The 57,671-nt window shown below is 41.6% G+C and carries 55 protein-coding genes, 1 pseudogene, 3 riboswitches and 1 other annotated feature (1 of these 60 running past the window's edge); of the genes and pseudogenes, 40 read left to right on the top strand and 16 right to left on the bottom strand.

What is annotated here, in order from left to right:
• Positions 1 to 2,264, top strand: the 3' portion of a protein-coding gene (locus GHD25_RS10300; protein WP_164216507.1) for a gamma-glutamyltransferase. It extends 577 nt beyond the left edge of the window; only the last 2,264 of its 2,841 coding nucleotides appear in the window; its start codon lies off the left edge, out of view; its stop codon occupies positions 2,262 to 2,264.
• 178 nt (positions 2,265 to 2,442) lie between these two features.
• Here GHD25_RS10300 and GHD25_RS10295 read toward each other — a convergent pair whose 3' ends face one another.
• Complete coding sequence (locus GHD25_RS10295; protein WP_164216505.1) at positions 2,443 to 3,342, bottom strand: LysR family transcriptional regulator; 900 nt, start codon at positions 3,340 to 3,342, stop codon at positions 2,443 to 2,445.
• Between the two features lie 732 nt (positions 3,343 to 4,074).
• Here GHD25_RS10295 and GHD25_RS10290 point away from each other — a divergent pair.
• The 14 genes from GHD25_RS10290 (at position 4,075) to GHD25_RS10225 (ending at position 20,061) form a co-directional block, all read left to right on the top strand.
• Entirely contained in the window at positions 4,075 to 8,289 is a 4,215-nt protein-coding gene (locus GHD25_RS10290; protein WP_164216669.1) for a S8 family serine peptidase, read from the top strand.
• A gap of 355 nt (positions 8,290 to 8,644) precedes the next feature.
• A riboswitch (FMN riboswitch) is annotated at positions 8,645 to 8,793 on the top strand.
• A 149-nt stretch (positions 8,794 to 8,942) separates the two neighbouring features.
• Positions 8,943 to 9,518, top strand: a complete 576-nt coding sequence (locus GHD25_RS10285) for an ECF transporter S component (protein ID WP_164216503.1) — start codon at positions 8,943 to 8,945, stop codon at positions 9,516 to 9,518.
• 155 nt (positions 9,519 to 9,673) lie between these two features.
• Positions 9,674 to 9,859, top strand: a riboswitch (cobalamin riboswitch).
• A gap of 170 nt (positions 9,860 to 10,029) precedes the next feature.
• Positions 10,030 to 11,007 carry an ABC transporter substrate-binding protein gene (locus GHD25_RS10280; protein WP_164216501.1) on the top strand — a complete coding sequence of 326 codons (978 nt, stop codon included), beginning with the start codon at positions 10,030 to 10,032 and terminating at the stop codon, positions 11,005 to 11,007.
• Positions 10,967 to 12,040 carry a FecCD family ABC transporter permease gene (locus GHD25_RS10275; protein WP_164216499.1) on the top strand — a complete coding sequence of 358 codons (1,074 nt, stop codon included), beginning with the start codon at positions 10,967 to 10,969 and terminating at the stop codon, positions 12,038 to 12,040. The genes GHD25_RS10280 and GHD25_RS10275 overlap by 41 nt, the downstream gene beginning before the upstream one ends.
• 52 nt (positions 12,041 to 12,092) lie before the next feature.
• On the top strand, positions 12,093 to 13,559 hold the full coding sequence (locus GHD25_RS10270) for an adenosylcobinamide amidohydrolase (RefSeq protein ID WP_164216497.1): 1,467 nt from the start codon (positions 12,093 to 12,095) through the stop codon (positions 13,557 to 13,559).
• Positions 13,559 to 14,524, top strand: coding sequence for an adenosylcobinamide-phosphate synthase CbiB (cbiB, locus tag GHD25_RS10265; RefSeq protein WP_164216495.1), 966 nt, complete (start codon positions 13,559 to 13,561; stop codon positions 14,522 to 14,524). The genes GHD25_RS10270 and cbiB overlap by 1 nt, the downstream gene beginning before the upstream one ends.
• A complete protein-coding gene (gene cobD / locus GHD25_RS10260; protein ID WP_164216493.1) occupies positions 14,499 to 15,575 on the top strand; it encodes a threonine-phosphate decarboxylase CobD in 1,077 nt (358 codons plus the stop codon). Before cbiB ends, cobD begins: the two co-directional genes overlap by 26 nt.
• A complete protein-coding gene (locus tag GHD25_RS10255) occupies positions 15,557 to 16,141 on the top strand; it encodes a bifunctional adenosylcobinamide kinase/adenosylcobinamide-phosphate guanylyltransferase (RefSeq protein ID WP_164216491.1) in 585 nt (194 codons plus the stop codon). Before cobD ends, GHD25_RS10255 begins: the two co-directional genes overlap by 19 nt.
• A gap of 11 nt (positions 16,142 to 16,152) precedes the next feature.
• Positions 16,153 to 16,983 carry a cobyric acid synthase gene (locus GHD25_RS10250; RefSeq protein WP_240452300.1) on the top strand — a complete coding sequence of 277 codons (831 nt, stop codon included), beginning with the start codon at positions 16,153 to 16,155 and terminating at the stop codon, positions 16,981 to 16,983.
• Complete coding sequence (gene cobS / locus GHD25_RS10245; RefSeq protein WP_164216487.1) at positions 16,980 to 17,774, top strand: adenosylcobinamide-GDP ribazoletransferase; 795 nt, start codon at positions 16,980 to 16,982, stop codon at positions 17,772 to 17,774. The genes GHD25_RS10250 and cobS overlap by 4 nt, the downstream gene beginning before the upstream one ends.
• Positions 17,732 to 18,376, top strand: coding sequence for a histidine phosphatase family protein (locus GHD25_RS10240; protein WP_164216485.1), 645 nt, complete (start codon positions 17,732 to 17,734; stop codon positions 18,374 to 18,376). Before cobS ends, GHD25_RS10240 begins: the two co-directional genes overlap by 43 nt.
• Complete coding sequence (locus GHD25_RS10235; RefSeq protein ID WP_164216483.1) at positions 18,310 to 18,756, top strand: bifunctional adenosylcobinamide kinase/adenosylcobinamide-phosphate guanylyltransferase; 447 nt, start codon at positions 18,310 to 18,312, stop codon at positions 18,754 to 18,756. The genes GHD25_RS10240 and GHD25_RS10235 overlap by 67 nt, the downstream gene beginning before the upstream one ends.
• A 3-nt stretch (positions 18,757 to 18,759) precedes the next feature.
• On the top strand, positions 18,760 to 19,341 hold the full coding sequence (locus GHD25_RS10230) for a cob(I)yrinic acid a,c-diamide adenosyltransferase (protein WP_164216481.1): 582 nt from the start codon (positions 18,760 to 18,762) through the stop codon (positions 19,339 to 19,341).
• Positions 19,342 to 20,061, top strand: a complete 720-nt coding sequence (locus tag GHD25_RS10225; protein WP_164216479.1) for an ATP-binding protein — start codon at positions 19,342 to 19,344, stop codon at positions 20,059 to 20,061.
• A 326-nt stretch (positions 20,062 to 20,387) separates the two neighbouring features.
• Here the strand turns inward: GHD25_RS10225 and GHD25_RS10220 are convergent, their stop codons facing one another.
• Entirely contained in the window at positions 20,388 to 20,735 is a 348-nt protein-coding gene (locus tag GHD25_RS10220) for a TraR/DksA C4-type zinc finger protein (protein WP_164216477.1), read from the bottom strand.
• A gap of 82 nt (positions 20,736 to 20,817) precedes the next feature.
• On the bottom strand, positions 20,818 to 21,753 hold the full coding sequence (locus GHD25_RS10215; RefSeq protein WP_164216475.1) for a 1,4-dihydroxy-2-naphthoate polyprenyltransferase: 936 nt from the start codon (positions 21,751 to 21,753) through the stop codon (positions 20,818 to 20,820).
• Between the two features lie 304 nt (positions 21,754 to 22,057).
• Between GHD25_RS10215 and GHD25_RS10210 the strand changes: the two genes are divergently transcribed.
• The 5 genes from GHD25_RS10210 (at position 22,058) to GHD25_RS10190 (ending at position 28,440) form a co-directional block, all read left to right on the top strand.
• A complete protein-coding gene (locus tag GHD25_RS10210) occupies positions 22,058 to 23,443 on the top strand; it encodes an isochorismate synthase (protein WP_164216474.1) in 1,386 nt (461 codons plus the stop codon).
• A gap of 1 nt (position 23,444) precedes the next feature.
• Positions 23,445 to 25,187, top strand: coding sequence for a 2-succinyl-5-enolpyruvyl-6-hydroxy-3-cyclohexene-1-carboxylic-acid synthase (gene menD / locus GHD25_RS10205; protein WP_164216472.1), 1,743 nt, complete (start codon positions 23,445 to 23,447; stop codon positions 25,185 to 25,187).
• A 4-nt stretch (positions 25,188 to 25,191) separates the two neighbouring features.
• Entirely contained in the window at positions 25,192 to 26,004 is an 813-nt protein-coding gene (menH, locus tag GHD25_RS10200; RefSeq protein WP_164216470.1) for a 2-succinyl-6-hydroxy-2,4-cyclohexadiene-1-carboxylate synthase, read from the top strand.
• Positions 26,005 to 26,017: 13 nt separating this feature from the next.
• The gene (gene menB, locus GHD25_RS10195; RefSeq protein ID WP_164216468.1) at positions 26,018 to 26,836 is read left to right on the top strand and encodes a 1,4-dihydroxy-2-naphthoyl-CoA synthase; all 819 of its coding nucleotides are present in this window, start codon (positions 26,018 to 26,020) and stop codon (positions 26,834 to 26,836) included.
• A gap of 152 nt (positions 26,837 to 26,988) precedes the next feature.
• Positions 26,989 to 28,440 carry an o-succinylbenzoate--CoA ligase gene (locus tag GHD25_RS10190; protein WP_164216466.1) on the top strand — a complete coding sequence of 484 codons (1,452 nt, stop codon included), beginning with the start codon at positions 26,989 to 26,991 and terminating at the stop codon, positions 28,438 to 28,440.
• A gap of 403 nt (positions 28,441 to 28,843) precedes the next feature.
• Here GHD25_RS10190 and GHD25_RS10185 read toward each other — a convergent pair whose 3' ends face one another.
• Positions 28,844 to 29,272: a MarR family winged helix-turn-helix transcriptional regulator gene (locus GHD25_RS10185; RefSeq protein ID WP_164216464.1), complete on the bottom strand. Its 429-nt coding sequence runs from the start codon at positions 29,270 to 29,272 to the stop codon at positions 28,844 to 28,846.
• A gap of 144 nt (positions 29,273 to 29,416) precedes the next feature.
• Here GHD25_RS10185 and GHD25_RS10180 point away from each other — a divergent pair, with 144 nt between their 5' ends.
• The 6 genes from GHD25_RS10180 (at position 29,417) to GHD25_RS10155 (ending at position 34,079) form a co-directional block, all read left to right on the top strand.
• Positions 29,417 to 29,920, top strand: a complete 504-nt coding sequence (locus GHD25_RS10180) for a CarD family transcriptional regulator (RefSeq protein ID WP_164216463.1) — start codon at positions 29,417 to 29,419, stop codon at positions 29,918 to 29,920.
• A 281-nt stretch (positions 29,921 to 30,201) separates the two neighbouring features.
• A complete protein-coding gene (locus tag GHD25_RS10175) occupies positions 30,202 to 31,398 on the top strand; it encodes an ornithine--oxo-acid transaminase (protein ID WP_164216461.1) in 1,197 nt (398 codons plus the stop codon).
• A 136-nt stretch (positions 31,399 to 31,534) separates the two neighbouring features.
• Positions 31,535 to 32,677, top strand: a complete 1,143-nt coding sequence (locus GHD25_RS19955) for an ArsR/SmtB family transcription factor (RefSeq protein ID WP_240452299.1) — start codon at positions 31,535 to 31,537, stop codon at positions 32,675 to 32,677.
• A gap of 14 nt (positions 32,678 to 32,691) precedes the next feature.
• On the top strand, positions 32,692 to 33,066 hold the full coding sequence (locus tag GHD25_RS10165; RefSeq protein WP_164216459.1) for a VOC family protein: 375 nt from the start codon (positions 32,692 to 32,694) through the stop codon (positions 33,064 to 33,066).
• Positions 33,067 to 33,090: 24 nt separating this feature from the next.
• Entirely contained in the window at positions 33,091 to 33,585 is a 495-nt protein-coding gene (locus GHD25_RS10160; protein ID WP_164216457.1) for a GNAT family N-acetyltransferase, read from the top strand.
• A gap of 173 nt (positions 33,586 to 33,758) precedes the next feature.
• Positions 33,759 to 34,079 carry a hydrolase gene (locus tag GHD25_RS10155; protein WP_164216455.1) on the top strand — a complete coding sequence of 107 codons (321 nt, stop codon included), beginning with the start codon at positions 33,759 to 33,761 and terminating at the stop codon, positions 34,077 to 34,079.
• Between the two features lie 130 nt (positions 34,080 to 34,209).
• On the opposite strand, the gene GHD25_RS10150 is transcribed toward GHD25_RS10155, so the two are convergent.
• Positions 34,210 to 35,103: a cation diffusion facilitator family transporter gene (locus GHD25_RS10150; protein ID WP_164216665.1), complete on the bottom strand. Its 894-nt coding sequence runs from the start codon at positions 35,101 to 35,103 to the stop codon at positions 34,210 to 34,212.
• Between the two features lie 462 nt (positions 35,104 to 35,565).
• Here GHD25_RS10150 and GHD25_RS10145 point away from each other — a divergent pair, with 462 nt between their 5' ends.
• Positions 35,566 to 35,772: a hypothetical protein gene (locus GHD25_RS10145; protein WP_164216453.1), complete on the top strand. Its 207-nt coding sequence runs from the start codon at positions 35,566 to 35,568 to the stop codon at positions 35,770 to 35,772.
• A gap of 151 nt (positions 35,773 to 35,923) precedes the next feature.
• Positions 35,924 to 36,394, top strand: a complete 471-nt coding sequence (gene ytkD / locus GHD25_RS10140; RefSeq protein ID WP_164216663.1) for an RNA deprotection pyrophosphohydrolase — start codon at positions 35,924 to 35,926, stop codon at positions 36,392 to 36,394.
• 31 nt (positions 36,395 to 36,425) lie between these two features.
• Here ytkD and GHD25_RS10135 read toward each other — a convergent pair whose 3' ends face one another.
• From GHD25_RS10135 to GHD25_RS10115, 5 genes are all read right to left on the bottom strand, one after another.
• On the bottom strand, positions 36,426 to 37,232 hold the full coding sequence (locus GHD25_RS10135) for an ABC transporter permease (RefSeq protein ID WP_164216451.1): 807 nt from the start codon (positions 37,230 to 37,232) through the stop codon (positions 36,426 to 36,428).
• Positions 37,216 to 38,031 carry an ABC transporter ATP-binding protein gene (locus GHD25_RS10130; RefSeq protein ID WP_164216450.1) on the bottom strand — a complete coding sequence of 272 codons (816 nt, stop codon included), beginning with the start codon at positions 38,029 to 38,031 and terminating at the stop codon, positions 37,216 to 37,218. The genes GHD25_RS10135 and GHD25_RS10130 overlap by 17 nt, the downstream gene beginning before the upstream one ends.
• A gap of 12 nt (positions 38,032 to 38,043) precedes the next feature.
• The gene (locus GHD25_RS10125; RefSeq protein WP_164216448.1) at positions 38,044 to 39,030 is read right to left on the bottom strand and encodes an ABC transporter substrate-binding protein; all 987 of its coding nucleotides are present in this window, start codon (positions 39,028 to 39,030) and stop codon (positions 38,044 to 38,046) included.
• 627 nt (positions 39,031 to 39,657) lie between these two features.
• Positions 39,658 to 41,232 (bottom strand): phosphoenolpyruvate carboxykinase (ATP), encoded by a 1,575-nt coding sequence (pckA, locus tag GHD25_RS10120; protein ID WP_164216446.1) that lies wholly within the window; start codon positions 41,230 to 41,232, stop codon positions 39,658 to 39,660.
• A gap of 127 nt (positions 41,233 to 41,359) precedes the next feature.
• Positions 41,360 to 41,524, bottom strand: coding sequence for a hypothetical protein (locus GHD25_RS10115; RefSeq protein ID WP_164216444.1), 165 nt, complete (start codon positions 41,522 to 41,524; stop codon positions 41,360 to 41,362).
• 97 nt (positions 41,525 to 41,621) lie between these two features.
• Positions 41,622 to 41,728: riboswitch (SAM riboswitch) on the top strand.
• Positions 41,729 to 41,941: 213 nt separating this feature from the next.
• Here GHD25_RS10115 and metK point away from each other — a divergent pair.
• A complete protein-coding gene (gene metK / locus GHD25_RS10110; protein WP_164216442.1) occupies positions 41,942 to 43,141 on the top strand; it encodes a methionine adenosyltransferase in 1,200 nt (399 codons plus the stop codon).
• A 180-nt stretch (positions 43,142 to 43,321) separates the two neighbouring features.
• Here metK and GHD25_RS10105 read toward each other — a convergent pair whose 3' ends face one another.
• Together GHD25_RS10105 and GHD25_RS10100 are read right to left on the bottom strand one after the other, a co-directional pair.
• Positions 43,322 to 43,858 (bottom strand): DUF1572 family protein, encoded by a 537-nt coding sequence (locus GHD25_RS10105; protein ID WP_164216440.1) that lies wholly within the window; start codon positions 43,856 to 43,858, stop codon positions 43,322 to 43,324.
• Between the two features lie 23 nt (positions 43,859 to 43,881).
• Positions 43,882 to 44,397 (bottom strand): gamma carbonic anhydrase, encoded by a 516-nt coding sequence (locus GHD25_RS10100; protein ID WP_164216438.1) that lies wholly within the window; start codon positions 44,395 to 44,397, stop codon positions 43,882 to 43,884.
• Between the two features lie 83 nt (positions 44,398 to 44,480).
• On the opposite strand from GHD25_RS10100, the gene GHD25_RS10095 reads away from it, so the two are divergent.
• On the top strand, positions 44,481 to 45,551 hold the full coding sequence (locus GHD25_RS10095; RefSeq protein ID WP_240452298.1) for a tetraprenyl-beta-curcumene synthase family protein: 1,071 nt from the start codon (positions 44,481 to 44,483) through the stop codon (positions 45,549 to 45,551).
• A gap of 189 nt (positions 45,552 to 45,740) precedes the next feature.
• On the opposite strand, the gene mnmM is transcribed toward GHD25_RS10095, so the two are convergent.
• Positions 45,741 to 46,307 carry a tRNA 5-(aminomethyl)-2-thiouridylate-methyltransferase MnmM gene (gene mnmM / locus GHD25_RS10090; protein ID WP_164216436.1) on the bottom strand — a complete coding sequence of 189 codons (567 nt, stop codon included), beginning with the start codon at positions 46,305 to 46,307 and terminating at the stop codon, positions 45,741 to 45,743.
• A 100-nt stretch (positions 46,308 to 46,407) separates the two neighbouring features.
• Positions 46,408 to 46,646, top strand: a binding site (T-box leader).
• 90 nt (positions 46,647 to 46,736) lie between these two features.
• Here mnmM and leuS point away from each other — a divergent pair.
• From leuS to GHD25_RS10050, 9 genes and pseudogenes are all read left to right on the top strand, one after another.
• The gene (gene leuS / locus GHD25_RS10085; RefSeq protein WP_164216434.1) at positions 46,737 to 49,148 is read left to right on the top strand and encodes a leucine--tRNA ligase; all 2,412 of its coding nucleotides are present in this window, start codon (positions 46,737 to 46,739) and stop codon (positions 49,146 to 49,148) included.
• 151 nt (positions 49,149 to 49,299) lie between these two features.
• Positions 49,300 to 49,734, top strand: coding sequence for a universal stress protein (locus GHD25_RS10080; RefSeq protein ID WP_164216432.1), 435 nt, complete (start codon positions 49,300 to 49,302; stop codon positions 49,732 to 49,734).
• Positions 49,735 to 50,100: 366 nt separating this feature from the next.
• Positions 50,101 to 50,673 (top strand): hypothetical protein, encoded by a 573-nt coding sequence (locus GHD25_RS10075; RefSeq protein ID WP_164216430.1) that lies wholly within the window; start codon positions 50,101 to 50,103, stop codon positions 50,671 to 50,673.
• A 127-nt stretch (positions 50,674 to 50,800) separates the two neighbouring features.
• A pseudogene (locus GHD25_RS20405) lies at positions 50,801 to 50,986 on the top strand (hypothetical protein); the annotation flags it as partial.
• Positions 50,987 to 51,310: 324 nt separating this feature from the next.
• Positions 51,311 to 51,748 (top strand): GNAT family N-acetyltransferase, encoded by a 438-nt coding sequence (locus tag GHD25_RS10065; RefSeq protein WP_164216428.1) that lies wholly within the window; start codon positions 51,311 to 51,313, stop codon positions 51,746 to 51,748.
• A gap of 14 nt (positions 51,749 to 51,762) precedes the next feature.
• A complete protein-coding gene (locus GHD25_RS10060; RefSeq protein ID WP_164216426.1) occupies positions 51,763 to 52,314 on the top strand; it encodes a GrpB family protein in 552 nt (183 codons plus the stop codon).
• Between the two features lie 94 nt (positions 52,315 to 52,408).
• Positions 52,409 to 53,431 (top strand): DUF2332 domain-containing protein, encoded by a 1,023-nt coding sequence (locus GHD25_RS10055; RefSeq protein WP_164216424.1) that lies wholly within the window; start codon positions 52,409 to 52,411, stop codon positions 53,429 to 53,431.
• Positions 53,432 to 53,497: 66 nt separating this feature from the next.
• Positions 53,498 to 53,623: a hypothetical protein gene (locus GHD25_RS20165; protein ID WP_276207820.1), complete on the top strand. Its 126-nt coding sequence runs from the start codon at positions 53,498 to 53,500 to the stop codon at positions 53,621 to 53,623.
• Positions 53,624 to 53,659: 36 nt separating this feature from the next.
• Entirely contained in the window at positions 53,660 to 53,866 is a 207-nt protein-coding gene (locus GHD25_RS10050; RefSeq protein ID WP_240452297.1) for a transcription initiation factor TFIIIB, read from the top strand.
• 89 nt (positions 53,867 to 53,955) lie between these two features.
• On the opposite strand, the gene GHD25_RS10045 is transcribed toward GHD25_RS10050, so the two are convergent.
• Complete coding sequence (locus GHD25_RS10045) at positions 53,956 to 55,011, bottom strand: C45 family autoproteolytic acyltransferase/hydolase (RefSeq protein ID WP_164216655.1); 1,056 nt, start codon at positions 55,009 to 55,011, stop codon at positions 53,956 to 53,958.
• A 913-nt stretch (positions 55,012 to 55,924) separates the two neighbouring features.
• A complete protein-coding gene (locus GHD25_RS10040; protein ID WP_164216423.1) occupies positions 55,925 to 56,668 on the bottom strand; it encodes a hypothetical protein in 744 nt (247 codons plus the stop codon).
• Between the two features lie 109 nt (positions 56,669 to 56,777).
• Here GHD25_RS10040 and GHD25_RS10035 point away from each other — a divergent pair, with 109 nt between their 5' ends.
• Positions 56,778 to 57,083: a rhodanese-like domain-containing protein gene (locus GHD25_RS10035; RefSeq protein ID WP_164216421.1), complete on the top strand. Its 306-nt coding sequence runs from the start codon at positions 56,778 to 56,780 to the stop codon at positions 57,081 to 57,083.
• A gap of 296 nt (positions 57,084 to 57,379) precedes the next feature.
• Here the strand turns inward: GHD25_RS10035 and GHD25_RS19810 are convergent.
• Positions 57,380 to 57,671: hypothetical protein (locus GHD25_RS19810; RefSeq protein ID WP_205601350.1), on the bottom strand; the 292-nt coding region annotated here is incomplete at its 5' end.

Below are 57,671 nucleotides of genomic sequence, written 5' to 3'. Positions count from 1 at the left end.
ATGCAGATAAATTTCGGCTTTTTGAAAGTTCTATAGATCTTTATCTGGATGAAAATGGAGAGGTACCCGAAGAAGGAACGATAATGAGAAACCCTGATCTTGCTCAAACGTATCGGTTAATTGCAGAGCATGGAAGTGAAATTTTCTATGAAGGAGAAATTGCTGAAGCGATTATAGATACGATCCATAACCCCCCTGTGGTGGATAATCCGCGTCACGAGGTATTAGCAGGGAATATGTCCATGGATGATCTGAAAAATTATGAAGTGCTTCATAAGGAGCCGACCCACACAACATACCGTGACTATGATATTTACAGTGTGCCGCCTACATCAAGCGGTGTAACGATCAGTGAAATATTGAATATTTTAGAGGCTTATGATCTGGGGGATATGTCTAAAGCTCAGGCCTATCATTACTTTTTGGAGGCTTCCCGATATGCATTTGCAGACCGCAGTATGTACATGGGGGACCCTGCACATACAATCATCCCGGTAGATGGCTTAATGTCAAAGGGTTATGCTGCAGAAAGACGATATAACATATCGGATAATTTTGCTACCATTGGCCAGGTTGCTCCCGGGAATCCTTGGCCATATGATGAAGACCCGGATAAGCAGCCGGAGCCGCCGGAAGAAGGAGTTGCCTTTCATCATGATTTTGAAGGAAATGATGGAGACGGGTGGGATTCGACTGTCTTTGCCAATCTTCATTCATGGCCGGGAACACCGCCCGGGGCGACATTTACCATCCAGGATAACATCGGGCAGGTAGTTATGGATGAGCGGCTTCAGGGAAATGGAAGTGCTTATGGGTTGATTACGCCGGATATGGGAGCATTGAATGAGAGCGAATTGTTGGTGAAGTTCAGGTTTAATGAGCTCGGGAATGACCAGCGTTTACGTTTATGGATCCAGGCGGACCGATTCAGTTCCGGAAGCTCCATGGCTCAAAACGGATATGGTATTGAATTGAGAGCTAATAACCAAAATTTGATTTTGCGGGGAAGAGAGGATGGCAGTTCTACTACATTCGGTACTGCAAGTACTGATTTATCCACTGACTGGCATTGGATAAGGCTGAAAGCAGAAGATGATCATCTGGGGGTTCGTCTTTGGAATGATGATATGGAAGAGCCGGATGAGTGGGATATTACGCATGAGCTATCAGATGAGGAAAAAGAAAATAATGCCTTAGGCAGGGCGCTTTTGAGTATTATTAACTTTGATCACGATAGCGGCAACACGGTTCAATTTGATGAGATTACTGTCAATGATTTGGCTGAGGATACACAACTAATGACGATGGAACAAAATGCTGCTGCACCATTGACTTCACTGGAGCAAGATGCAGCTGATTCTCAGGAAATGGAAGAGGAAATTCCTACAGAAACCATTCATTTGTCTGTAGCTGATGGTGATGGGAATGTTGTGAGCTATACGAAGACGATTAACAGTATTGCAGGAAATGGAATGGTTGTTCCAGGATATGGGTTTATTTTAAATAACGGTTTTTCCGGCAGGACTCCAATGCAGGATCCGGACCATCCTAATGCACCAAGACCGAATCTCCGCATGTTGAGTGCGATGACTCCGACGATAGTGGCAAAAGACGGAGAACCGGTAATGACAATTGGATCACCGGGAAGCAACCGGATCATCACAACAAATTTGCAGATCATGATCAGTCTGCTCGATCTAAATATGACTTTACCGGAAGCAATTGACGAACCGCGTTTATCCCAGCGGAATTTAAGTCACGCTAGTACGCAATTTGAAGGGGTTTACCTAGATAAATACGGAACGCTCCTCGACGAGCTTAGAGAGATGGGGCATACTTTTATTGCAGATAATGCAGTACAGGGAATTAGTGCTGCAAATGGCCTTGAGTTTCTGGAAGATGGGAATATCCGGGCCGCTTCAGAGCCGGAGAGAAGAGGCGGGGGAAGCGCCATGGCGATAGATAAGGATGAAATAGAAGATCCAGCTCCTCCGGGAGATTCCAGTGTAGCTTTCATGAAGGAATTGGTTGAAGATTATGCGTCAAACGGGGAAATTACAGATGAAGAAGCGGCCCGGCTGCTTACTACGCATTTGACTGCGATAGAACAGTATGAACAGGCTGGAACGATAGATAAGGCTATCAGGCATATGAACAGCTTTAAATTGCTGGTGAACCATCAGGAAGAAGCAGGTTTGATTACTGAAGATCCTGCCCGCGAGCTAATCATGCATGCGGATCATTTACTTGAGGACTGGGAGTAGATTGATAGGTTAATGCATAGCGTATGAACATGTTCTATGATACTGGCAGCCGGGCTTGAGGATCATGTCCAAAGAGGATCTATGTTAAATCTATTTCAATTCTGCTTCCCATTAACATTAAATAAAGATTGCCAAGTAGTGCTTCCTGTGATGGATTTTACATCACAGGGAGCATTTTTTATACAACATTTTGTAAATACTTCAAGATAACCTTTGTATTAAGCGGCAAATAATCCGAATCTCTCCAGAGCACTGATATGGAGCTTTGCAAATTTTGATTTTTAAGATCAATCGCGGTAATATTCCTTGAGTTTATTAATTGGACCATATCTTTAGGCATAATGGTAACACCGAGGCCGCAGGACACCAAATTTGCAATGGTAAGTATTTCGGGCCCCACACAAAAAGTCTTTGGTACAAAACCGGCTGTTAAACAGGCTCTTTGTAAAAGGTAATACAATGAGGGTGAGTTATTTGAGTCATAATGAATAAAATTCTCGTCGCGTAAATCGTATAAATCGACCAATGGACTTTGGGTAATTTGATGATCTTTTGCCACGACTAATTGTATGGGCTTTCTGGAAAATTCCAGCATATTCAGTCCCTGACTTTTTATATTTTCCGTATCAATAGGTGTTCTGATAAAAGCAAGATGACATTTTTTCTGTTTCAGCAATTCAATGGCCTGAACGGAAGTAGTTTCATATAAAGAAAAATCTATTTCAGGCATATCCTTATGCAGCCTATTTAAGATGTTTGGCAAATAGTTGCTTGCTGCAGAAGGGACAGTTGCTATTCTTATCGTAGTTTCGGGTATGGCCTGTTTATTTGTCAGTTCATTCACGGTATTTTCAATGTCCTGAAATAGAGGGGACAGTTTTTTGTATAAATATTTTCCCTCTGCTGTTAATTCTACTTTCCTTGTGGTGCGGTCAAATAGTTTGAAATTCAATTCTTTTTCAAGGGAAGTAATTTGCTGGCTTAGCCCGGGCTGTGAGATATGAAGTGTTTCGGAAGCTTTACTGTAGTTTAAATGATGTGCAACTTCCAAAAAATAACGAAATGATAATAGGTTCATGGCTGATGCTCCTTTTAGTTGTGATGGTAAGCAGTTTTTAGTCCGATATGTAAATTTCAATAAAGTTATTTGTTTATTTATAATACATGAAAAATAAATAAATTTCATTTTTTTGCTTTGCGTTATTTATCGCGGAACAAAGATTTTATGCTAATAAAGCCTATGAATATAAAGCTCTGCGGGAAGTCACTTGTATCTGTGTCCCTGTTTCAGGGATGCATAAATAATTCTTTTGTACTGGTTATCCGGATTTTTGATATAAAAGTATCATGTGACTTGCAGGTGCAAATTTTTTTCAAGGGGAAATGATCCTGATTTTTCGAGGAATACTTGTATTTTTTATTATAAAACTAGTTATTTTTAATCATTTTAATATTTATTTTTTATTTTTGGAAAAATCTACCCTTTTTGTTTTCCAGCAAAAAAACTATTCTGCCGCTTTTTGGTAATAATACCATATTTGATCTCTGTATATTTTTACCTAATGAAAAATTAGTACTTATTAATCAATCTGAAATTATTGATATTTTGTCGACTTTTTGTGACATCCTTCGACTCAAGTTTCTACTATAGTAGGTTTTACAGCCATTAGTGCTTTGATAGATAAGTTTTTAAACAGGCTGTAGAAGGGGGGATAGCATTCCGGTACAGGGTTTAAATTCGAGGGGAGGATAAAAATTGAAGAAAAAACAAAGACAGGTTCGGGCATTTAGCATTATTGCCACAGTCATCATGATTTTTTCATTAATTACACCAGGGCTCACTTATGCGGAGTCAAACGGGAAGGTAAGCCATTCCCTTAACGATTCCAAGGTAAATGTTCAGAACAAAGTAACGAACAGCTTACAAAATCAATTTGATAACGAAGACAAAGTAACATTTTTAATCAAATTTACGGAAACAGCAGATGTAATGGGGGTCGCCCAGGAAGCAAAAGGAAACACACAAAATGCAAATCTTTCTGCACTGGGCCAGGAACACGTGCAGCGTTCTGCCGTGATTTCTGAATTGAAGTCGACAGCAATGAAATCACAGCAAAAAGTAAAACAGTTCCTTGAAGAAGAAGTGGAAAATGGAAATGCGGAGGATATCCGCTCTTATCATATTGTTAACGGGATGGCAGTTACTGCGACAAAAGAAGTAGCAGAAAAGCTGGCTTCGTTCCCTGATGTAGAGAAACTTTTGCCAAACGAGCAGCGTGAACTGATTAAAGCAGTTGAAACAGATGCGGATGTCCCTGCAAATCAAACAGCGGAAATTGAATGGAACGTAGACCGTGTTGGTGCGCCGGCTGTGTGGGATATGGGCATTGATGGACAAGGAACAGTGGTAGCGAGTATTGACACCGGTGCTGACTGGGAGCACCCGGCATTGCAGGATAAATATCGGGGATATGATCCTGCGACCGGTGAAGTTGATCATACCTACAGTTTCTATGACCCAGTCAATGGAGAAGAGGTTCCATATGATGATCAGGGCCATGGTACTCACGTAACCGGAACCATGGTTGGAAGCGAAGCAGACGGATCGAATCAGGTAGGTGTGGCTCCTGGTGCGCAGTGGATTTCTGTTCAGGCATTTACTGCCGAGGGTGCTTATGATACAGACTTGCTTGCTGCAGCCGAATGGATTTTAGCACCAGGCGGAGACGCTTCAAAAGCTCCGGACGTTGTAAACAACTCCTGGGGCGGCGGACCGGGACTTGATGAGTGGTATCGTGATGCAGTTACTGCATGGAGAGCAGCAGATATTTTCCCTGCCTTTGCAGCAGGAAATACGACGCTGACCAATCCGGGCGGTCCAGGTTCTGTGGCAGTACCTGCGAATTACCCGGAATCATTTGCAACCGGCTCCACCAACAGCAGTGACAGCAAATCATCCTTCTCTTTGGAAGGGCCATCACCGTATGATGAGATCAAGCCGGATATTGCAGCACCGGGTGAAGGCATCCGTTCTACCATGCCTGGCGGCGGATATGGCGGCATGAGCGGTACGTCCATGGCATCTCCAGCGGTGGCAGGCGTAGTTGCATTATTGAAATCTGCTAATGCTGCACTTGATGTAGATACAACGGAAGAAATTTTAATGGAAATGGCTGATTCTGAAGCAGGCACAGATGACTCTTTCCCTGAGTCTCCAAATCACGGATACGGGCATGGAATTGTGGACGCTTATGCAGCAGTTTCCTCTGTTATATCCGGTCTTGGAACGATTGAAGGTCAGGTAACCATGGATGGAGAGGATAATGAGGCTCCGACTTATAACCATGAAGCTCCTGCTGAGACCTATGAGGGAATGGACTTGGATCTGACTATGGAGGCAAGTGACAATGTAAGTGTTACTTCCGTTGAGCTGCACTATAATAATGAAGTAGTAGAAGTACCTAGAGTTTCCGGTGATTTCCGTTCCGGCGAGTACGCTGTAACGGTGCCGGGAGAGGATATTGATGGTGAAGAATTCACGTATCATTTCGTTATTAATGACTTTGGCGAAAATGAAGTTACTTCAGATGAATATGTGGTAGATGTTCAGCCTGGTATCACAGTTGGCTATGAACAGGACTTTGAGTCAACACCGGCAGGCTGGGCTTCTTTTGGCGATAATGACAGCTGGGAATGGGGCGAGCCGGCTTCAGGACCTGGAGAAGCTGCATCCGGAGATAAAGTGTACGCCACTAATCTATCAGGAGATTATGAAAATAGCTCCGATGCCATTTTAATGATGCCGCCGGTTGATTTGCCGGAGGGAGAGTCCTATTTACAGTTCAATAACTGGTATAACATTGAAAATAACTGGGATTATGGTTATGTTGTCATCTCCGAAGACCAGGAAAATTGGAATGTATTAATGACGTATACCGGTGAAGCGGCGGAATGGGCACCTGCAGAGGTGGATTTAAGTGAATATGCCGGTAAACGTGTATATATAGGTTTTCAAATAGATACTGATTTCAGTGTTACACGGCCTGGCTGGTATATTGATGATGTAGCTTTATCTGACGAGTCATTGGGCCTGGATTCCGAAAACACCGGTTTAATCAAGGCAAAAGGCGAAATGACGAAGGAAAAAATGAATGCGAAGATTGAAGCTCAAAGTACTTCTATTTCCGAAAGTGCGAATGGAGCAGCGGCAAAAGAAGGTGTGCAGAATGCCAGTGGACTTCCATTGGATGCGCAGATTAGTGTTATGGAAAGCGATCGTTCTACAAACACAAATCCACAGGATGGATCATACAGATTAATGCATGCTGCGGGGACATTTACTGTGGTGGCTGAAGCATACGGTTTCTATGCTGAGGAGCAAACTGTCACAGTAGAAGCGGACAGTTCCACAGAAGCAAACTTCACCTTGGAAGAATTGCCTGAAGGTACCGTAAATGGAACAATAACAAGCGAAAATTCCGGCAATCCGGTCGAAGGCGCAACAGTAATGCTTGTAGAAGATGCAAATGTTGAACCGGCAGAAACGGATGCAAACGGAAATTACGAAATTACAGGTTATGAGGGTGACTATACCTTAAGAGTAATTGCGCCTGATTTTTATTCGAAAGACGTAGAAATAACAATTGATGGGGATATGACCCTTGATATTGAACTGGAACCATTCTTTACTGTACCTGGCGGTGAAATCTACTATGATGATGGTACAGCCGAAAACGCACGTGCATTTTATGATGCAGGAAACAAATGGGCTGTTAAAATGAGTCTGCCTGAAGACAGAGAGTCTGCACTTGTAACAGATGGTGTTTTCCAATTCCATGACTCAGATTTCCCTGTACCGGGCGGTACACCATTTGCAGTTGAAGTCTGGTCAGCCGGGGATGATGGTATGCCTGGTGAAAGATTGGCCGGTCCGATTGATGCTGAAGCAGTCAGGGATCTGAATGAATGGACAGTTGTTGACCTTCGTGAGGAAAGCATTCAAGTAAATGGCGACTTTTTTATGGTCTATGTACAAACGCAGGATAACACGGGCTCACCAGGACTTGCTACAGATGAAAATGGACCAAATGCAGAAAGAAGTTATCAGGAAGTTGGCGGAGTATGGTCACCATCCCCTGCTGCCGAGGGTAACTATATGATCCGTGCCCGTGTAGCTTATGAAGTAGATACGCCAGTAATCACTTCACCGGAAGATGGAGCAGTTACAAATGAAGCCAATGTTACTGTAGAGGGTACTGCTTCTCCGGAAACAACGGTAGAAGTACTGCAAGATGGTGAAGAAGCTGGCTCTGCTGAAGTTGGGGAAGATGGAACTTTTGCTGTAAGTACGGAATTGACTGAAGGTGAAAATGAATTTACAGCAGTAACATATGTTAACGGGGAAATGGCGGATGAGTCTGAACCAATCACTGTAACATTGGATACAGAAGCACCGGATTTAACGGTAACAAGTCCGGAAGATGGGGAAAACACCACCCGTGAAACAGCAACCGTAGAAGGTACAGTCAGTGACGACCACCTTGAAACAGTTACTGTAAACGGCCAGGAAACAGCTGTGTCTGACGGTGAGTTCTCACAACGGATTCTTCTTAATGAAGGAGAAAACGTAATCGAAGTTATGGCAGCAGATGAAGCTGGTAATGTATCAACCGAAACCATTACCATTTTCGCGGACTATACCGCACCGGAAATTTTCAGCTTGACACCGGATGAGGACCAGGAACTTGAAACCGGGCAATCCATCATGATTGAGTTTGAAAGTGAGCCGGGACTGCGCGCTAGTTTTGTGGTGCATATGCCTCTTACTGACTTTGGTATGAGTACGATGAATGCAACCGAACTGCCGATGATGGAAATAACAGAAGGACATTATGTCGGCTACTGGACAGTACCGCGTAATGCTTATGCTGATGGGGCGGTAATCGAAGTCATCGCAAGAGACAGCTTTGGCAATGAAACCCGAGAGCAAGCTGATGGGAGACTTTACGTCAACCTGGAAGATTAAACTTCAGGTAAGCAGCAGGAATGTTCTGCAAAAAGATTTTCATGTTAAGGAGAAAGGTATAGAGACTTCGTGTCTTTATACCTTTTTCTTTATTTGCTTTAAACTTGCCGCCAACTGTAATCCTTTTTCCTTTTTATTTCTCCGCTGATAGGAAAGCAATTAACGTGAATTGAAACCGTGGAGCTTGCAACGAAAGAAGGATGCAAAGACAATGAAAATTTTTGCATCCTTTTTTAATAACCATATTGCAACAGAAGAACCGCCCCGGTGTTGCAAGTTTTGATATATATAAGTACTTTCCCTTGAAACCAGAATAATTTTATGTATAATGGAATTAGATAATTAAATATTCGATTCCAATCTTCGGGGCAGGGTGAAATTCCCGACCGACGGTAAGGAGCTTTATAGCTCTAAGTCCGTGACCCGTGAAAGCATGCTGCTTGAGCGGTGGATCCGGTGTAAGTCCGGAACCGACAGTTACAGTCTGGATGGGAGAAGATGTTGAGCCAATCGGTGTATTTTTGTGTACCCGGTTTTCCATTGACGTACTATTCCCTAAAGCCCCAGCGGCTTTAGGGTTTTTATGTTTGATGGAGCGAAAGGCTTTTCCTTCATCACGAGATCGGGATCGAAAAAGATGGAGGAGAAAGATTATGAAAAACAGGAAACTATTAAAACTTATTATTCTGGCATTGCTAGGGGCGATATCTCTTGTACTATTTTTCTTTAATTTTCCGCTCCCATTTCTGCCGCCTTATTTAAAAATCGACTTTAGTGATATACCGGCACTGATGGCATCCCTTATTTTTTCGCCAATGGCCGGTGTGATTGTCGTTGGAATTAAGAATCTGCTTTATATGGCAATTGGCGGAGGAGAGCCGGTTGGTGTGGCATCCAACTTTTTGGCGGGGATTATGTTCGTCGTACCTGTTGCAATCCTTTACCACAAATTTAAAAAAGGCGTCAAAAGCGTAATATCCGGTCTTATTGCTGGAACAATCATTATGGCAGTCGGTATGAGTATATTAAACTATCTAATTATTTTACCAGTCTATGCCTGGTTCATGGGTATGGAAGAAATGCATATAACAAGCGTGAAGTTTTATGCAGTGCTGTACGGTATCCTTCCATTTAATATTATAAAAGGAATTGTTGTCGGATTAATGTTTGTACCGCTATTTGTAAAAATGCGCAGCTGGATTGAACAGAAGCGTCTTGATATTGCATAGAAAGCAAAAGCTGGTCCCGTGCGGCGGCCGGCTTTTTTATTTGCATAAAAGTAAGGGCCTTCAAGTCATGCCTTCTAGAATAAATACTTAAAAACCTTACTTTATTCTTTGCTATTTAAAAGTGGTGGTGTATACTTTTATTAGCGTATAAATTGAATAATGACGATAAATAAGGTGTCTTTTAAAACAAGACTTAAAAGGGAAGTTTGGTGAAAATCCAACATGGTCCCGCCACTGTGAATGGTAAAAAGCATTGTATAAATCCACTGTGCATATACTGCATGGGAAGGAACAATGCATTAGCCATGAGTCAGGAGACCTGCCTTATTTAATGCGCCAATTAAACCTACGCGGATAGGGAGGTGTATGAAAAGATAAATGAGGATTCTTCATGAATTCCCATTTTGCTTATTCAGCATCTCTGTTTCAGAGATGTTTTTTTAATGGCTGGACATCTGTTTTTGCCTGTAAGCAAAACAAGTAAAAGAATGGAACAATTGGAGGAATAAAATTGAAAAACTTACATGTATTATTGTTCTCCCTTCTGCTGGTGACAGGCATTTTGGCCGGCTGCGGGGAGACAGAGGATGATGCAACAGACCAGACTGAAACGGAAACAGAACAGACCGAACAGCCGTCAAGTGATGAATCAGCTTTTCCGGTTACAATGGAAGGCAGTGATGGAGAAGAAGTAACCATTGAGGAAAAACCGGAAGCTATCGTTTCCCTTATTCCAAGCAATACCGAAATTGCTTTTGCCCTCGGTCTTGGTAACAATATAGTTGGTGTTTCCGACCATGACAATTACCCGGAAGAAGTGCAGGAAAAGGAAAAAATCGGCGGGTTGGAATTAAATATAGAGATGATTTTATCACTGGAACCAGATTTAGTGCTGGCACATCCCACGAATTCACCGGAAGGTATTGATCAATTAAAGGAATCCGGTTTAACAGTATTAATGGTCAATGATGCAACTAATTTTGATGAAGTGTATGAATCCATTGAAATGATGGCGGAAGCTACTGGAACAAAAGAAGAGGGCGAGAATATCATTACGTCTATGCAGGATAAATTATCAGAACTGGAAGAAAAAGCTGCTGGAATACCAGAAGATGAAGTAAAAAGTGTCTACATTGAAATTTCACCGGAACCTGAAATATTTACACCGGGAAATAATACGTTTGAAAATGAAATACTAACAAAAATCAATGCGGAAAACATTGCAGCTGATCAGGAAGGCTGGATAGAGTTAAGTGAGGAAGCCATTGTGGAACAAAATCCGGAGGTCATCATATTGAGCTATGATTTTGTTGAGGATCCGGTTGGACAACTCATGGGCAGGGATGCATGGCAGGATATAGAGGCTGTAAAAAATGAACAGGTGATCCAGGTGGATACCGATATTATCAGCCGTCCGGGACCACGACTGGCAGAAGGAGCGGAGACGCTTGCAAAAGCCATCTATCCGGATGTTTTCGAAGAGCAATAAAGTTTTTCCATATATATTTCTTGCAGTTCTAGCAATATTTACAGTTTTATTGGGGACATCCATAGGGACAGTTTATGTCCCCTTTTCAACGATTATCCATATTATCACGGCAAACATCATCCCGAGCGTACCGGCAGATGCGATAGACAGCATGTATGAAAATATTGTATGGAATATCCGGCTCCCCCGGGTGCTACTTTCAGGACTTGTCGGGGCATCCCTGGCTATTTCAGGTGCTGCTTTCCAGGGTCTACTGCGCAACCCGCTGGCGGATCCCTACACGCTGGGCGTATCTTCCGGTGCTTCCGTCGGTGCAGTAATCACTATCTTTTTTGGACTCACATTGCCGCTCCTTGGACCGTTTACATTACCAGTATTCAGTATTTTGGCGTCATTTATTACGATATTTATCGTGCTCTATTTTGCCCAGCGGATTGATCGGGCAATGCGGGTAGAGACCATTATCCTGACGGGTGTTATTTTCAGTTCTTTTTTAGGTGCCCTGATTTCTTTAATGATTGCCCTCACAGGTGATGAATTGAGGCAAATTATTGGCTGGCTTTTGGGCAGTGTTTCCATGAGGGGCTGGGATCATATAAAAATAATTATCCCGTTTTTCCTTGTTGGCTCCATTTTATTAACACTGCATGCAAAAGAGCTGAACGCCATGTCGTTTGGGGAGGAGCAGGCAAAGCATTTGGGAGTAAATGTGGAACGGAAAAAGATGAGTATTTTAATTGCGGGCTCCATTCTAACAGGTGCAGCTGTTGCGGTTTCCGGGACCATTGGGTTTGTCGGGCTGGTAATTCCGCATTTCGTCCGGATTCTTTGGGGTCCGAACCACGTGCATTTACTGCCCTTGTCAGCAATTGCGGGGGGAAGTTTTCTTATACTTGCTGACCTGGTCTCCAGAATGATTATTGCACCTTCCGAATTGCCGATTGGTGTCATTACCGCACTTATTGGTGCCCCTGTCTTTGCAGTAATTTTGATCCAAAGACGCAAGAAGCTGGGCGGCGAAAAAGGTTCATAAAATTCATCACAGATTTTAAAGGATCATAGAAAATCAGAAAGAAGAGGGTACTATGATTGAAGTGAAGAATGTCTCCGGCGGTTACCATAACGCAGAAATTTTAAAGGATATCTCCTTTCAAGTTGAAAAAGGGGAGCTGTTTGGTGTCATTGGACCAAATGGCAGCGGAAAAACAACACTTTTAAAAACGGTCAGCCGCATCCTGGATGTAAAACAAGGTGAAATCACTATAAAAGAAAGACCAATATCTGACTACACAGCGAAAGAATTTGCACAATTGGTTGCTGTGCTCCCCCAGAATACAGCGCAGACATTCAGCTATACCGTGAAAGAAACGGTGTCGTTGGGGAGGTATGCACACCAGCGCGGATTGTTTCAAACGATGTCAGAGAAAGATGAGGCAATGATTCAGGGAGTCATGAAACAAACAGGTGTGGAAGGATATCAGGATGTGCCGATTGATTCGCTTTCCGGCGGAGAACGGCAGCGGGTTTTTCTTGCCCAGGCTTTAGCCCAGGACCCGGAGGTTTTACTGCTTGATGAACCGACAAATCATCTGGATATTGCCTACCAGAAGGAATTGCTGGATGTCCTTAAGATATGGACAAAAGAAAAAGATTTAACGGTGATTTCCATTTTTCATGATTTGAATTTAGCCGGACTTTATTGTGACCGTTTGCTCCTTCTGCAAGATGGTAAAAAGGAGATTTGCGATCAGGCAAATGAAGTATTAAAAAGAGAAAGGATTCAAACTGTTTATGGAGCGGAGATTGAAGCACACCCGCATCCAAAGGTAGCTAAAACGCAGATGATGCTCGTTCCCAGATTTTTTGGCAGACAGAGAAATAATATTATAACGAAGGATTTACTGAAAATAACAGAGGAAAAAATTACGCTGCAAACAGAGGCCCCATTAAGAACGATGTCTTCCGGCGTAACGGGTGCCGGTGTTGGCTGGCATAATACTTTTGTCAATCGCCATGTGGATCGGAATTATCATTGTACAGACCATAAAAACGAAATGAAAAATTATTTAATTGATCATGGATTCCATCCGAATGATACGGTTGGCATGATGACAGCAGTCAGGTTATCGGACGTGGCCCATCAATTTCGGGAAGGAGAAGGATTTTCTGCTTTAATTGTGGTTACGGCGGCGACAGGCAATGCAGTAGACGCTTCTATGGGACAAGAACGTACCATCCCATATAAGCCCGGTACGATTAATATTTGGGTGCTGATTAATGGACAATTAAGCGAAGAAGCGTTTATACAATCCATGATGACAGCTACAGAAGCAAAGACGGCAGCAGTTAAAGAATTAGGTATATTGGATATCGAAACAAATACACAAGCAACAGGAACATCAACGGATAGTATATTAATTGGGGCATCGCAACAGGGGAAAATGCTCACCTATGGCGGAACAGCCACCCCATTAGGACAGCTTGTCGGCAAAGGTGTTTATCAATGTATGAAAAAAGCTTTGGAAAACTACTTTAACTGGAGAAACAATTAATGGTCTTTTATCACCTTATCTCCATCATTTTAGCTGTCGTCATTGACCGTATGATTGGTGATCCTCCCAATTTCCCTCATCCTGTTAAAGGTTTTGGAAAAATGATCGCTTATTTTGATAAGAAATGGAATCGGGGACATCAAAAGAAATTAAAAGGTTTCTTTATGCTGATGATCTTAATCGTTATTATTTTGACACTGTCGATTGGGATAGTCCTGATCGCCTATTATATACATCCACTGCTTGGTATTTTTACAGAAGCAATTCTTATATCAACAACAATTGCTCAGAGAGGGCTCAGAGAAGCAGCACTAGAGGTAGAGAAACCTCTGGAACAAGGTGATATCGTTAAAGCGAGGCAAAAGCTGTCGAATATCGTAGGGCGGGATACGGAAAATTTGTCCCAGGAAGAAATTGTTCGGGGGACTGTGGAAACAGTGGCAGAGAATACAAGTGACGGCATTACCGCACCGCTATTTTGGGCCGCTATTGGAGGAGCCCCGCTGGCGTTAACGTACCGTCTGATAAACACTTGTGACTCAATGGTTGGCTACAAAAATGATGTCTATCAAGACTTTGGATGGGCCTCAGCACGAATGGATGATGTCGTTAATTGGCTTCCGTCCCGGTTGACAGGTGTTATAATGATGCTTTGCAGCCGTGCAAAAGAAGTCTCCTGCAAAAAAGCATGGACCATTTTATTCCGTGATGCGAAAAAGCACCCAAGTCCCAACAGCGGCTGGGGAGAAGCTGCTGTAGCTGCACTGCTTGGAGTTCGTCTGGGCGGGGTCAATTATTATAAAGGAAAAAAATCGTACAGGGTGGAAATGGGAGAACCTGTACACAGGCTGCAGCTCAGGCATATTACTGACAGCATTAACATCATGCAGCGTACAGTTATACTTTTTTTACTAGCCTTAATTTTAGGGAGGGTCATCATTGAAACTGCCATCGCATGGATCTAACCCATCATATTTATATCAGGCGTTTGAAATTCCATTACCTGATAAAATCATTGACTTCAGTGTAAATTTAAATCCTTTTGGACCACCTTTGAAAATAAAAGAAAGTTGGTCAGCATGGCTTCCGTTAATTGAAGATTACCCTGATCCGCATGGAACAGAATTAATCCAACTTATATCGGAAACAGAAGGGATAGACACTGAAAATATTCTGCTGGGAAATGGGGCTGCCGAGCTGATTTCCTTAGTTTTAAATTATTTGGCGGAAAAGCATATTGGGATTATACAGCCTGCTTTTTCCGAATATGAAAAAGCAGCGAGAGCCAATCGCTGTCATGTTACATATATTCATCTTCCAAAAGATAATTGGTCACTGGATGCGGAGACTTTATCAGGCAAGCTGGATTCTTTAGATGCTTTGTTTTTTTGCAATCCAAACAATCCAACTGGCATCAGCTATTCAAGCGCTATTTTATTGGACATGCTGAAAGTGTGTGAAAAGCATCATTGTTATTTGATTATTGATGAAGCCTTTCTCGATTTTTTAGAAGATGGCCAGAGTCTCTCACACTTTATTACGGAAAGTAATTATTTAATCATTTTGCGGTCACTGACAAAAATGTACGCTATAGCAGGTCTCAGACTTGGATTTCTGATGACGAATCAAAAATTGCTGGAAAAATTGCAGCGCATGCAGCCGCACTGGAACGTAAATGCCTTAGCACTTGAAGCCGGTAAAGCGGCTTTGAAAGACAAGGATTATGTTTATCAGACAAAACTATATGTTCGTAAAGAAAGAGAAAGAATGATATATGAGCTGAAACATCTGGGATATCAACTTTCCGAAAGCAAGGTTAATTTCTATCTGCTTCGGGACCCCTCGCTGCACAATCAATCTCCGCTTATTCACTATTTAATGCAAAAAGGAATTGTTCCAAGGCATACGGAGAACTATCCCGGGCTCAACGGACGATGGCTCCGTTTTGCTGTTCGGCAGCAGGATGATAATAATATACTCTTGGAGGCACTGACGGCATGGAAACAGGAAAGCTGATTTTTATTACAGGTGGTGCAAGAAGCGGAAAAAGCTCATTTGCAGAGGAGTATGCCGCTTCCGAAGCGGAAATAAAAGCAGGCAGCCTGCATTATATTGCAACATCCAGACCTGCTGATAAAGAAATGATACAAAGAATTAAGCGGCATCAGGAGGACCGGAAGAAAAGCAGAAACACCTGGATAACATGGGAGAGACCGATGGAATTACAAGCAATGGAACCACATTTTAAGCAGGCTGACGTTGTATTGCTCGATTGCTTGACAGTACTTTTATCAAATGAGCTTTTTCAATATGAGCTTACAGATCATCCCCGGGAAAACAGACACTATGAAAAAAAAGTATACGATGCCATATTAGAAGGGGTTTTCTCCATTGTAAAGACAGTTCATACACTTATTGTGGTCTCCAATGAAGTTTTAACGGAACCGTTAATAGGTGAAACAGTGGTGAGATCTTATACGAAGATATTGGGAAATCTTCACCAGGAAATAGTAAAACATGCTGAAAAAGCTTATATAGTAGAAGCTGGCATACCTATTTTAATGAAGGAGCGATCCTGCTGATGAAGGGAATTATGATACAAGGTACCGCCTCAAGTGTCGGGAAAAGCCTGATAGCAACGGTGCTCTGCCGCTTATTTTATGAAGAGGGTTTTCGGGTGGCACCGTTTAAGGCGCAAAACGTTACCCATCATTTTTATATTAACACTAATGGTGAAAAGATAGCCAAATCTCAGGCCATCCAGGCTAGAGCAGCAAATACGGAGCCTTCCGTTTTAATGAATCCGACTTCCTTAGCTTTCGGAAGCTGTCAGTCTGAAGTAAATGTATTTGGGAAACCGGATGGCGCATTCAGCAGGAATTCGAAATCCGTTTATGAAGGCTGGATCACAGCAATTCAATCATCGCTCCATCAATTGGAGAAACAATATGATCTGCTTGTTTTAGAGGGTGCCGGAAGTCCGGTTGAGCTTAATTTGAAAGAACGTGATGTTTCCAATATGAAAACAGCAGAACTTGCAGATGTACCGGTTTTGCTTGTAGCAGATATTCAAAAAGGCGGGGTGTTTGCAAGTATTGCAGGCACACTTGCACTGTTGGAACCGGAGGAAATGGAAAGGGTAAAAGGAATTATCATTAATAAGTTTCACGGAGATAAAGCACAATTTCAGGATGGGATTTCGTTAATCGAACAGATCAGTCAACTTCCTGTCCTTGGTGTATTGCCGCATACTGTACACTGTATGAAAGAGGAGGATGATGCAGTTCTATTGGCTGATAATTCTCAGGCAAATACATCCAACTTGCCGACAGATGAAGAAATAGATCACTTAACGCAAAAGATGAAGCGGCATCTTAATTGGGATAGAATACTGGAAATTGCAGAACAGTGGGATAAACAATGAAATCCTATATATATGGATTTATATTAAATATACAATTCTATAGCATGATCCCGCTTTCCCTTGAAGTTCCCATCGAAAAGAAGAATATCGAAAGATCAGTACAAACACTTCCGTTATTCGGATTGCTTCAAGGAGCTATTTATGCTGGGTTTTTATATATACTATTAGCGTGGACGCCATTATCTCCATTTGCTGCTGCATTTTTACTTTGGCTTTTGATTATCGTGCTCACAGGCGGCCTTCATTTGGATGCTTGGATTGACACGAGTGACGCATACTTTTCCTATCAGGATAAAGAGAAGCGCCTTCGTATTATGAAAGATTCCCGCATAGGCGCATTTGGCGTGTTGAGTCTCATTGTACTTCTAGCAGCCCGCTTTCTCTTTATTTATGAGATTATATTGATGGCTGATATGTATACGTATTTTTTTGTTCTGGTTATCCCGTACTTGGGTAAAAATATCATGGGAATGATGTTAACAAATTTTCCCTTGGCCAGAGAGGATGGCATGGCTTACTTTTACAGTAAAGCAACCGGACCAAAAACTTTATGGATTTATCCGGTATACGTTTTATTTCTCCTGATTGGCAGTGTCCTTTTAGGACTGGAAAGTTTGCTGCTGCTGTTTATTATGCTTTCAGTGACTTATCTATTGTATATTTTTTACCGCAGAAAATCTTTAAAATGGTTTGGCGGGATAACGGGAGATGTTACCGGGGCTGCCGGAGAAGGAGTGGAAATTAGCCTATGGATGACTGTGTGGTTATTTCATTATTACGTCATGGGATGACAGAGGAAAATGAGAGACGAGCTTATATCGGATGGACTGATGCCCCGATTAGTGAAAAAGGGGAAGAACACTTACGCCAAATTGCTGGAGATTATTTAGCGCATGATATCCTGTTTTCCAGTCCTATGCTTCGGTGTATTCAAACTGCAGAAGTACTTTTTCCCAATCAGAAAATACATACAGCTCCTGACTTGAAAGAAATGAATTTTGGTTTATTTGAGGGAAAAACATATGAGCAATTAAAAGGACAATCAATATATAGCAATTGGATTTCAGACCCTTTCATCCAACGGCCGCCGCATGGTGAAGTTTTTCAAGAGTTTGCAGAAAGGGTTGAGAACGGACGGAAACAGGTGGCACATATCATAAATGAAACAAACGCTTCAAGTGCAGTAATCGTTACACACGGGGGTGTAATTCGTCAGCTGCTTTCGATGTGGTCGGCTGAACATAAAACATTTTTTGATTGGAAGATACCTTATGGGGAAGGTTACCAATTAATTTGGACAAAAAAAGCATTCAGGAGGAATGAAAAATGCATGTCATTACAGGCGGTGCCTGCAACGGAAAAGCTGACTGGGTCAAACGAACATATGGATTAAGTAATCAATCCCATATTTGGATATCCGCATATGAAAAGGAGCCGTGTCCTATCAATTTAGCGAAGTATGATACACGTTTCATTGTACTGGAAGGTGCGGAGCAATGGATTCGGCAAATAATAGAGAATCAGGCTGGGGAATACAACCGTGATGATGGCAGGGCATTAATCAAAAAATGGCTGAAATGGGAGCGGAAGAATCCGGTACATCAGCTGATCATTATTGGAACCGATATTTCAAAGGGCATCGTCCCGATCCAACAACTGGATAGGACGTGGCGCGATGCAACTGGCTGGTTTTATCAGGATTTGGTTAAGGAGTCCGATCGTTTTGATGTCATTTGGTATGGGATAAATAACCAATTAAAGGGGGAGGAATAAATAATGAAAATTTACACAAGAACTGGAGACAAAGGGGAAACAGCACTGATAGGCGGGCGCGTCTCCAAAGATGATATTCGCGTGGAGGCTTATGGAACAGTAGATGAACTCAACGGTTTTGTCGGCAGGGCGATGACCGAACTTGATAGGAAGATGTTTGCCGATGTACTGAAAGATTTGGAGAAAATCCAGCATGAGCTCTTTGATTGCGGAGGAGACCTATCCAATATACTGGAAAAAAAAGAAAATAAACTAAAGGAAGAAATGGTTAATTATTTGGAAGCGCGGATTGATGTAATGACGGAAGAAACCCCGGATGTGGAGCGTTTTATTTTACCGGGCGGTACGAAGCCCGCTGCTACCATCCACATTGCCAGAACCGTGGCAAGGCGAGCGGAAAGGATGATTGTAAAATTAATGAAACAGGATGAAAATGTTTCGCCTGTTGCGCTGCAATATGTAAATAGGCTTTCTGATTACTTTTTTGCTTTAGCGAGACTCATTAATTACAGGATGGATGTGGCAGACGTTGAGTATATAAGAAGTGCAAAGGTTTTTCGCAGCGGCCGCAGAAAGGAGAAGTAATTGAAAAGAGATGTGGCAATTATCCCTTTAAGTGATGAAGAGGAGCTTGTGATCGCAGCGGATAACAGCGGAGCAATCGGAATGCGGGACAAGGATGAGGTGCAAGTCCCTTATGAGGTTGTATCATACTTTAATTTCAGAGTAGCCTGGATGGAATGTGTTGCTGCCGGGGCTAAGCCCTTTGCTGTTATTGTTCATAATTTTTCCGGTGATAAAGCATGGGATAAACTCATAAAAGGAATTCATCGAGGGACGAAAGAGTTGGGAATAACAGATTTGGATATTACCGGCAGCACGGAGACAAATTTTTCTCTTATGCAGTCAGCTGTCGGGTTGAATGTAATCGGGCGGAAGAAAAAGAAAATAGAACAAGCATGTATAGAGCAAACCGGGAACGAAATAATCAAAGCAGCAGTGATCGGTGAGCCCTTGGCAGGCAACGAAGTCATTGAAAATAAACATGCGATTGCACCGCTTAAGTTATTCCAGTGGTTTGCGAATCAACAAGACGTACTTTCAATTCTTCCCGTTGGTTCTAAAGGAATTTTATATGAGTTGGAGCAGTTATTCACAGGACCGTCAAGAAAATTTGCGACCGACTTGGATATGAGGAAAACTTCCGGACCTGCGACTAGTTTTATTGTTGTATATAAACAGGCTGTCTTGGAAAAAGTGAAAGAAAAGGCAGGGAATCTGTTTCATGAAGTGATAATAGAATAACTTGAAGTGACCTTTAATAGAGGAGAGTTTATTTCAAATTCATTTATTATGATTATTTCTTGAACGTTATGAAGATATAAAGCTTAAAGTAAATGCTTATGGTTGGGCGAATAACTCCCAAATGTTTAAGGTGTGGGGTGAGCATTTAATGCATTCTCCAATCAATGAAGCATCAGGTGCCTTCGAAGCTGGTATCCGGTCATGAACCTGCAGGCCTAAATAATACTTAATGAAGATTATTCGTATGTTTGGTGTTCATACATTATTCAGCGGCCGAAATAAAAAGAAGACTTGGCGGCAGGCCAAGTCTTCTAAAGGTTAATTGCTTATTCTTCTTCCACAAGTTTTTTGGCTGTTGGCTGTGCTTCCAGCCGTTCAAAAGGAATAGGCTTTCCGGATATTTGACTGTAGCCATAAGTGCCGTCTTCAATGCGTTTAAGCGCGTCTTCTATTTCCTGGAGCTGGTCCTGCCGCATCAATTCAAGTCCTGCATCCCGCTGCTGCTCAAACTGCTCTGTTCCTATATCTCCGGGATGGTTGTCATAATCGGCAAGTTCTCCCACCGATTCATTCGGTCCTTCTGTATCGTCTACCCGGTTTTGATTTCTTTCTTTCATCATCTGCAGCCGCTGCTTAAAATGCTCAAGGTCTTCTTTACTGAGATGTTTGCTCATCATGATCTCCTTTCCCTTTTATATCTCTGGAATGAGTCAAATATTTGCCCTGATCCTAACGCTTTCCACTTATGGATGAACCTTAGAAAAACACACTGATCAGCAATGATAATCCCAGCAGCAGGCCGTATATCGAGTTCGTTTTTCCTGTTCCGGCCATGGCGGGCATCATTTCAATCGGTTCCGTTTTTCCTTTAAACTTATTAATGACATCTACTGCCTTGAAAATAGCTATAAACGTAAGAAATGACCATATCGGCAAAATTCCTGCAAAAATGAAGATGAGCGTCAGCAAAAATGCTGTACCAAACATGGCGGCAAGGAAAACAATCGCTTTTTTTCTGCCGAGTAATATTGCGATCGTTTTTCGGCCGCTTTCTTTATCCCCATCCAAATCACGAATATTATTAGACAGCATGATGGCACCGATAAAAATGGCTACCGGTATGGACACAAGAATAACTTCCCATGTAACAGCTGAAGTTTGGATAAAATAGCTGATGCCAATAATTACCGGACCCATGAAAAATCCGGCGGAAAGTTCACCAAATGGCGTATAGGCAATCGGAATTGGCCCTCCAGTATACAAATAACCGAATAGCATGGAAACTAAACCAATGACGGCTATCCACCAGCTGGATTCTGCGGAAATATAGACACCAAGCAAGATGGCGATGCCGAAAAATGCGAGAGCTAAATTTAAGACGGTTTTAGGCTGGATCCCGTCACGTACGATGGTACCCCCGATACCGACCGAATCTTCGGTATCCAGTCCGCGGACAAAATCATAATATTCATTAAACATGTTTGTGGCAGCCTGTATCAAAATGGAAGCCAGCAGCATGGAAAGAAAAAGTATGATATGAACAGACCCTTCAAGAAAGGCTAACATGGTACCGACGAATACAGGTACAAATGAAGCGGTTAACGTATGGGGGCGAAGCAGACGCCACCAGACCTGAAAGCCTTCTTTTTCATTCAATGCATCTTTTATATTTACTTTATTGGATGATTGCATTACAGTTCCCCCTAAATTCACTGCATCATACTTATTTTAGGCAAATCGGCGCAAGGTGTCAATTTATGGGGAGTTGTGCGAACATAGTATTCAATTGCACATTACTTTATAAACTTCCATGAAAATTGTCTTTTAAATCAGCAGGATGGCTGCAGCCATTGGATTTAACGTTTTTCATTGTGGATGGCAGCAAGAATTCCCGGCAGTCTAAGCAGATTTCTGTAACAAAATAGGATTTCCTTGAGAATCAGGCCAAAAGAGAATAGAATAATAAATGGGAGTTTGCCATTTTGGAGGTATACAGATGATTGAAATAAAAGAGAAAGAGCTGGAGGCATTACTGGGTCAGGCGATACAGCGTATTGCGCCCGGGGAAAATTTTCAGCTCGTGAGTATTACGAAAAAAGTGAAATTCACCGATCCGCTTCATTTCTTTGAAGCTGCCAAATATATGAATAGAGATCGTGTTTACTGGACAAGCACCGCAGATACATTCACGATTGCCGGGGTTGGTAATGTCCATGAAATCACTGCCAAAAATAACCGCTTCCTTGTAACTGAGGAAGAGTGGGAAGATATCCGGAGTAAAGCAATAATCCATCAGGAGGAAAATGTTCCCGGTACTGGAGTCGTAACACTTGGCGGGATGTCCTTTGATCCGAAAAAGGAACAGACAGATTTATGGAGAAACTTCCAGCCAAGCCAGTTTATCATACCTGCATATATGCTTACCGTTTATAATAAAAGGCATTATTTTACAATGAATATTCTTATAAATAAAGATGACCATCCCGTCCAGCTTGCCAATGAACTGGCAAAAGCAGAAGAGATGTTATTAGCAAAAAGCCCTATCCCGGAAGACTCCTTATCCATTTTAAATAAAAAAGAAATAGAACCCGAAAGATGGAAAGACACTGTCATGAAAGCTACCGCGGAAATACAGGCAAAACAGGCACAAAAGATTGTGCTTGCCAGAGAATTGCGTATCAAACTGAGTAAACAAGCCAATATCAGCCAAGTGCTGCAGGAGCTTCTTGATAAGCAGCCGAACAGCTATATTTTTGCTTTTGAAAAAGAATCGGATTGTTTTGTCGGTGCTACACCTGAGCGCCTGGTGAAAGTGGAGCAGAACCAGCTGCTTTCCACCTGTCTTGCCGGTACGGCCCCAAGAGGGGAAACGATAGAGGAAGATAAGAAAATTGGACAATCTTTGCTGAATGATTCGAAAAATCGCGAAGAACATGACTTTGTTGTTCGAATGATTAAAGAGGGAATGAAAAAGTATTGCACTAATGTGGATATTCCAGCCGAGCCGGTTATATATCCGCTGAAAAATCTGCAGCATTTATATACACCTGTAACGGCAACCTTAAAGGATGGCTACAGTATTTTTGATATTATCGGTGAACTGCATCCAACACCGGCTTTGGGCGGTACCCCCCGTGATGCTTCATTGCAATTTATTAGAGACAATGAGCTGCTTGACCGGGGCTGGTATGGCGCGCCTGTTGGCTGGCTGGACAGCAGCCGGAACGGGGAGTTTGCTGTTGCCATAAGATCCGGACTGATTCAGGGAGATGAAGCATCCCTGTTTGCCGGATGCGGAATTGTGAAGGATTCGGATGCAGAAAAGGAATATGAAGAAACAAATATTAAATTTTTGCCAATGCTGACAGTCTTTGGAGGGTAACATGGACCATATAGAGGTTTTAACTCGATATACTGCTAATTTTATAGATGAATTAACAAGAAGCGGGCTGACCGATGCAATCATTTCACCTGGTTCCCGGTCGACTCCGCTCGCAATCCCTGCTGCCGAGAATGAAAATATCAGGGAATGGGTAATCATTGACGAACGTTCGGCAGCATTTTTTGCTTTGGGCATGGCCAAAAAAACAAAGCAGCCTGTAGCATTAATCTGTTCATCGGGGACAGCTGCTGCCAATTATTTTCCGGCTATCGTGGAAGCAAAATACAGCCGGGTGCCGCTTGTGGTCCTTACTGCCGATCGGCCGCATGAACTGCGTGACGTTGGGGCCCCGCAAGCAATCGAGCAAGTAAAGCTCTATGGGGATTATGTTAAATGGTTTCATGAAATGTCCCTTCCGGAAGCTTCTCCTGAAATGCTGAATTATGCAAGAAGCAAAGCTGCCCGTGCTGTTTTCACGGCAAAGGAAGGGAATCCTGGACCGGTTCACTTAAACTTTCCTTTTCGTGAACCGCTTTCTCCCAATTTTTCATTGGAAAATGTTTGGGACACTTCACGCGAAAAAAATTCATTTGCACCAGTTTTGAAAGGGAAGAAACGTCTAACAAAGGAGCAGCTGGAGGAACTGATCGGCCGGTTAAGGAATAAAAAAAAAGGAATTTTTGTTTGCGGACCGCAAGTGGATGAGGATTTTGCCGGGCAAATAACAAAGCTTGCCGTAAAATGGGGATGGCCCGTGCTGGCGGATCCGTTATCACAGGTTCGTGCCGGTTCCCACCATAAAGGGCCGGTTATTGAAAGTTATGATGCATTTTTAAGAAATGAAGACATCCGTAAAGAATTGAAACCTGACGTTATTGTCCGATTTGGGGCTATGCCTGTTTCAAAGCCGTATTTGTTTTATGTAAAACAGCATAAAGATGTACAGCAATTTGTTGTGGAAAATGACAGCGGCTACCGGGAACCCGCCGGTAACCGGACGGAAATTATTTTTGCTGAAGCATCATTGCTATGTGAAGACCTTGAAGCATCGGAGCAGACAGTAGACAGGAATGAAGATTGGCTATCCAAGTGGCTGCAGATGAACCGGATTTCAAAAAAACTTTTGATGGAAAAAGGTGATAAGGAAATAACCGAGGGGGAAGCAGTCAGAGGACTGATGGAAGTTATTCCTGATAACAGTACCATCTATGTTGGCAACAGTATGGCCATACGTGACCTCGATACTTTTTTCCTTACCACTGATAAAAACCTTTCTGTCCTTGGAAATCGCGGGGCGAATGGCATCGATGGAATGGTTTCAAGCGCCCTGGGAGCCGCAGCATCCGGTACTCTGGTTACACTGATCCTGGGGGATTTATCTTTTTTCCACGATATGAACGGACTTTTAGCTGCAAAACACTATAATTTAAATATTACGATTTTAGTCGTCAATAATAATGGCGGCGGTATTTTTTCCTTTTTACCCCAATCAAAAGATCCGAAGCATTTTGAAGCATTGTTCGGCACACCGCTTGATATTGATTTTAAGGAAGCTGTTTCCATGTACGGAGGAAAATATGCTGCAGCAGAAACAGAAGAGACATTAAAAATTGCCTTGAAAAACAGTTACCTATACCATGGTCTTTCTGTAGTAGAAGTAAAAACAGACCGGACGGAAAACCTGAACTGGCACAAACAGAAATGGCAGGCAATTGAACAGGAAATTCTGTCGGAAATGGGGTAAGAAAATGTATTATTCCATCGGGGAAAATACCTACTGGTACGAAATTTATGGAACCGGAGAGCCGCTTGTCCTGCTGCACGGCTTTACTGGGAGCAGTAAAACATGGGCAAATTTTATCAAGGATTGGCAATCAGATTTGCAGATTATTACAGTGGATTTGCCCGGGCACGGGAAAACTGATGCACCTGACATTACATTCATGGAAGAGGCATGCAGGGATTTGCATCAGTTATTTTCGCATCTTAATTTGCCAAGTTTTCATCTGCTTGGCTATTCCATGGGTGGAAGGACAGCTTTATCCTATACCATGATATATCCGGAAAAAGTATCCTCGCTTATTTTGGAAAGTGCTTCCCCGGGTCTTGCTGCCGAAAAAGAACGAGAGGAACGGCGGGCAAGGGATGAAAAGCTGGCACAGCGTGTGGAGGGTGAAGGTGTAGAGCGATTTGTTGATTTTTGGGAGAAAATCCCACTATTTAATACACAACATCATCTGGCTGCAGAAAAAAAAGCTGCCATTAGAGCAGAACGGCTTGCACAACAAAAAGCAGGTCTTGCTTCATCCCTGCGTTTTATGGGTACGGGAAGCCAGCCATCCTGGTGGGACAGACTTACGGAAATAACTATGCCCACCTTATTGCTTGCGGGCGTGTTGGATGTGAAATTTACGGGTATAAATAAAAGAATGCATGAACGTCTGCCAAACAGTCAATTGAAAATTATTGAAGAAGCCGGGCATGCAATTCATGTGGAACAGCCAGTTATTTTTGGTAAAATGGTAAGGGAGTTCATTTTGCATAACAGGATTACATATTAGAAGGAGGAGCAGTATGACAGTTCAATGGGAAAAAGTAAGAGATTATGAAGAAATTATTTATGAGAAATATAATGGGATTGCCAAGGTAACAATGAATCGTCCGGAGAAGCGGAATGCATTTACCCCGTTAACAGTAAATGAAATGATTGACGCATTTGCAGATGCCAGGGATGATTCTTCGATTGGAGTTATCATTTTGGCAGGTGCAGGTGATAAAGCGTTTTGTTCCGGTGGAGACCAGTCTGTAAGGGGACATGGCGGGTATGTTGGGGATGACCAGGTACCGCGCTTAAATGTGCTGGATCTGCAGCGTTTAATTCGGACAATTCCAAAGCCTGTCGTTGCGATGGTTTCCGGCTATGCCATTGGCGGCGGGCATGTATTGCATGTTGTTTGCGATTTAACAATTGCAGCGGATAATGCAATTTTCGGTCAGACAGGCCCGAAAGTGGGAAGCTTTGACGCAGGCTATGGAGCAGGTCTTCTTGCACGCATGGTTGGGCATAAGCGCGCCCGTGAAATTTGGTACCTGTGCCGTCAGTATAATGCAGAGGAAGCTTACGAAATGGGACTCGTGAATACAGTTGTCCCATTGGAAAAACTGGAGGAGGAAACATTGCAGTGGTGTGAAGAGATGCTGGAAAAATCACCAACAGCCCTTCGTTTCCTGAAAGCATCCTTCAACGCGGATACAGATGGCCTTGCAGGTCTGCAGCAAATGGGCGGTGACGCAACGCTCCTGTATTACACCACGGATGAAGCAAAAGAAGGAAGAGACGCATTTAAAGAGAAAAGAAAGCCGGACTTCAAAAAGTTCCCGCGTTTTCCTTAAGTTGAAAACCTTTGCCAGATATGCAGGAAACTGTTAATCCTTCCTGCGTGATTGCAGCTATGTTTATTTGCCATGTATGTTAGGCAATAAGGCAAACAGGCTGTTCACAGGCAAGGGTTTTCTTTGAGTTTTTATAAAAGGAGATTATAAATATGCAAGATGTGATTCCCCATTGGCTAACAAGGCAGGCAGATATTTCACCAAATAAAACAGCAGTGGAACTTTCGGATGGCACCACAGTCTCTTTTAAACGCTTGAAAGAGGAAAGTCAGCAATATGCAAGAAAATTGGCATCAATTGGTGTGGGAAAAAACTGCCATGTCGGCATCTTGTCTTCAAATGCATTATCCATGGTAATTGCGATCCATGGAATAAGCTACCTTGGCGCGGTTGCTGTATTGCTGAATACAAAACTGGCGAACAATGAGCTTCGTTATCAAGTAAATGATGCAGATGTGTCCGTTTTATTGACAAATGATGAAATGAAAGAAAAAGGAGCAGCATTGGACGTGCCTGCAGTGAAAGCTTTTTCGGAAGTGAATAAGATGGAGGAAAAACCTGTGCAATTGAATATGGAAATTTCATTAAACGATCCGTTTACGATCATGTACACTTCCGGGACTACAGGTTTTCCCAAAGGAGTTATCCATACATATGGCAATCACTGGTGGAGTGCTATTGGCTCCCTTTTGAATCTGGGATTATCCGAAAAGGATAAATGGCTTGCTGCATTGCCGGTTTTTCACGTAAGCGGGCTGTCCATCCTGATACGGAGTGTGGTGTACGGTATGCCAGTTTATCTGCTCGGGAAATTTGAGGCGGAAACAGTACAGGAAGCCATTATGAAACAAGGCGTTACGATTGTTTCGGCAGTTACTGTTATGCTGCAGCAACTTGTGGACCAGCTGGGAGAGCACCGCTATCCAGCGGCATTTCGCTGCATCCTGCTTGGAGGAGGGCCTGTCCCAAAAGTCCTCCTGAAAAAAGCGAAGGAAAAAAATGTGCCTGTCATTCAGTCATTTGGCATGACAGAAACAGCATCACAAATCATTACACTAAGCGCTTCAAATGCGCTTGAAAAACTTGGTTCTGCAGGCAAGCCCCTATTCCCTGCGCAGCTGAAAATTAACAATGCCGGTGAGGATGGTGTCGGGGAAATCCTGGTAAAAGGTCCTATGGTGACAACAGGGTATTATAAAAAAGAAGAAGAAAACCTCAAGGCGTTCAAGGATGGCTGGCTGGCTACAGGGGACCTGGGCTATACAGACGGCGAAGGATTTTTGTATGTTGTGGACAGGAGGAAGGATTTAATTATTTCCGGAGGAGAAAATGTATATCCATCGGAAATAGAAAGCGTGCTGACAGGTATGCAAGGTGTGAAAGAGGCTGGTGTAACAGGAAAAGATGATCCCAAATGGGGCAAGGTCCCTGCAGCGTTTATTGTGAGGGAAAATGACAAGCTGACCGAAGCGGAAGTACGACAATATGCCAACACCAAATTGGCAGGCTATAAAGTTCCAGCAAAGGTTTATTTTGTGGATGAGCTGCCCAGGAATGCATCAAACAAGCTGGTGAGAGATCGATTATGGAAACTGCTGCAATAAAATTTAACACATACTAAAGTTAGCGGGTAAGGTCATAGCCAGATGATTTTACCCGCTATTTTTCTGGAAGTTATGGTGGATAGAGGAAGAAATTCCGATCAGACCCATGGATCATTGCGCCCGTAAAAAACTAAGCTTCTTCACTTTCATTTTTGAATCAGGTTTAAGTATATTGGGGTTCCCGAGCTCACCAATTGAGCAGACTTCCTCATCTTCTGCTTTTTTAATGAAGCAGCTAATTGCTCTAACAGCTAATGTGTCACCGGCATACTGAGATCTTAACTCGGACAATTATGCTGAAGTAAGGCGTTTTTAGTTTTATCCTTCTTTCCCGTATATAACATTAAGCATCATTACTCCAAATGGAACTTCCCCTGTATAACTGCGTTGGACCGGGTGAATATTATAAACCCCAATCCTCTTTTAAAATATTTTTAAGCAATTGCATCTGCTCATAACCAATACGGTCAGAAATTCTTTTCTCCAACGCGGCTTTTAGTGCTTCATTTTTTTCATAGCAGGCATTACCCAGGCTCGTTAACCGAATGCATTTATCCTTTTTATTATGTTTTGCGTTGCTTATTTCAACCAGGCCTTTTGTTTCAAGATTTTTAATGAATTTATGTGTAGCCTGTCTCGAAATGTCCACATTTCTGGAAACAAAGGCGATGGTAGGCTGCTTCTTGTAAATTCTGGCCATAATATACCATTCTGAATTGGATAGTTTAATATCATTATTGTCATTCCATTGCTTTTCCGTGATTTTTCTGAGCTGAGAGTGGCGTTCACTCAAAACATCAAATAGGTCCAGCTCCTTCAGTTCATAACTCATCCATTTCCCCCCTGTACGTTGATTACGGAATATACTATATTAAACAGCTCACATCTTGTCAACCAAATTGACAAAACACGTAAAATAGTATATAATATTATTGTAAACTTAGTTGACAATATATAAATAGAAGGAGCCAGGCAAATGTATCAGGTTGGAGATTTGATTATTTATTCAACGCATGGCTTGTGCAAGATAGAGGATATTTCGGAAAAAAACATCGGTGGTGTATCGAGAACCTACTACGTCATGCATCCAATAGAAGATGCCAAGCTGACAATAAGTATTCCAAAGGCTGCAGGGGAAAAAAATATGCAGTCACTAATGAATAAAGAGGAAGCCCAATTAATAATGGAATCCTTCCGGTACCCTGGAATTCCATGGGTAGAGGACGCGAGAGACCGTCACAAAAAATTCAGCGGTATTGTTAAAACAGGAGAACGCAAGGAAATTTCCCGGGTTGCCAATTCGTTAATGAGAAAAGAAGACGAATTGCACAGTGACAAAAAAAGACTTTCTGAGCAGGACCGCAAATTGCTGGAATCAATCCAAAATATTTTATTTCAGGAACTGGCTGTTTCATTGGATAAACCCATGGAGGAAATAGCGGAAGAAGTGCACAGCATGATAAAACAAAAAGCAGTTTAATTTATGAAGATGAACTCAGTGCTACCTGAGGTTTTTTTATTAGACAGGATATATGAATTGCAGCCGGTTAACCATTTTGTTATCCGGTTATTTTTATTTTATTGGATGGCAGGTATGAAGCTATTTATATGTATCTGCCGGATTTCTTAATAATATTCCATTCAATGCATGATTTTTGCTATTATATATAGTATAGTGAGGAAATAAATAGTTTACTGCAACGTGTTCTATTTTCTACATATAGAAGAAACAGAACTGCTGCGGAAATCAAAGGAGGAATCATGATGACAACTACGAAGGAAATTATTGACCAAACAGAACAATACGGCGCGCACAATTACCACCCGCTGCCAATTGTAGTGGAAGAAGCTGAAGGGGTATGGGTGAGCGATCCTGAAGGTAATAAATATATGGATATGCTGAGCGCCTATTCTGCAGTAAACCAGGGCCACCGTCACCCTAAAATAATTGCTGCCCTGGAAGAGCAGGCAGGCAAGGTAACACTGACTTCCCGTGCGTTTCATAATAAGGTTTTGGGCCCATGGACAAAAAGGGTTGCGGAACTGACAGGTAAAGACAAAGTATTGCCGATGAATACAGGTGTAGAGGCTGTCGAAACTGCAATTAAAGCAGCACGCCGCTGGGCATATCAGGTGAAAGGTGTGGAAGATAATAAAGCTGAAGTTATAGCTGCCAAAGGGAACTTCCACGGGAGAACGCTGAATGCCATTTCCCTCTCCAATGATCCGGGTGCAACAAAGGATTACGGTCCGTTTGTACCAAATATTAATAAGGTGGATTACGGAAATATTGAAGCAATTCGTGAAGCAATCACACCTAATACGGCAGCTGTCATCGTGGAACCAATCCAGGGCGAGGCAGGAATTATCATACCGCCTGAGGGTTACTTAAAAGAAATTCGCCAAATCTGTGATGACAATAATGTATTGTTTATTGCTGATGAAGTGCAGACTGGCTTAGGCCGTACTGGAAAAATGTTTGCATGTGAGTGGGAGGAAGTTGTTCCTGATATTTATGTCATGGGCAAAGCATTGGGAGGCGGCGTATTCCCGGTATCAGCCATTGCAGCCAATAAGGATATCATGGATGTATTCACACCTGGTTCCCACGGCTCCACTTTTGGGGGGAATCCATTAGCATGTGCCGTATCTTTAGCTGCGCTTGATGTCATTGAAGAGGAAAATCTGGTTCAAAAATCACTTGAAATGGGTGAGTACTTCGTAAAAGCACTGAAAAAAATTGATAACCCGGAATTGAAGGAAATTCGTGCACGCGGCATGTTCATTGGTGTGGAGTTCAATCATCCCGTACGAAAATATTGCGAGGAATTAAAAGAACAAGGTGTATTGTGTAAAGAAACACATGAGAACACGATTCGTTTTGCCCCGCCGCTGGTGATTTCTAAAGAAGAAATTGATTGGGCAATTGAAAAGGTGAATAAAGTATTATCAAAGTAAAATAGTTTTAAGGAAGAGGACGGGCTTTAAACGGCTCCGTCCTTTTTTATTATGAATAAGATTGACGAAATGATTGAGCGAATATAAAATATTTAATATACAAATATTCAATATAATAATATAATGAGGTGATTCGATGGAGAGGAACCTTTTTACACCTGCATTTCCGGAAACAAAACTGCGTATTGAGCAATCTCCAGGCGTAAACTTGATGACAAATATTCAGCTGATTGATTACTTTTTGAACAGCCCGGCTAACCCATCCGGATGGGTAAAAGAATTCTCCGGCAAGCTGAATCAAACGGTATTGGACGATTTAAAACTGTTAAGAACCGTTTTTGCCCACGGGGTAATTTTTCGCCAGTTTTATATGAATAAGCATGGTAGGTTAAATCAGAGCTGGGATCAATTTATTAACTGGTGGAAGCAGCTGCCCGATGAAAGAGTAATGGAACTTATTATTTATGGGATAACAGAAACGATGGATTATTATTATAAATATTTACCTCCTATGACCGAAGTGGAAAGGATTATGGAGGAAGTCAGTCTAAAGGAAAATGATTTAAAAGATCCTCGTATGCGAAAACAGGCATTAAGGGCGGTTTTGCAGAGCTGGTCAGTGGAAAATATAGAAGAAATAATTCCTCTTTATCAAGATATAAAATTGATTAAACATAGCGTTATTCGTTTGCTCGAAGGTTTCTGGCTATCCGGTTTCCAGGCACATTGGGAAAAGGTTAAATCGTCTTTATCAGATTGGGAAACGGACAGTATTGCCCGACTGTCATCCGCCTATTCAACTAATGCAGAAGCCATATATGGGATTACCGGCCTCTATCCGGATACAAATGAATTGGATCAGGTAAACAGGGCAAAAGAGATAATATTTATTCCTGTAACTAATTTGGGAAGACTTATTGTTTTATACCATACAACCGGGCGACTATATGTAATGTTTGAACCTGACTCCGGCAATCGTAACTTTGAGCACCAGGAAGGGAACAATAGACTGTCGGACTTTTATATGCTGTTTGAAGGGCTTGGTGACAGGGCCCGTTTACAAATCATTGAATTAATTGCTGAAAACAAGGAAATGTTTGCCCAGCAAATTGTTAATCAGCTGAAAATGAAACAAAGCACTGTTTCCCGTCATCTGAACCAGCTTCATCAATCCGGATTAGTAAATATCCGGCAAGAAGGAACCACCAAGTATTTTTCCATTAATAAAAATGAGTTCGGGAAAGTTAAGAACTTCCTGGATACAATATTAAAGATTTAACGAGGAGGAATATAATGGCTGGATTTAACGTAATGGGACTAAATACGATTATTATTCAAGTGAAGAATTTGGCTAAATCTATACATTTTTATGAACACGTGCTGCACTTGGAAAAGGACTTTGTTGATAAGAATATGGCATTTTTCCGGGTGGGATCAGGTAAAGGCGGTGTTACCGTTTTATTGCATTCAGCTGATGCTCCTGATCCAACTGATAAAGGAATGGTGATTGAATTATTAGTGGATGATGTAGATGCAGCTGTCTCATATATTAAATCTGCCGGCGGTGAAATTGTGCAGCAGCCGGTAATTCAGGATTGGGGAGTCAGGGAATCTGTTGCAGCCGATCCGGACGGATATAAAATCTGGCTGGTGCAAAATTTGACATAAGAAGCAATACAAGGGGGGACGGAATTGGATATATCTATTGTAAAACCGGAAACAAAACATACAGAGGGCATTGCTGAAATCTGTTCAGCAGGCTGGAGACAAACAGTTGAAGGAAAGCTGAGTGAGAAATACCAGAAGAAAAATGTGGAGTTTTGGTACAATCACGAAAAGGTTTCTAAAGATATCCTGCATGGCATGTATTCATACATTGCTTTAGACGATCAGAAAGTTGTCGGTGTAGTCGGAGCCGGGATTACAGAACCGGCTAACGGTGAGATATTTGTACTTTATGTAGATGAAACATACCGGTATATGGGCATTGGCAGACTGCTGCTTGAAAAAGTGACAAAAGACCAGCAGAATCAGGGTGTTGTGAAACAATGGGTTTCTGTTCAAGAGGGCAACCAGCTGGGACTTCCTTTTTATGAGGCAAGGGGTTTCTCGTTTCAGCATAAACGGCTTACATATACGGATACAAATGAGAAACAGGTATCTTTGCGGTATGCAAGAAAAATATAAGGATCAGATACTTATAAAAACTGCCCTTACTCAGTTTGAAGACGTCCCCATAAATGAAAAAATATATTGCTTGCGGAATTTGACTCCTATAAGCAGATTTTACGCCATAAAACAAAAATTCCATACATGCTTTCCGGTTACTTGAGCCAAATTATTACCAGGAGGTGTTCGTTTTGGAAAGAAAAAAGTTCTATGTCAATATCGGCTCAGGAGAAATATCGCAAACAAAGTTTGGGAATAATGATGAATTTACCATCCATGCAACAAATGATGAAATATTATTATTGCGTTCCAAATTGAATAATATGCATGGTGCAAGCTGGCAGTCTTTCTGGCGTGCACATGTGCCAATCATGCCTTACCATAATGATAAGCCAAATGACAGATATGATGATGAGTTAGCGGAGACATACCAGATGTTATATGATTTAGGGGATGATAATGTGAAAAAGCATATTGAGGAAATAGGTGTTCTTGGAAACAATCCCTTATAAATGGAACTGGATAAAAGATATAACATGAAATGGTTTTGACAATGCTCCGTAATTATAAGTGTGGTGGCCCCAGGGACGGAAATATAATCTCTATGGCCACCATATTTTTGGTTAAAAAATAATAAAACCCTTAATGGTATGGATTTACATGAACATGGACATCCTGCACCCCCTCATGCTGTTTCATTAACTTTTCTTTCACATTCACTGCAATTGTATGGCCTTCATCCACCGTAATATCTGAATCCACACTAATCTTGGCATCAATGATCACATAGGAGCCATGTGATCTTGCATGAAGTGCATCTATTTTTTTTACTCCTTCAATTTTATTTATTGTATCGAGAAATTTCTTAGTATCTTCCTCATCCAGAACAATTTCCAGGGAAATTTTCACAGCCTCTTTTCCAAGGCTAAAGCCCATCCACATGATGATCACGGCAATAATGGCGCTGGCAATCGGATCCAAATAGGCAAGGAATGGGATCTCTGAATTGGCTCCCCATATGGAAAGGCCGATCCCGATAAATGCAATGAGGGAAGAAATGGCATCAGAACGGTGATGCCAGGCATCTGCTATAATCGCCGGACTATTGATTTTGTTTCCTAAACGGTTTTTATATTGAAAAAGGGATTCCTTTACCAAAATGGAAAAAAGAACAATATATAATGCAAGCATGCTGGTGTTGCTCTCTGTTTCCGACCAAATGACGGAGATGGCATCCATGAGAATCTCAAGTCCCACAACAGCCAGTAAGATCGCTACGATTAATGTCGCGATATTTTCCGCTTTTCCGTGACCGTAGGGATGTTCGGAATCCGGCGGCTTCTGAGCAGCTCTAATGCCTACCAAAACAGCTATAGAGCTCAGAACATCAGATGCTGAATGAACAGCATCTGCAAGTAAAGCGCGGCTATTTCCCAAGATACCGCCAATTCCTTTAATAACCGCCAATATTAAGTTCACTACAATCCCTAGAATAGAAGCGAACTGGGCTTTTTGAAACCGATCATTCATATATATACCTCATTTGCGATTTGCCTTCTATCTATATTATCAGTATTTACATAAAGTCGTCCATAATAGTAATATTTTGCCCGGACTTGTTCTAATAAAAGTATCTCCCTATTATATAAAAAAAGTAATACCTGGAGCATTCTTGGCTATAATATAACCTTTCAGCCATGTAGGGAAATATTCTATTCTAAATAATGTTTATATTTTCCGATCAAAAGGAATAAAAATAAAAAGACAAAAGAGGAGGCGGATCAGAATGGGAGAATGACAATCCGAGTCTAAACAGCAAGGCAATATCTTTTTTTGATGCCAGCGATTACCATTTTGTTTATATCAATTACATACTACAGTGAATTAGAAGAGGTCCTTGCTGAAGATGGGGAACAACAGGAATAAACAAAGGGTGAGCAGGATACCAAAATTACGGCCATCAATCATGAACAAATTGTAAACCTGACAGATCAATTTATGCGTTTAATTTTGCAGGATATTGATGAGAAATTACCGGGTGATAAATTATCAATCAAAAAACGAGCTGCTGATGTGTTTGAGGAAATTGCAGCAAGAGAGGCCGCAAAACCATATGGAGATTTTTTCCTGAAGAAGGGGAGCACATGTACATTTTGCCTGCGGGGTCACCGTTCTGGTTTATCGAAGAGAATGAGTATGATATGATTCAAATAGCGGACAATAACATGAGGTTTATTCGGGATAATTATTCGTAGATATATGGATCGTACAGTACAGAGATAGAGTTTACTTATGAAGGCGAATGGGAAATTACTGAAATCAGACATTTGTATTAATGCAAAAGGCAGTTGACATGATGTACACTTTTACAGACTACTATCATAATCAGGTAAAATTATCATTTGAAGATCATCCATTTTCAAAGGAGCCAAAACATGTATTGGTGATTTGCAGATACAAAAATAAGTGGCTCTTGACAAAGCATAAGGAAAGAGGTCTGGAATTTCCCGGCGGAAAAGTGGAAAATGGGGAAACAGCACAACAGGCAGCAATCCGTGAGGTGGAAGAGGAAACCGGCGGGCTTGTGCAAAAAATACGGTATATTGGCCAGTATTTTGTGGATGGAAAGAGACAGGCGGTTGTAAAAAATGTATATTATGCCATAATCGAAAAGCTTGTAGTAAAGGACTCTTATTTTGAAACAGACGGTCCCCACCTATTAAAGAAGCTGCCAAAAAATGTGAAGTATCTTGGTATGTACAGTTTTTTAATGAAAGATGACGTATTGAAACACAGTTTACGTTTCATTAAGGAAAATGATTTGTAAAATCGCCTGCATTGTTCAGCAGGCGATTTTATTATGTGGAATGTTTGATGAGCCAGCCCTCTAATCTTTCAACTAACTTATACATAATTGCTGCAAATACAGCGATCAGCACTAGACTGGAAAGAACGAGGGAGAAATCAAATACCTGGAAGCCGTAGATGATTAAATAGCCCAGCCCATTTTTTGCTACGAGGAATTCACCAACGATTACTCCTACCCAAGACAGTCCGACATTTACCTTTAAAGTGGAAATCATTGCAGGCATTGCTGCAGGGAAAATAGCTTCTTTAAAGGACTGCCATCTGGTTGCGCCAAAACTGATAAGTACTTTTTCATAATTGGGGTCCACTTCATTAAAAGCAGAGTAGACAACCAGTGTCGTAATGATTACACAAATAATTGCTCCCATTGTAATAATGGATATATAGCCTGTGCCAAGGGCAACAATCAGGATCGGTCCAAGGGCCACTTTCGGCATCGCATTCAAAATAACCAGATACGGATCCATGATTTTGGCAAACCGTTTTGATGACCAGAGCAGGGTGGCAATGATAATTCCTCCAATCGTCCCAATCAGAAAGCCGGCAATGGTTTCAAACAGCGTAATTTGTAAATGCAAGAGCATCGATCCCTCACTGATACTGGAGATGATGACCTCAAAAACTTGCACAGGAGAACTGAATATGAGCGGGTCAATCCAGTAAAGCCTGCTAGATATCTCCCACAGCGCTATGAAGCCAACTAAAATGGCTAATTGCCAGCTGATCACAACCTTTTTTTCCATCTTCAATGTGTCTTTATATTCCTGAAAAAGCTGCTTGTCATTGTTCTTGGTCATCGCTGGAAGCCACCACCTTTGCAGTTACCGGTTCATTTTCCTCAGTATCAAGTTCTTTCCAGATTTTATCAAAGAGAATTTGATACTTGGGATGACGCCTGACAAAAAAAGGCGTTTCGTTTCGCAGTTCAATTGGTACTTCAAACGTTTTTGCAATCGTGCCCGGATTGGCATCCATGATAAATATTTTATCACTCATGGCGATCGCCTCGCCGATATCATGGGTGACAAGGATAGTTGTTTTGTTGTATGTTTTTAAAAGCTGGGCTACGAGATCTTCCAGTTTTAATTTTGTTTGGTAATCCAGAGCGGAAAACGGTTCATCCAAAAGTAATATTTTTGGATCATTGATCAGCGTCCGGACTAAGGCAACCCGCTGACGCATACCGCCTGAGAGAGAGCTGGGATAATTTTCAGCCACACCTGGCAGCCCTACCTCATTAAGCAATTCATTGGCCAATTTTCTGGAATCATTTCCCAATGTTTTAGATATTTTTGGGCCGAGCAGGACGTTGTCAATAATTGTTTTCCAGGGAAAAAGATAATCCTGCTGCAGCATATATCCAATGGCCATTTCAGAATCGCGGATTGGTTTATCCTGGAGAAGCACGTTGCCCGAAGTCTGCTCCATAATACCTGCAATAATGGATAAAATGGTAGACTTTCCGCATCCGCTCGGGCCCAGCAAAGCGATGAATTCCCCTTCCCGGATAGAGAATGAGACATCATCGAGCGCTTTTGTATATCCTTTTTTGGAAAAATAATGATGGGATACATGTGCTAATTGTAAAAATGACAAGGGATCCCCTCCTCAGTTGTTAATTACTTCCTCGGCAATCTCTGTATTAACGAGTTCTTCATATGGTACATCTTCAGGCAATTCTCCGGCTTCATCCATAATGTCCTTTAAATTTTCCCATGCTTCTTCCTCCATCAATGGAGTTGGCGCAAATGAATCCTGTGTTTTGTACCTGTCAATGGAAGCGGCAAGCATTTCCACTTCGGTATCTTCAAAGTAGGGATGGATGGATTCTGCGATGGTTTCTGCACTGTTTTCCTGCACCCATTGCTGCGCTTTATAAATGGCGCGGGTGAACTTCTCAATCGTTTCCCGGTCTTCATTTATCATGCTTTGTTTCGCCATAAAGACGGTGTAGGGAACCTTCCCTGATTCCTCACCGAAGGAAGCAATAATATGCCCATCTCCTGACTTTTCAAAGGTGCTTGCAGTTGGCTCAAAAAGCTGCACATACTTTGCATCACCAGTCTGAAAAGCACCAGGAATGTTGGCAAAATCAATATTTTGCTGCAGGTTCAAATCCTGCTGCGGATCTATGCCATGTTTTTTCAGTACGTATTCTCCAACCATCTGAGGCATGCCGCCAACCCGCTGTCCGAGAAAGGTGCTGCCTTTAAGATCATCCCAAGTGAAGTCAGGCTTCGGTTCTTTAGCCACAAGAAAGGTGCCATCGGTTTGGGTAAGCTGGGCAAAATTAATGGCATAGTCCCTGGAGTCCTGCGTATAAACGTAGATGGAAGTTTCTGATCCGACCAATGCTATGTCAGCACCATCAGATAATAATGTGGTCATCGTTGTATCCCCGCCCCAGGTCGTCTGCAATTCCACATCCAACCCTTCCTCTTCAAAAAAACCTTCTTCTAAAGCGACATACTGCGGAGCATAAAATACAGACCGTGTTACTTCCGCAAGATCAATAGATCTCGTTTCACTCTCTGACTGGCATGCGGAAAGAAAGAGGACAATACCGAGAAAAAAGACAACGATATAGTTTCTCATATTTTCGTTCCTTTCTGTAAAAGCTGTTGTTGATTACATCTCAGTTTATGCACACAGCAAAAATGTGTGAATGCCTATATGTGGGACACAGGGACAGGTACCTTGTCCCTGCATAAACTCGATGAAGATCACTGCAAGTTGGATTTGGAGGTGAAATTAGGTAGTTCAATGGGCTTATGTAGACCATATAAATCTCTTCAAGCCGGTCTTCATAAAGTTGAGGAAGGTTAAAACAAGCCGGATTTGCAGGTGGAATGCTCTTCATAAAACATAAAAAGAGTAAATTGGTTGAAATGATTTTCAAATAGTAAGAATCAAACCAACAAAGTTTTACAGGTTGAAAAGAACTCCTGCACAGAGGGAGTTGAAAGTGAGGAATAAATATAATCTTATAGACCAGTGTTTTTATGGGATTGATAAAAAAGGTTATAACATTCTCATAAATAAGGGGCTATGAAAAAATGCGCAGGGGCCACTGGGCGATGGGGAAGTTGTGGCTATCCGGCGACTAAATAATCCACAACTAAAAAATTTTATAACTCCCTGCAATAAAAAACGGCCTCCTCATTAGGGGCCGGTTCAATCACAGTTCAAGCAGGGACAGTGTACCTGTCCCTTTGTCCCAGGTTATCTTTTATATACAGGTCCTGCTTCTCTGATTTCCTTGCTTGCCTGATCAAATTTTTTGAAGTTCTCATGGAATTTCATCGCAAGGGAAGTAGCTGCTTCATAATACCCTTCTTCATCATCCCATGCATTTTTTGGAACAAGCACTTCGTCCGGTACACCTGGTACATGCATTGGAATTTCCAGGCCAAATACATCATCTGTGGTTGTTTCCACTGTATTGAGTTCGCCTTCCAATGCCGAGTGAACCATCGCACGGGTATAGGATAGCTTCATTCTTCTTCCAACGCCGTAGGAACCCCCGGTCCATCCAGTGTTTATCAGAAACACATTGGAATTGTAGGAATCAATTTTTTCCCCGAGCATCTTGGCATAAGTGGAAGGAGCAAGTGGCAGAAATGGTGCGCCGAAACAAGCTGAAAATGTAGCTTCCGGTTCGGTTACTCCGCGCTCTGTTCCGGCAAGCTTACTTGTATATCCGCTCAGAAAATGATACATTGCCTGCTCTTTTGTCAATTTGCTGATAGGCGGTAATGTTCCGGAAGCGTCAGCCGTTAAAAAGATAATGGTATTCGGATGCCCCGCTACACTTGGTGTCACGATGTTATCCATGTTTTCCAGCGGGTATGCAGCTCGTGTGTTTTCCGTTAAGGATGTATCATCATAATCCGGAAGCCTGCTGTCATCGTCGAGAACGACATTTTCCAGTACAGACCCGAAACGGATCGCATCAAAAATTTGCGGTTCTTTCTCCTGGGAAAGGTTGATGCATTTTGCGTAACAGCCGCCTTCTATATTAAAGACGCCATTCGGACTCCATCCATGTTCATCATCCCCGATCAGCCGGCGGTATGGATCAGCGGAAAGGGTGGTTTTTCCTGTCCCGGATAAGCCGAAAAATAAAGCGACATCCCCTTCTTGCCCCACATTGGCGGAGCAGTGCATGGACATAATATCCTGCTGCGGCAAGAGATAGTTCATCACGGAAAAAATGGATTTTTTTATTTCTCCGGCATATTCTGTGCCGCCGATCAATACCACACGTTTTTTAAAAGAAATAATAATAAATGTTTCCGAGTTTGTTCCATCCACTTCCGGATCTGCCTGAAAATGCGGAGCCGAGATTACGGTAAATTCGGATTGATGGTTTTTCAGTTCTTCATCAGCAGGTACAATAAACAGCTGGCGGGCAAATAAATTATGCCATGCAAATTCATTTATTACCTGAATAGGAAGGCGGTATTTTTCATCTGCACCGGCAAAGCCATTGAATTCATATATAGCATTTTTTTCACTTAAATAATCGATTACTTTATGGTACAGCTTATCAAAGGAAGCTTCATCAATAGGCTGGTTGACAGGTCCCCAATCGACCTTATTATCTGTTTCGCTGTCCTGTACAATAAATTTGTCATTGGGAGAACGGCCGGTATATTTGCCCGTCGTTGAACGGACCGCACCGGTCGCTGTTAAAATTCCTTCCTCCCGTTCTAAGATCTCTTCCACTAAACATGGAACAGACAAATTCCGCTTCAGGTTTTTATGTGCATGTAATTTTTCAATTTTCGTTTTCATTTGAGATACCTGCCTTTTTGATAAAATATGTATGTACCAATACTAGATTCTGAATCTGACTAATAGTATAACACATTTAGGTGAATAATCCATACTAATTATCATATTAATTTATTAAAAATAGGTGTCAAATTTTTTGCGAAATAAATTGGAAAAATTCTTGCCCGCAAGCTTGGATATTGGGCATTTTTCCGGTTGAAATTGCTTTCATTTTTATTTTACTCCTCTTCTGCTTTAAGCACAACCAGATTAGCTTGCCGGAAAGCGGAAAAAAGTTTTTTCTAAGTTTCATAGTCCAGAGCGCCTCCAACCTCTGGAAATCACGTTCCCGCTGTCATTTTTATTGACATTACACCTGACATTCGTTAATCTGATTTTGAGCGGATACTCTCTTATTCAGAGCCGGTGGAGGGACAGACCCGATGAAACCCAGCAACCATCACGGTGGTGAAATGGTGCTAACCTGATGCAAGGAAACTTCCTTGAGCAATAAGAGCGAAAGGCCAAAACCCCTTTCCTCATGAACGAAGGAAAGGCTTTTTTGTTTAGGGCAAAATTTTGATTTGGAGTTCAGCCGAAAATTTACTTCACGTGTTTTAAATTACCGGATCGTTCGTGATTTCGCTTTGCGGCTTAACCATTGCACACCAAATCATCTTTAGCATATATTAATGGAGTTCCGTAACAATTTATAAGGGGAGATAGCCACATGGCTGCAAATCGTCGTTTATTTACGTCAGAATCAGTAACAGAAGGACATCCGGACAAAATTGCCGATCAAATTTCGGATGCTATTCTTGATGAAATATTAAAAAAGGATCCCTATGCAAGGGTAGCCTGTGAAACAACAGTAACAACAGGACTAGTACTGGTTTCCGGAGAAATTTCAACGAATACATACGTAGATATACCAGCTATTGTCCGGCAGACCATTAAAGATATTGGGTATACACGTGCAAAATACGGATTTGATGCAGAAACCTGTGCCGTGTTAACGGCTATTGATGAACAATCGGTCGACATTGCCGGAGGGGTGGATACAGCACTGGAAGCTCGGAAAGGAAAAATGAGTGAAGAAGATATTGATTCGATCGGAGCAGGGGATCAGGGGATGATGTTTGGCTTTGCCTGTAACGAAACAGAGGAATTAATGCCCCTGCCTATCTCATTAGCGCATAAAATGTCCAAACGGCTTTCCGATGTCCGCAAAGATAAGACGCTTGGCTATCTGCGTCCGGACGGAAAAACCCAAGTAACTGTGGAATATGACGAAAATGATCGGCCGGCACGTGTGGACACCATTGTTATTTCCACCCAGCATCATCAGGATATTACAACGGAACAAATTGAAAAAGATATTATTGAACATGTGATTCAACCGGTAGTCCCCGAACAATTTTTGGATGAAGCCACCAAATACTTTATTAACCCGACTGGACGCTTTGTGATTGGCGGTCCTCAAGGGGATGCGGGACTCACCGGCCGAAAGATTATTGTAGACACTTATGGCGGCTATGCAAGACATGGCGGCGGCGCATTCAGTGGAAAAGATTCCACCAAGGTGGATCGGTCCGCAGCCTATGCAGCCCGTTATGTGGCAAAAAATATTGTGGCCGCAGAGCTTGCGAAAACCTGTGAAGTACAGCTTGCCTATGCGATTGGTGTTGCCGAACCTGTATCGATTGCCATCAACACGTTTGGGACCGGTGTGGTAAGCGAGGAAGCATTGGTAAAAGCAATTAGAAAATTATTTGACCTGCGTCCAGCCGGAATTATCCGGATGCTCGATCTGCAGAAGCCTATCTTTAAAAATACCGCTGCCTACGGACACTTTGGAAGGGCGGATATGAATTTTCCGTGGGAGAAAACAGATAAGGTTGAGGAATTAAAAGCACTTACCGAGAAATGAAAAACTCCCCGAAAGTTAGCGTAAAGAAATCTAACTTTCGGGGTGTTTTTGTCGCCAAGAATAGTGAGGAACTTAACAATATGCTTATTGCCGGTACTTGTATGGAACCCAGGAACATGGATTATTAGCAAAAAAACAATATGCTCTTTCCCTTTAACAATTGGGGATTGCCCGGTTTGTTTATTTTCTATGCTTGTCCAGCATCTCTCTCAAATATTCCTCCGACTTTCCAGCCGGAATACTGAGATTTTCCCAGCTTTCATTTTTAATCATTTTACCAATATAGACAATCTGCCCGACATGATACGAATAATGGGCAAGCTGCCTTTCTATTGCATCGATGACAGAATGCGCTTCCCCGCGGATCGTAATGGTTTCTAAAAGATTTTCTTCAACTAACGCATCGAGGGCATCAAACAGAACGTTCCATCCTTTATTCCACACGTCCGTAATATCTGTTTTCGATAATAATGTATCAATAAATTCCTTATCCCGGCTGCGATCCGGCTTTTCTCCGTCAGTTATTAAAAAGTCCGTCCACCTGGAAATCATATTCCCGCTCATATGTTTCACAATAATAGCTATATTATTTGAAGTATCATTTGCAGTCCAATGCAATTCCTCATCTGATAACTGCTCAATAGCTTTATCACCCAATTGTTTCACACTATTGAACCTGGCATGGATGACCTTTATATACTCTTTACCTATTGTCATAGAAAAATCCTCTCATATATAAATTATAAATTCGTATGGACCCGGTAATACTCGCATTTTTCCACATAGGCTTTAATGACCCTATCCATTTCCGTGTAATCCTTGTCTGTCAATTCACGTACGACTTTAGCCGGTCTGCCCATCGCCATGGTATGGGGAGGAATTTTTTTGCCCGGAGGCACAAGACTCCCTGCACCGACAAAGGCACTCTCTCCAACTTCGGCACCGTCCAGAATAATCGAACCCATCCCAATGAGGGAGTTTTTTCGGATGATGGAAGAATGCAGGGTAACCTGATGGCCAATCGCCACGTCGTCCTCCAGGATCAGCGGATTGTTCGGGCTTTGATGAAGCATTGAAAGATCCTGCACACTTACCCTTTTCCCAATGATTGTCGGAGCAACGTCCCCGCGAATAATTGTATTGAACCAGATATTGGATAGTTCATCTATTTTTACGTCTCCAATGATAGTTGCATTATGTGCTACAAATACAGACTCATGAATGTCCGGCTGATAGCCTTTGTATGAATGAATCATTTGCACCCTCCTGTGATATGATGTATATAAAGTATAGTATAGCAAAAAAAGAAAAAGTTCGGTTTTAGAAAGGAGGAAAGAAATTGGCCGCCCCAGTACCAAAAAATGCAGTGACACTCATGGCAGCAGTCTATCGAAAAATTTTACCTGCAGTCAGAAAAGAGCTCTCCTATTGGGAAAATCGTGCAAAAAAGATTCCGAATAAAGAACTGCGCACACAAGCACTTGCCAGTATCGCTTCCAAACGTTTTCATTGCCATGGCGGTTCCGTTTATGCGCTTCTTGCGGGGCAAAAGTGGAGACAAGCCCTCCGTTTTATTGTTGCCTATCAGACAATAAGTGATTATCTGGATAATTTATGTGACCGCAGCACCTCTTTGGATCCGGATGATTTCAGGCTGCTTCATCACGCCTTGCGGGACGCATTGACACCGGGCAATGAGCGGAAAAATTATTATGCATTGCGAAAAGACCAGGAGGATGCCGGCTATTTAAGTGATTTGGCTGCAACCTGTCAAAATATGCTGGCTGGCGTAGAAAACTACCCTTCTATTCGGGAGCATGTCTATAGGTTAGAGAGACTGTACGAAGACCTCCAAGTACATAAACATGTGAGGGAGGACGAACGAATACCCCGATTAACACGCTGGTTTGAAAAAGAAAGAAATCCGGAATTGGATTTAACCTGGTATGAATTTGCTGCAGCAGCCGGATCAACGCTGGGTATATTTTGTCTGGTGAGTTATGCCATGGGCGGGAATATGGAAAAGGAGCGCGCAGCTGCAGTACATGCGGCCTATTTTCCTTATATACAAGGGCTTCATATTTTACTTGATTATTATATTGACCAGGAAGAGGACAAAGCAGAAGGGGATTTGAATTTCTGTCATAATTATCCGAATCAGGAGCAGATGAAAGAACGGTTTCTTCATTTCATTAACCAGGCGAATAAACGGGTGCAGAACCTGCCTGACAGTTATTTTCACGAAATGGTCCATCAGGGGCTGGTCGGGCTGTATTTGGGAGATCGAAAGGTGAAAAGGCTGGATGCTTCCCGGGAAGTGAAAAAGATGTTACTGCAGCGGAGCGGGATCCCATCGAAGTTTTTTCATTGGAATACGAGGGCGTATTACTGGTTTGGAAAGCAAATCTAAAGTGCAGCCAATACAGATGGGCGGATTACCAAAGGTATGAGCATATTCTCAGGGGTATGGCGGTTTTCCAAAAATAAGAGCGGATCCCTGAATTTATGTGAATTCCCCAAAATATGAGCGAACTCCTTATTTACATGCCCCCTCTCATTAAAAACACCGGAAAGGCAATTCACTTCTGCCTTCCTGGTGTCATTTCTTCTGTACTGCCAAAATAAACGGCGGTTCATTCCTTTGATTAATAAATCCGTACTTCAGCACATTGAATTTTTTCTGATCCAGTGTAGTCACGTATTTTAAAAGGGCTTTCTTCTCTGCTTCTCCGCCTTCATGCCCGTGATACACAACGATGACTACCAGTTTGTGCTGTTTCAAATGATACAAAATGGAGCTGACTGCCGTAATGGTCGAATCGCTTTCCGTGATAATTTTTTTATCACTGCGGGGCAAATAGCCAAGATTGAATATCGCACCGCCGAGTCTTGCTTCTTCTTCCGGCTGCAAATAGTCTCCAATGTAGGCATGACTGTCATGGATAAGTGAGACATTTTTCAGCCGGTTTTCGACAAGCTTATCCTTTGTCGACTGGATCGCCTGTTCTTGTATATCAATTGCCAGTACATGGCCATCCTCGCCAACCAGTCTGCTCAAAAAGACGGTATCATGACCATTGCCGCATGTGGCATCAATAACTGTTTCCCCTTTTTCAACTGTTTCTTCCAATAAATAGTGGGCGTATTTCAAGATTCCTTTTAACATGGCAATCCCCTTCTTGGTGATATATGTCTATTTTAGCAGAAATGAACGTGAATTGCCTTGACAAAACGGCAGTACTTCAATAAAATTCAATATACATAATAAAACGACGCCGGGAAGGATTAGTAGTAATTATTTTCAGGTGAAGAGAGACAGTGGCCGGTGAAAACTGTTCCTGAAAAAATTATGAACTCGCCTTCTAAAGTTGCAGGGGTGAAGCCAAGTAGCTTCTGCCGTATGATTCGCGTTAAGAATTCAAGTGAACGCCGGTAATTGCAGAAACAATGCCAGCAGCGTTAATTTGGGTGGTACCGCGGGAATAACAAGCCTCTCGTCCCTTTCTTAAGGGATGAGTGGCTTTTTTTATGTTGATAAATCATGAAACCTGGCGACAAACCAAGTAAGGTTGTCTAGATTAAAGGAGGAAGCTGGATGAGTTTTCATCATCAGGAAATTGAAAAGAAATGGCAAAATTATTGGGAAGAAAAGAAAACATTTAAAACGGATACGTATTCTGAAAAAGAGAAGTTTTACGCGCTGGATATGTTCCCGTATCCATCCGGAGCAGGACTTCATGTCGGACATCCGCTTAGTTATACGGCAACAGATATTTTGTCGCGGATGAAGCGGATGCAGGGGTATGAAGTGCTTCACCCGATGGGCTGGGATTCATTCGGTCTGCCGGCAGAACAGTATGCCATTGATACAGGCAACAGCCCGAAAGATTTTACACTCAGCAATATCGCTACTTTTAAAAGGCAAATGAAGGAAATTGGGTTTTCCTATGATTGGGACAGAGAAATCAGCACCATGGATCCAAAATACTATAAATGGACCCAGTGGATTTTCAAAAAGCTGTACGAAAAAGGTCTGGCCTATGTGGATGAAGTAGCGGTCAACTGGTGCCCGGCACTAAATACCGTACTGGCCAACGAAGAAGTTATTGACGGCAAGAGTGAACGCGGCGGGCATCCCGTGTACCGAAAACCAATGAGACAGTGGGTTTTAAAAATTACTGCTTATGCAGACCGTCTGCTTGAAGATTTGGAAGAACTGGACTGGCCGGAAAACTTAAAAGATATGCAGCGCAATTGGATTGGGAAGTCGGAAGGGGCAGAAGTCAGATTTTCCATTGATGGTCATGATAAGCATTTTGATGTTTTCACCACACGTCCCGATACATTGTTTGGCGCAACTTATGCCGTATTTGCACCGGAACATCCATATGTAAAAGAAATTGTTACGGAAGCACAAAAATCGGCAGTGGAAGACTATTTGCATAAAGTAGAAACAAAATCCGATCTGGAGCGCACAGATCTGGCAAAAGATAAGACCGGTGTTTTCACAGGGGCTTACGCCATTAATCCGGTGAACAATGAAAAAATGCCAATCTGGATTGCTGATTATGTACTTATGTCTTATGGAACGGGAGCGATTATGGCGGTTCCCGGTCATGATGAGCGGGACTATGAATTCGCCACAAAATTTGAACTGCCGATTGTGGAGGTCGTTTCAGGCGGAGACCTTTCCGCGGAAGCCTATGTCGGTGACGGAGAGCATGTGAATTCCGAATTCCTGAATGGGTTGCATAATGAGGAAGCAATATCCAAAATGATCGACTGGCTTGAGAAAAATAACGTTGGGAAAAAGCAGATTACCTACCGTCTGCGTGACTGGTTGTTCTCCAGACAGCGCTACTGGGGAGAGCCGATTCCGATTATCCACTGGGAAGATGGCACGATGACGACAGTGCCGGACGAAGAACTGCCATTGGAGCTGCCGGAAATGGAAGAGATAAAACCATCCGGTACAGGGGAGTCCCCGCTTGCCAATAGTGACTGGGTAAATGTGATTGATCCGAAAACCGGAATGAAAGGACGCAGGGAAACCAATACCATGCCGCAATGGGCGGGAAGCTGCTGGTATTTCCTGCGCTATATTGACCCGGATAACCCGGATCAGCTTGCAGACCCGGAAGCATTAAAAAAATGGCTGCCTGTTGATATTTACATCGGCGGTGCCGAGCATGCAGTGCTTCATCTGCTTTATGCCCGCTTTTGGCATAAATTTTTATACGATATTGATGTGGTCCCAACAAAAGAGCCGTTCATGAAGCTTTTTAACCAGGGAATGATCCTTGGGGAAGGCAACGAGAAAATGAGTAAATCCAAAGGGAATGTTGTCAATCCGGATGATATCATTTCCTCCCACGGTGCAGATACACTGCGCTTATATGAAATGTTCATGGGACCGCTGGAAGCATCTGTAGCATGGTCCACCAATGGTCTTGACGGGGCAAGACGATTCCTTGACCGCGTGTGGCGCTTGTTTATTTCGGAGGAAGGTGCTTTATCAGGTAAGATTATCGAAGAAGAAAATAAAGCAATGGATAAAGTGTATAATGAAACGGTAAAAAAAGTAACCGAAGACTTTGAGACATTGCAATTTAACACAGCAATTTCCCAAATGATGGTGTTCGTAAATGAGGGGAATAAGCAGGAAAAGCTGCCGAAGGATTATATGGAAGGTTTCGTAAAACTTTTATCTCCTGTAGCCCCGCATTTGGCCGAAGAGCTTTGGGAAAAACTTGGTCATGAAGATACCATCACTTACGAACCATGGCCAGCCTATGATGAAACGAAATTGGTTGAGGACGAAATAGAAATTGCCGTTCAGATCATGGGCAAAGTCCGTGCAAAAATTCATGCAGCTAAAGATGCAACAAAAGAAGACCTGGAAGAACAGGCACTGGCCAACGAAAAAATTAAAGAGCAAATAGAAGGAAAAACGGTTCGCAAAGTTATTGTTGTACCAGGCAAACTTGTAAATATTGTAGCAAATTAATGAAACACCGGGACGGTTCTCCTGTTGCAATGCAATGGGAGAACCGCTCTAATTGTTGATAAATAGATAAATTTGCAGCCTGCTTTACATGTTATACTTTAAGTAGGGAGAAGGGTGCCTTCCTGAATCCACAATAAAGGTGTGATATTCTATGAAAAGACGTATCCTTGTTGCCTATGATGGATCGGAACAGAGTAAAGAAGCACTGCAGGAAGCAAAACTGCAGGCTGCCGGTGTTCCTGAAACAGAAGTTCATATTTTAGCGGTAGTTACGAAGGCTGGACCCAGTACGAATCATGGTGTAGCTCTTAGTATCCAGAAGTCCATTGCTGAAAAATTAGAGCCGGAAGTGGAAGAGATCAAGCAAGAATTCCAAGCAGACAACATTGCTGTAGAAACTCGTGTGTATATTGATGAAAAGCAGCGTAATGCCGGAAAGACGGTGTGCGAGTATGCCAAAGTAAATGATATAGATCTCATTATTGCCGGGAGCCGCGGACTTGGCAGCATGAGACAAATTCTTCTGGGAAGCGTCAGTAATCATATTGTACAATATTCCCATTGTCCGATTTTAATTATCAAATAAGGACAGATTTTGGGAGAAATTAAAGAAGAAAATTATACAGACACTTGTGATTATACAAAAATCCAAGTGTTTTTTTATATGTATTTTATAAAAATATTATGAGTTATTCAAGCATTACCTATGTTATGATAAAGGAGGAATATAGAAAATACCTATTTTATTTTTGTATCATTAAACAGTATATTACCTTGAAAGACAATCATTCAGCACACAGTCCTTTCATAGAGGAGCAGGAACGGTTTTATGAAATTATTGAGAATGACATATTGGGAGCAGCTTTGAATAATGCTTGATTGTGTGAAATAAACATTGGGGCTGACCCCTTTAAAAATCAATGGATATTCAAAATTATTCCGGGGGATTTATATGAGAAAATATATATTTACTGCTGTGTTACTGATGTTGGTTTTTCTATCAGCATGCACACCACCTTCTTCTGAAGGGGAGGAGATTAAACAGATTATTGAGAAAGAGCTGGGTATAAATCCTTATATCCCAGATGATGATCTAATTGGTGCTGTCATAATGAACTATTACCATGCTTTGGATAACAATAGTGATGCCGGTAAAGGGGATCCATTTCAAGTGGAAATCGAATATAAAGCCTCGACTGAAGAGAAGCTGGATGAGAAAATGAAGGAAGTCTGGGATGACCGTGATCCGTTGAGAGAAGTAGTTTATGGTGATTTGTACATGGATCCGAATGTATGCAAGGTAACCATTTTTAAAGACGGAGTGCCGGAAATTATGGCTGCTGAACTTATAGAACTAGAAGGTCACGAAGTTCAATATCAGTATATCGAACGGGATAGTGAAGCTGTAATTATGGCGATTGATTTTGAAGAATATGGTTATATGATCGAGTATTATTTGGAAGAGGGCAGAACGGAGGAAGATGCGCAAGTATTTGCTGAAGATATTATTCGCAATATTGATTAACTGGCTTTACTTTACTGATCGCTTACTTACACGTGCAGGGAATTATATGGAAATGGTGTTAGAATTTACAGTTGGCAAAATCCAAGGAGAACTTAAATTGGAACTATGAAAATCTGGGGCAACTAGTTTTCTGGGCTCATCCTTACTGAATTCTGCGGAGAATAAAAATCTGCGAGTGTTGGGTACTTCAAGGTACTTCAACGAGAATCAAAATATTATTACACTAGATGTCACAGATAAACATGCTTTAAAAAATGCAATCGATGGCTACAAACTGGATACAATCTTATGGACATTATTAAGCAGAGATTAAGAGGATGTACTTATTGATTTGGGGCTTACCCAGCTGTTATCAGCAATCAAACAAGAGACAAAAATGATATTTATCCACCGACACGTTTTTTCGATGAAAATGGGGAATGCAGAAGCTGATTATTCAAATTCCTCCCTGAGGAAGCGCCCCTGGCCAAATACGTGAATGCAAAAATCAGGGCAGAAGAGAAAATAGCAATTCATCATAAAACTCCGTCCTTGGATACACGAAAATCAAAGGCTAAATTGAAAGCCAGTTTTAGAAGCATTAATAGATGACAGAGTAATCGCAATTATGTTTTACATTATTTTACAGGAGGATAAAATGGATAGTTACACAATAAAAGAACTGCAAAATAAACAAGAAATACTTGAAGCTTTTTCCATTATGAAACAATTACGGACGCACCTTGATGAAGATACGTATCTGGAGTTAGTGGCTGAAGCACGGGAGATAGACAGTTATAAAATGTTTGCTCTGCTTGATCGGGTAGAAATAGCCGCAATAATTGGCTTTAAGCCGATGATCACCCTTTATTATGGAAGGTTCGTCTGGGTTTGTGACCTAGTTACAGATAAAAATAAACGCTCTAAAGGATATGGGGAACAGCTGCTTTCCTTTGTTCATATATGGGCAAAAGAGCATGATTATGAAAGTGTTGCACTTTCTTCAGGTCTGAAGCGAGAAGCTGCCCATCGTTTTTATGAAGAAAAAATGGGTTACGATAAAGTGAGCTACGTATTTAAACATATGTTTAAATAATGGAGGAAATATAGATGACGGATATTCATGAGCAAAACACATGGCCGGTTTGGGCTAATGAGAAAATAGACATAGTTAAACCAGATCCTAATTGGATAAAAAAAGGGGAACAGGAAAAAGATTTACTTCTTCATCTTCTATCGGGTTTAGGTATAACAGAAGTTCAACATTATGGAAGTACGTCTATTCCAAATCTGCCGGCAAAACCAATTATTGATTTAATGGCCAAAATTGATTCGTTCGAAAACATTAAAGAAGTAGATTCATTGTTATCTAATCACAGCTGGCACTATGTGCATCCAGAATTAGACGGTCGGCATTGGCAAAGGTTTTTTGTGAAAGTAATGAATGACAAACGAGTTGTGCACCTGCATATTATGCTTGAAGGCGAAGAAAGGTGGAATAAGCAACTATTGTTTCGTGACCTGTTGAGAAATAATACGGATTTTGTTTATGAATACGCTAATTTAAAAGAAAATTTAGCGATAAAATACGCTGATGACCGTGAAAAGTACACGAAAGCAAAAACAGAATTTATTAATTATGTTCTTCATTCCCATAGTTAAACAATATTTCAATGTATAACCAGATTTTTTAAAGCAATGGGGGTACTGGGAAAACAAGGGTGCATCTATACATGATATTGAAAGGAGAAACTTCGTGGAAATAAACCGTCTATCTAAAAACTTTAAAGTCTTCGCTGAAAATGAATGCAAAGGTTCAAGCGAATTATATGAATTTCTTTCTCTAAAGATTGCAGGGGACAATGAAATTCTGGAATTAGCATCGTACGCAAAGAAAGGTCAACCCATCCCAAATCTGTTGTTTGGAGCTGTACATTATCTGTTGTTAAAAGGAGAGATCCATAACGTAAGAGAATTTTACCCAAGTATCACTAAGAAACCGAGAGATGCAGCAGATTCATATGGATATTTCAAAGATTTTTGCAAGCAATATGCGGATAAAATAATCCCAATCCTGGAAAATAAATTAGTACAGACAAATGAAGTAAGACGGTGTGCTTATCTTTCTCCAACTTTTACTCATATTTATGATATGGTAAAGAAGCCGCTCGCGTTGATTGAACTTGGAGCAAGTGCTGGTTTACAGCTCTTATGGGATAAATATAAGTACTCATATGGTACAAACCTAACATATGGAAAAATGGATTCAAAAGTACATATAATCTCTGAAATTAGAAGTGAAAATTATCCGGTATTGCCAGGTGCCATTCCGCCTGTAGCCTCTCGCATTGGGGTCGATCTTCATACAATTGACATAATGAAAGAGGAAGATCGTCTTTGGTTGAACGCACTGATTTGGCCGGAACATAATGAAAGAAGAGATTTATTTAACAAAGCAGCAGAAAGTATAAAGGAAAATCCGGTAACGTTAATTGATGGGAACGGGGTTGAATTGCTTCCCGATCTGATAGAAGAGATATCAAGAGACTATGCTATTTGTGTGTTCCATACCCACGTAGCCAATCAAATGCCTGCTGACGTGAAGGAAAGACTGCTTGCTCAAGTGAAGCTAATAGGTTCCGACAGAGATATTTTTCACCTTTATAACAATGTATATGATAGAGATCTGCACCTTGATTATTATATTGATGGGAAGGCGTATGAGAAAAAAATTGGCGAGACTGATGGACATGGCAGGTGGTTTTCCTGGGAATTGTGAGCTCATGCAGATTCTGATGTATGCACTCCCATCGCTTTTTAAAAATCGGGAGGGGAGGTATGCATAGTGCTGGCGGTCATTGGTGTGGTTGCGCTCATTACCCTGTTTTCAATTGAAAGCAAGCTCAGGCAGGGAAACAAGCAAAGTGAAGAAATCATTGGTTTGTTAAAAGAAATAATTGAAAAGAATTGAATATGATATTATTTTATTGTAGGAGGAGGAAACCAATTGAAAAACATTGCAGACATAACAGCGTGCCCAAAATGCGGAAGCAGAGAATTGGGGAAGGGAAAACATAGTGGATATTCAGCAATGCACCCCGTAAATAAGATGATTATTGGAACAACGATTGAATATGTCATTTGCACGGAATGCGGCTACATTATAGAAGGTTATGTGAAAAAACCCGGGAAATTTAAAGGGACATTATATTAAAACCCAGCCATAAAATTAACAAGCCTAAAGATAAAAGGTGCTCAAATATAAATTAAGAGCACCTGAAGCGTTTACGATAACTGTCTCGATTAATTTCCAGTCTCTCCCATATTCACAAATGGCCGATGATAATCCAGTTCCCCTTTTACGCGTGTAATATTTAGATCCTCTCCCCGAAGCCATTTATTAAAGTCTAAAATCACCGGTTTCCTGTCGGGACCGATTACAAACCATGCCTTCAGCTCTGTCGGAAAATATACAGAAGTATGAATGGTTCCTGCAGATGCATCGTACTTTTTGGAAAAAACACCATGTTCCTGGCTGTTCATTACTTTATATGCCTCATAAGGATTTGTGGTATGCTGCTGCTCTTTCAGTATCGTTTGCTCACGTTCCCGTGTCTCTTCCTGTCTATAGCGATTTTCTTCATCCAGCAAATGGAAATGATTTGTACATACACTCGACTTACGGACTGCAACCTGGCGCGGGGAAGCTTCGGCAACATAGGATTCTCCCGATGGGTCCAGAAGCACATAGCTGAATGAATGACGGTGAGGAATTTCTTCTAGTAATAAAATAGCCTCATCCACATTCGCACATGTTTCCAAAATCAAACGGCCGATCATATTGCACAGAAACCCGTCTTCGGACTTTTTGCTGTGCGTGAAATTATAGCCCATGGCCAGCCCTTTTTCATTCATACCGTCTACCCGGCCGGTAATTTGCATAGAAGGTCCGAGCACGGAATACCCCTTATCGGTTGGTTCATAAAGTATATACCTGCCCTCGTATCCTCGCGGATGACTGTCGTAATTTCTAACCATGAAATTGGACTCCGCAAAAATGGAACAGCCGCTCCGGGTAAATTCCAGATAATAACCGCCAAACAAGCGTAACGCCTTTTCCGTGTCCAGCTTCAGTGCGTCGGCCAGACCATGAATTTCTTCTAAAATGGCGGGTGCAATTTTTGCCATGATATTTTTATATGCTGCCGAATCAACCAAAAAATGTCTATCTTTCTTTGATTCCCATTGCTTTTCGCGGTTCGGCAAAATAGGGGAGTTTCTGAGCAGTTCCCCCTGGAAATAGCCGAAGTCATAGTGGGTTCCTCTATATTGAATAACATCGCTGAAATACTGTTTCATCACTTTTCTACCTCGTTTCGCTATTTTCAGTGTACGATAAGCGACGTATAAAGCAAAAATTTTATGCTTCGGTGATTTTACCTTTCTAAGAGGACTGACTTTAAAAAAATTAAAATAATTGAACCTTTTGATCCGTTCTGTTGTATAAACTGGTAAAAGGATAATGAGGAGCGAGGGGGTCTTATGGCTACAGGCTTTATAATTAGTACTTTTGCAGTGGCAATCCTGGATCGGTATTTGTTTAATTCATTGGTACAATGAATTAAAAAGTTGTCAGGGACAACACAACAAGGGTGAGATTGATTTTAGTAAATCAGATATTTATTTCCTATGGACGAGATGGGATTGTATAGCGAAACTGGCTGCAGTTTATACATTTTTGTGGATAATAGGCTTTGCGGTATACCTGCTTTGTGGAGATACTATCGATAGTAAGAAAAAGTCGCTGCAGCCACATATTACTCCTTAAATATAGATTGTACATAACTGTTTAAAAAACCCCGCCATACCGCGGGGTTTGTCCAGTATATTCTCTCAGTTAGTACTGGATAGTCCAATGTTTCAATTGTTTCTTTCAATTTATCTTTGCTGATTGATCCGCGTTGTAGTTTTTTTACTTTACTGGAGCTTTGCTTTTTCAATCTCGGCTATTTTTCCCATCTTGCTTTCAATTTTTTTAAACATGGTGGACATGTTAAGGGGTCAATTGAAATTTAGTTATCATGTAGAATCTCTCCTTTGTTTTCTTAAACTTTTATTATAGAGAGAGATTTTTTATTTAAATCCTTGAATCAGATTTCTTTCTCACATAATAATAACTCCCCTGTTTTTTAGGGAAGTTTATTGAGTAATGAAGCTGAGTATGAAAATTATATTTGTTCCGACTTATGGAGAATGGTTCACATTTCCGTCTTTATGCGGGTACCCACTCTGTCTGTAAAATAATCCACTCCCCCTTTTCGTAATACCAGAGTGTCTCCACTGTGCCAAGCTGATCTGCATGGTAGGCACCGCTGATCTGCTGATAGCTTTTCAGGCCGTATCCTTTACTTTTGCTGATTAGGAGTGGTTCGTAAAAAGCAATAGGATCGATCATCACAGAGGTTGGCACCAACAATATCCCTTCTTCATCATATATACCATGCCTGATATATTCATCCTTCCGAGCGGAAACATCTATTTCAATTGGTTTATGACTTGGGGACAATCTGAATATAACAGTGAAATTATCATCAAAAGCACCTTCGAGATACTCCTGTTCAGGCAGGTCAATATCATTTAATTCACTATTTCTTAAAGTGGATAATTGATAATGATGTATCCCTCCACTGCCCCCTGTCGCACTTTGATAAAAAATATCCTTAACCCCGTCACCGTTTAAATCTACAAGCTGAAGGGCTGGTTCATACCCGCCTTCATAGGAAATACTCCAGCTTTCATCAAGATCATTTGAGATTTCCGCCCATACGTCTCGGAAGTAGCGGCTTTCAGCTGAGAAAGGAACGCCCTTTAATATAATTTGTTCATCCTGACCATCACCTGTAACATCTGCTTCAAATGATTCAAGCTCTGCTGTTTCTGGTATTTCCTGAGCCATTACGAATAGGCTTGGCTGCAGTATTATAGAAAATAATACCATCGTGATTAAAAATCTCATCCATATTCTCTCCTGTTTTTCATGGTGGTTCTAGTTTGTATCAGATAGTTGCATGTTATGCGGTTGGAAAGTATGATAATATTGAAAAAAAGTTTGGAGGATGAGTGACATGGAAGTAAATGAAATCACACCAAACCAAGTGGAAGAACAAATGGAGAAAGACGATAATATGGTTATTATAGATGTTCGTGAAGATGAGGAAGTAGCACAGGGAATGATCGAAGGAGCCAAGCACATTGCTTTGCAGCATATTCCTTATTCCATTCAAGATTTGGACAAGGATAAACATTATGTGCTGGTTTGCCGTTCCGGAGGCAGAAGCAGTACAGCAGCAGAGTATATGAATGAACACGGCTTTAAAGTTTCCAACATGGTTGGAGGAATGCTGGAGTGGGAAGGAGAAGTGGTTCTTTAAGCATGTATTTATGACTTGTAAGAAAAATGAACTTTTTAAATAATAAAATGCAGCAGGCAGCATCCAAAAAGTTAGCTTTTTCTATCTAACTAATTGGGGGCGGGCCTGTTGGGAAGTAATATGAATTGCCTGCTTATTTTATATCTATTGTATTACTGTCGCAGTAAATAGTTTTTTTGAGAAAAATAGCACATAATTGTGTTGGAAACTGAATTGACTTTTCCCTAAAATGATTGTATTATAATCCATGCTGTTCTGTTGCAGTAATAAAAGCAGGAACAGTAAATTTCCATCATTCATCCAAAAAAACCAACAATATTATTGACTTTTTTGCTGAATGATGGTATATTGTTTATCCCGCAACATAAGGTATTAAATTTATGCGGGAAGTATTGTGGGATAAATGAATAACCTTTTGGAAAATTTAAGTGTTGACCTGAAATTGTAATTATGATATTATATAAAAGTTGTCGTTTAAAGTAAGTTTTTGAACAAAAAGGTTGACGCGGAATTCTCAAGATGATATAATATAATCTTGTCGCAAAACAAGCGACAATGATAAATTTGCTCTTTGAAAACTGAACAAAA

This window comes from Virgibacillus aidingensis (assembly GCF_010994035.1).
Classification (GTDB): domain Bacteria; phylum Bacillota; class Bacilli; order Bacillales; family Amphibacillaceae; genus Virgibacillus_N.
The sequence above is the reverse complement of the archived record's forward strand: the minus strand, read 5'-3'. Positions and strand labels throughout refer to the sequence as shown.

What these genes read in the sequence shown, in the direction of transcription:
- GHD25_RS10295 (WP_164216505.1), bottom strand. Translation starts at nt 3,342, where the DNA reads ATGAACCTATTATCATTTCGTTATTTTTTGGAAGTTGCACATCATTTA.
- GHD25_RS10290 (WP_164216669.1), top strand. Translation starts at nt 4,075, where the DNA reads ATGATTTTTTCATTAATTACACCAGGGCTCACTTATGCGGAGTCAAAC.
- GHD25_RS10285 (WP_164216503.1), top strand. Translation starts at nt 8,943, where the DNA reads ATGAAAAACAGGAAACTATTAAAACTTATTATTCTGGCATTGCTAGGG.
- GHD25_RS10270 (WP_164216497.1), top strand. Translation starts at nt 12,093, where the DNA reads ATGATTGAAGTGAAGAATGTCTCCGGCGGTTACCATAACGCAGAAATT.
- cbiB (WP_164216495.1), top strand. Translation starts at nt 13,559, where the DNA reads ATGGTCTTTTATCACCTTATCTCCATCATTTTAGCTGTCGTCATTGAC.
- GHD25_RS10255 (WP_164216491.1), top strand. Translation starts at nt 15,557, where the DNA reads ATGGAAACAGGAAAGCTGATTTTTATTACAGGTGGTGCAAGAAGCGGA.
- GHD25_RS10250 (WP_240452300.1), top strand. Translation starts at nt 16,153, where the DNA reads ATGATACAAGGTACCGCCTCAAGTGTCGGGAAAAGCCTGATAGCAACG.
- cobS (WP_164216487.1), top strand. Translation starts at nt 16,980, where the DNA reads ATGAAATCCTATATATATGGATTTATATTAAATATACAATTCTATAGC.
- GHD25_RS10240 (WP_164216485.1), top strand. Translation starts at nt 17,732, where the DNA reads ATGGATGACTGTGTGGTTATTTCATTATTACGTCATGGGATGACAGAG.
- GHD25_RS10235 (WP_164216483.1), top strand. Translation starts at nt 18,310, where the DNA reads ATGCATGTCATTACAGGCGGTGCCTGCAACGGAAAAGCTGACTGGGTC.
- GHD25_RS10230 (WP_164216481.1), top strand. Translation starts at nt 18,760, where the DNA reads ATGAAAATTTACACAAGAACTGGAGACAAAGGGGAAACAGCACTGATA.
- GHD25_RS10220 (WP_164216477.1), bottom strand. Translation starts at nt 20,735, where the DNA reads ATGAGCAAACATCTCAGTAAAGAAGACCTTGAGCATTTTAAGCAGCGG.
- GHD25_RS10215 (WP_164216475.1), bottom strand. Translation starts at nt 21,753, where the DNA reads ATGCAATCATCCAATAAAGTAAATATAAAAGATGCATTGAATGAAAAA.
- GHD25_RS10210 (WP_164216474.1), top strand. Translation starts at nt 22,058, where the DNA reads ATGATTGAAATAAAAGAGAAAGAGCTGGAGGCATTACTGGGTCAGGCG.
- menD (WP_164216472.1), top strand. Translation starts at nt 23,445, where the DNA reads ATGGACCATATAGAGGTTTTAACTCGATATACTGCTAATTTTATAGAT.
- menH (WP_164216470.1), top strand. Translation starts at nt 25,192, where the DNA reads ATGTATTATTCCATCGGGGAAAATACCTACTGGTACGAAATTTATGGA.
- menB (WP_164216468.1), top strand. Translation starts at nt 26,018, where the DNA reads ATGACAGTTCAATGGGAAAAAGTAAGAGATTATGAAGAAATTATTTAT.
- GHD25_RS10190 (WP_164216466.1), top strand. Translation starts at nt 26,989, where the DNA reads ATGCAAGATGTGATTCCCCATTGGCTAACAAGGCAGGCAGATATTTCA.
- GHD25_RS10185 (WP_164216464.1), bottom strand. Translation starts at nt 29,272, where the DNA reads ATGAGTTATGAACTGAAGGAGCTGGACCTATTTGATGTTTTGAGTGAA.
- GHD25_RS10180 (WP_164216463.1), top strand. Translation starts at nt 29,417, where the DNA reads ATGTATCAGGTTGGAGATTTGATTATTTATTCAACGCATGGCTTGTGC.
- GHD25_RS10175 (WP_164216461.1), top strand. Translation starts at nt 30,202, where the DNA reads ATGATGACAACTACGAAGGAAATTATTGACCAAACAGAACAATACGGC.
- GHD25_RS19955 (WP_240452299.1), top strand. Translation starts at nt 31,535, where the DNA reads ATGGAGAGGAACCTTTTTACACCTGCATTTCCGGAAACAAAACTGCGT.
- GHD25_RS10165 (WP_164216459.1), top strand. Translation starts at nt 32,692, where the DNA reads ATGGCTGGATTTAACGTAATGGGACTAAATACGATTATTATTCAAGTG.
- GHD25_RS10145 (WP_164216453.1), top strand. Translation starts at nt 35,566, where the DNA reads ATGCGTTTAATTTTGCAGGATATTGATGAGAAATTACCGGGTGATAAA.
- ytkD (WP_164216663.1), top strand. Translation starts at nt 35,924, where the DNA reads ATGTACACTTTTACAGACTACTATCATAATCAGGTAAAATTATCATTT.
- GHD25_RS10135 (WP_164216451.1), bottom strand. Translation starts at nt 37,232, where the DNA reads ATGACCAAGAACAATGACAAGCAGCTTTTTCAGGAATATAAAGACACA.
- GHD25_RS10125 (WP_164216448.1), bottom strand. Translation starts at nt 39,030, where the DNA reads ATGAGAAACTATATCGTTGTCTTTTTTCTCGGTATTGTCCTCTTTCTT.
- pckA (WP_164216446.1), bottom strand. Translation starts at nt 41,232, where the DNA reads ATGAAAACGAAAATTGAAAAATTACATGCACATAAAAACCTGAAGCGG.
- GHD25_RS10115 (WP_164216444.1), bottom strand. Translation starts at nt 41,524, where the DNA reads ATGAAACTTAGAAAAAACTTTTTTCCGCTTTCCGGCAAGCTAATCTGG.
- metK (WP_164216442.1), top strand. Translation starts at nt 41,942, where the DNA reads ATGGCTGCAAATCGTCGTTTATTTACGTCAGAATCAGTAACAGAAGGA.
- GHD25_RS10105 (WP_164216440.1), bottom strand. Translation starts at nt 43,858, where the DNA reads ATGACAATAGGTAAAGAGTATATAAAGGTCATCCATGCCAGGTTCAAT.
- GHD25_RS10100 (WP_164216438.1), bottom strand. Translation starts at nt 44,397, where the DNA reads ATGATTCATTCATACAAAGGCTATCAGCCGGACATTCATGAGTCTGTA.
- mnmM (WP_164216436.1), bottom strand. Translation starts at nt 46,307, where the DNA reads ATGTTAAAAGGAATCTTGAAATACGCCCACTATTTATTGGAAGAAACA.
- leuS (WP_164216434.1), top strand. Translation starts at nt 46,737, where the DNA reads ATGAGTTTTCATCATCAGGAAATTGAAAAGAAATGGCAAAATTATTGG.
- GHD25_RS10080 (WP_164216432.1), top strand. Translation starts at nt 49,300, where the DNA reads ATGAAAAGACGTATCCTTGTTGCCTATGATGGATCGGAACAGAGTAAA.
- GHD25_RS10075 (WP_164216430.1), top strand. Translation starts at nt 50,101, where the DNA reads ATGAGAAAATATATATTTACTGCTGTGTTACTGATGTTGGTTTTTCTA.
- GHD25_RS10065 (WP_164216428.1), top strand. Translation starts at nt 51,311, where the DNA reads ATGGATAGTTACACAATAAAAGAACTGCAAAATAAACAAGAAATACTT.
- GHD25_RS10060 (WP_164216426.1), top strand. Translation starts at nt 51,763, where the DNA reads ATGACGGATATTCATGAGCAAAACACATGGCCGGTTTGGGCTAATGAG.
- GHD25_RS10045 (WP_164216655.1), bottom strand. Translation starts at nt 55,011, where the DNA reads ATGAAACAGTATTTCAGCGATGTTATTCAATATAGAGGAACCCACTAT.
- GHD25_RS10040 (WP_164216423.1), bottom strand. Translation starts at nt 56,668, where the DNA reads ATGAGATTTTTAATCACGATGGTATTATTTTCTATAATACTGCAGCCA.
- GHD25_RS10035 (WP_164216421.1), top strand. Translation starts at nt 56,778, where the DNA reads ATGGAAGTAAATGAAATCACACCAAACCAAGTGGAAGAACAAATGGAG.